Genomic DNA, 43,898 nt, shown 5'->3' on the forward strand with positions numbered 1-43,898 from the left:
AGAATATTTTGAGAAGAAACAGAATGTGTTTGTATGGGATGCACCATCACATGCATTATCCAGACCATTTACGAATCTTTACAGTCTGTCTGACATGGCAGAATGGCTTGATAAAATCTTGGCAAAAGAGGAAATTTGTAATCCCATCATTATCGGTCAGTCTATGGGTGGATATCTGGCTCAAATGTATATGGAATTATATCCGGATAAGATAAAAGGCTTTATCTCCATTGATTCTGCACCACTTCAAAAGTCTTATATGACAGCAATGGAAATATGGCTTCTTGAAAGAGCAGAGCCATTATATAAGATATATCCATGGAAAACACTTCTTAGGGCTGGTTCAAGAGGATGCGCAGAGACGGATTATGGTCAGAATCTTATGCAAAAGATGATGGTGTCCTATGATCCAGATCCTAAAGAATATGCAAGGCTCGCCGGTTTTGGGTACAGAATGCTTGCTGAGGCAATCAAAGCAGATCTGCCATATCGTATCAGTTGTCCGGCACTTCTTATCTGTGGAGAAAAGGATAGAGCAGGTTCAGCAAAAAGCTATAATAAGAAATGGCATCAGAGAGAAGGATTACCGCTTAAATGGATAAAAAATGCCGGTCATAATTCCAATACTGACCAGCCGGATGAAGTAAACAGACTGATAGAAAAATTTATCAGCGAGGTAGATGGGAAAGGAGTGTCTGGATGAAATTAAATATACAGCGAAAAAAGGATATTATTGTAAATCAAAAACTGTAAATAAGAAATGCAGGAGGAAAAACAGTTGAAACTTTATTTTGGAAACATGGTAATCATGGGAATGAAATATTTTGTGCTGAATGCGAATAGCCTGGAGTTTTAACTATTGAAAATATTTTAAGATGTTTACTATTATATAAGTATATAGAAAATCTTATCAATTTTAGATTATCCATTGATATCTGATGTTGGTAAGGTTTTTTGACGTCAATTTTTTTAAAGAAATAATCAACGATGAAAAATTCGCCTATGAGTTGAATCTGTTCTAATATGTTTACTACGACAAATACGAGAATTCTTAGTATAATATCAGTGTTAGGAGATTACGCAGATGAAAAAGGTAAATTTGAGAATTGCAGAATTAAGGCACAAGAAGAAAATTACACAGCAGGAACTGGCGGATATAGTTGGTGTTTCGTTTCAGACAATAAGTAAATGGGAAAATGGTGGGGCAATGCCGGATATTACATATTTACCGGTTCTTGCAGAGTATTTTGGGGTATCTATAGACCAGCTGATGGGGATTGTGCCATTAACCGAAGAATCATATATTGCAAGCAAGACAGGAACCAGAGAATTTTGGGAAGTAAAATTGGAATATCTTCTTCGAACGAGAAAAAGTATGTGGAATGATGATTATATGGAGTTCCTAATTAAAAAGGTTTGGAAGATAGACAGACCGGTAAAGGTATTGGATTGCGGATGCGGGTTTGGATTTCTTGGATTGTTGATTATGCCATATTTGCCCAAAGAAAGTACCTATACGGGAATTGATATGGCGGAAAATCTGATAGAAATGGGAAAAAAACTATTTGTGGAAAATAGACTGCAAGGAGAATTTATTCATTCTGACGTTTATGTTTATGATGCAGAGGATAGTTATGATGTTGTGATATGCCAGGCGGTCCTTCGACATTTGGATTCTGCGGAACGCTTTGTAAAAAGGATGATGGAATTTGCCAAACCAGGGGCATATATTATTTGCATTGATTCCAACAGAGAGTTTGAGTGTGACGGCCTTTATATAGACGGAATGGATTATTTCAGATTGTGCGAACACGCAGGCATGGAAAAGAATTGGAAAACAGAACTGGAGCAACAGGGAAGAGATTATGCGGCTGCGATTCGTAACGCACATATGATGAGAAGATTAGGACTTAAAGATGTTGATGTAAGAATGAACGATAGGGTGGATTTCATTACGCCTCAAAGAGAAGACTACGAGCAAAGAAAACATGATTTTATTGAATATAATGACTGGAGCAGGGGATTAACGGAGGAACAAAAAGAAAAATCCATTCAATACTTTTTGACGCATGGAATGACTAGAAAGGAAGCGGCAGATTTTTGCGAACGCAATATGGAAATAGCAAGATTTTTTCAGGAAAATCCTAATGCTGGGTACACTTTTGTGAAAGGAACAATGATATCTTATGGGAAAAAGTAAAATTTTACTGATTGATATGTATGGTGTGATAATAAAGGAAAGTAAAGGGTATTTTGTACCATATACTTTACAGAAATTTGAAACTTCGGAGCATGGGAAAATCAAAAGAATTATCAGGGATGAACAGTGTTTCACAAAGGCACAGAAGGGAGAATTAACCAGCAAAGAATTTTTATCGTATCTTGGCTATAATTTTCCGGAAAAAACAATGGAGGACTATTTAAAAAATTATCTCACCCTGGATGAAAATTTCAAAAACTTTGCGGAAAAATATAGTAGGATATACGATTTTTGCCTGTTGTCCAATGATGTTTTAGAGTGGAGTGAATTTCTGACAGATTATTATCAGATAAATCATTATTTTAAAGAAAAGATTGTCAGTGGAGAAGTGCATATGCGCAAGCCGGATAAGGAAATATTTGTATATACTCTTGAAAAGTTAGGGTGCAATGCAGCACAGTGTGTATTTGTAGACAATAGTGTAAATAATTTGCTAGTTGCGGAAAAACTGGGAATGAAAACAATACTCTTCAATCGAGATGGTGTAGAATATGTGGGGAATGTGGTGGATGATTTTGGCACATTAGGTGAGATGCTGGAAGGCATATGAGCGGGCAACTGAGAGTTGCATAAAAGAACCGCAAAGTTGGTGGTAAATATAATGTGGATTTCGTAAAATAAAACCATCAACTAAAGGAGGTATTTTATGGAACTATCTGAAAAAACAACGGAATTACGAAAAGCAAACGGCATAGCACAGGAAGAACTTGCGGAAAAATGCAATGTGAGCAGGCCATATCGAAATGGGAAGCGGATATTGCACTGCCGGAAACGGACAAGCTGCTGCTTTTGGGGGAGATATTCCATGTTTCCATGGAGGTGCTGCTGAAGGATGAACTGACATTGAGTGAAGTTAGGGAGGTGCATAGTTGTGGGGAGAATGTAGTGTGTGAAAAGAAAACGGAAATATACGAATACGTGCTGATTAAGGAGAGTGTGACGGACGATTCGATCATCGACCTGCTGAAAGTTCACAAGATCGAATTGTGGAATATCGCCGGAAACCCTAAGTATTGCACTGTATTATTTTTTACCAGTGACAAAAAAGATTTTCCGAAACAGATATCCAGAGTGATGCTGTTGGATTCGAACAGAGGTGTGAACTGGTTTGTGGATTTTAAAGCCGAGAATGAAAAATACATTGTGTTTAAAGATAAAGTGTTGAAATATCAGATTGGGAACCAGGCAGAAAAAGATAGGGTGAAGGAAGAGTGCCGGAAACTGGGAATCACTGAGAAAGAGATGAAATGGTCGGAATAGAGGAAAAATGAAATCACAAATTAGTGTAAACATTTGCATTATTGGGCTATAAAGTGTAATTTATTGGCGATATGCGAAATAGACGAATAGTACCATGCAAATTTGTATATCTTTTACATGGTACTAGGTGGGAGATTGTGGTATTGTATATCTAGAGGAGGTGCAAATTTTGGCCTATTCGGGATACAATGAAGCAAAAAAGAAATGTAATCAAAGATATATAGATAATAACAATCTGGTACAAATGAAAATAACGTTGAAAGCCGAGAAGAAAGCACAAATAGTAGAAGCAGCGAAAACTGCAGAATTAAGCATTACACAGTATATCATTGACGCAGTGACCGAAAAAATGGATAGAGAAGGAGTGGAGAAGTGATTGATATTCAAAAATTGCGTGAATACTACAAGCAACATAGAGTATTTATGAGTGAACACGCAGCAAATAGATGTATACAGAGAGATATCAAACAAAAAGATATTAAGAACTGTATTTTAACAGGAGAAATTATAGAACAGTATCCAGATGATTTTCCTTGGCCCAGTTGCCTGATTTACGGACATACAACGGACAATAGAGTTATTCATGTGGTTGCAAGTGATAATGGAGAATATACAAAAATTATAACTGCATATTTACCTGATATAAAAACATTTAATAGTGATTTGAAGACAAGGAGGAAAAAGTAGTTATGAAATGTTTATCTTGTAAAAGTGGAAATATGGAAGAATCGACGACAACTTATACGGCAGTCTTGAAAAATTGTATTTTGATAATTAAAAATGTACCATGCATGAAATGTGAGCAGTGTGGAGAGGTGCTATACAATACTGATATTTTGGAAAAAATAGATTATATTATTGCAATGGCTGAGAAGATGGCTAGTGAGGTTTCCATCATCGACTATTCAAAAGTTGCCTAAGACATAAATAACCGCCCAAAGTCTAAGAAGCTGAGAGCGGTTATTCTGTTTTATTAGAATTTAAGTTATATTAAATGTTATATTCTGCATTAAAAGTTACCGATTTTCTTCTAACGGATAATAAAGTAAAAGCGAAAAACGAAATAATAAAAGAATTGCTGAACTGAGAGTAAAGCTGTGATACTAAATGAGATACCTATATTCGTAGCTAAGTTATCTTGATTACTTTTTTGATTACCTTGTGATTATCTTACAAAAAAGAAAGTGCCAAAACCCAGTAAAACTAAGGCTTTGACACTAACCCCTAAATCGGAGTGGCGGGATTCGAACTCGCGACCTCCGCCTCCCTAAGACGGCGCTCTAACCAAGCTGAGCCACACCCCGGAACGAGAATTATCATAGCATAGAATTTTATAAAAAGCAAGCCATTTTTTAAATTTTTCAAATTTTTTCTACAATTTTCCAAAGCAATAAATAAACTACAAAAACAAAAGACGCCAAAACCTCATAAAAAAGATTTTGACGCCTATACATGAATCGGAGTGGCGGGATTCGAACTCGCGACCTCCGCCTCCCTAAGACGGCGCTCTAACCAAGCTGAGCCACACCCCGAAACGCAAGTAAGATAATACCATGGAATTTTACAAAAAGCAAGAGTTTTTTTATAAAAAGTTAATTTGCCCATTTTGAGTCTATTGTCGTACAATAGTGTCACACAAATAATACATAAAACAGTGGAGGATGGGCTATGGCCAATATAACAAAACTGGCACTGGAAGCAGCTTTGAAAAAAGAGCTTCTCACGAAGCCTCTGGATAAGATCACCATTAACGAACTGGCAGAGGACTGTGGAATCAGCCGGATGGCTTTTTATTATCATTTCAAAGATATTTACGATCTGGTAGAGTGGGTATGTGTGGAGGATGGCACGAGGGCACTGCAGGGGAAGAAGACCTATGAGAACTGGCAGGAAGGCTTCTGTCAGATCTTCGAGGCGGTGCAGGAGAACAAACCTTTCATTATGAATGTCTATCGCTGCGTGGATCGCCAGAAGATCGAAAGCTACTTAAACAAGCTGACCTACCAGCTCATTGCGGACGTGGTGGAAGAAAAATGCGCCGGTATGCAGGTGGCGGAGGAACACAAGGAATTCATTGCCGGATTTTACAAATACGGTTTTGTGGGAGTGATGTTAGACTGGATCGACCGGGGAATGAAGGATGATTATCATAAGATCGTTGAAGAACTGGCAATCACTCTTTATGGAAACATCAGCCGCTCCATCGAAAATTTTGAGCAGACGGAAAAGAAAGTCTGAAATAGTATAACTACTTTACAAAAAGGGCAGGATGATAAAAACTTTATCATTTGCCCTCTTTTGTAAATTGGTTTTCTTATAAAAAAGAAGTAGGATACTACTTGTAAACAGGAAAAACATTTGAGAGTCATCAAAGAAAGGTGGTAATCATTATGACAAAGAAGAATAACATCGGACTGGGACTGGCAGCGCTGGCAGTCGGTGCAGGCGCTGTGGCAGCAGTAACCAAAGGACATAAGGCAGAGGTGAAAAAGGAGGAGAGAAAGGCAGCCGTCAAGGCAGCCAAGAAAGATTACCGCAACACCGAGCTTGGAAGATACGACAAGAACAGCAAAGGCATCTATTATTCCAACGGTAACTACGAAGCCTTCGCAAGACCTAAGAAGCCCGCAGGAGTGGACGAGAAGAACGCTTACATCGTAGGCAGCGGTCTGGCATCTTTAGCAGCAGCGTGCTTCCTGGTACGTGACGGACAGATGCCCGGTTCCCATATTCACATCTTAGAGGCAATGGATATCGCAGGCGGTGCTTGTGACGGTATCTTCGATCCCAGCAGAGGCTATGTTATGCGTGGCGGACGTGAGATGGAGAACCATTTCGAATGTCTGTGGGATCTGTTCCGCAGTATTCCCTCTCTGGAAGTACCCGGAGCCAGCGTACTGGACGAGTATTACTGGTTGAACAAGGAAGATCCCAACTACTCTCTGTGCCGTGCGACAAAGGATTGCGGACAGGATGCCCATACCGATGGCAAGTTCAACTTAAGCCAGAAGGGCTGCATGGAGATCATGAAGCTGTTCATGACAAAGGACGAGGATCTGTATGACAAGACCATCGAAGATGTTTTCGATGATGAAGTATTTAATTCCACCTTCTGGTTATACTGGAGAACCATGTTCGCTTTCGAGAACTGGCACAGCGCACTGGAAATGAAGCTTTACTTCCAGAGATTCATCCATCATATTTCCGGACTGCCTGACTTCAGTGCCCTGAAATTCACCAAGTACAACCAGTACGAGTCTCTGATCCTTCCCATGAAGAAGTATCTGGAGGCAGCAGGTGTGGACTTCCAGTTCAACACCGAAGTGACAAATGTTATTTTTGATATCAATGACGGCAAAAAGGTGGCAAAGGCTATCGAGTGCAAGGTAAAAGGTGTAGAGAAGGGCATTGTCCTCACCGAGAACGACCTGGTATTCGTTACCAACGGAAGCTGTACCGAAGGCACCATCTATGGTGACCAGAATCATGCACCTAACGGGGATGCAGAGGTTCGTACCAGCGGCGTATGGAGCCTGTGGAAAAATATCGCAAAACAGGATCCTTCCTTCGGACATCCCGAGAAGTTCTGTTCCGATATCTCTAAGACAAACTGGGAATCCGCTACCGTGACCACACTGGATGACAAGATCATTCCTTATATCACTAATATCTGTAAGCGCGATCCCAGAAGCGGTAAGGTCGTAACCGGCGGTATCGTAAGCTGTCAGGATTCCAAGTGGCTCATGAGCTGGACTATCAACCGTCAGGGACAGTTTAAGGAACAGGACAAGAATCAGGTATGTGTATGGGTATACGGCCTGTTCACCGATGTACCCGGCGATTATATTAAGAAACCCATGAAGGATTGTACCGGTAAGGAGATCACCGAAGAGTGGCTGTATCACTTAGGTGTGCCAGTAGAAGATATTGAGGATCTGGCAGAGCACAGCGCAGTCTGCGTACCTACCATGATGCCTTATATCACTGCATTCTTCATGCCCAGAACCAAGGGTGACCGTCCCGATGTCATCCCCGATGGCTGCGTGAACTTCGCTTTCTTAGGACAGTTCGCAGAGACCCCGAGAGACACTGTATTCACCACAGAGTATTCCGTGAGAACTGCTATGGAGGCTGTCTATGGACTGTTAGGTGTGGATAGAGGTGTGCCTGAGGTATGGGGCAGCGTCTATGATATCAGAGAGCTTCTGGACAGTAGCGTGAAGCTGATGGATGGCATGTCTCCGCTGGAGATCGAACTGCCCGGACCTTTGAATGCCCTGAAGAAGCCGCTGCTTCGCGTAGTGAAGGGTACCGTAGTGGAAAAACTGCTGCGTGACCACAACGTGATCAAGGACGGTATGTTGGAATAAATTCATTTATAAAAATAATGAAATAACGAAAGGAGCAGATTCTATACAAAGGAGTCTGCTCTTTTTGTTTGTGAAAATTATTTTCTTAATAGATCCATATCTGATCCCCGGCAGTGTAAGAGGCGATGATGAAAACAAAATAAAGACTCAAAAATATGTTTTTACCTGCGTAAAAACCATGTAAAGAAAGTTGAACAAATGTAAGCGGTTACATAATACTAAAGTACTAGACAAAACAAACAAAAGTATAATACAAAAATTTAACATTATGCACGAAAATAAGTACTCTGTCAAAAAATTATCAATTTCGTCTTGATATTCCTTTGGCAGATTGTTACAATATCAAAGTACTAAAAACCGAAGCCGAAATGCTCCGGTAGTGGTTTGGGTTACAAAGTTTTGTCAAAAATATTATAAAAAGGGAGACAAAGAAATATGAAGAAATGGGTATATTTGTTTACCGAAGGTAATGCAAACATGCGCGAACTGCTTGGTGGTAAAGGTGCGAACCTGGCTGAGATGACCAACATTGGTCTGCCGGTTCCTCAGGGCTTCACCATTACAACAGAGGCATGTACACAGTATTATGAAGATGGACGCGAGATCAATGAAGAGATCCAGGGTCAGATCAACGAGTACATTACTAAGATGGAAGAGATCACCGGCAAAAAGTTCGGTGACCACGAGAATCCTCTGTTAGTATCCGTTCGTTCCGGCGCAAGAGCATCCATGCCCGGTATGATGGATACCATCCTGAACCTTGGTCTGAATGAGACCGTTGTTAACGTAATCGCTGAGAAGTCCGGCAACCCCCGTTGGGCTTGGGACTGCTATAGAAGATTTATCCAGATGTATTCCGACGTTGTTATGGAAGTAGGTAAGAAGTACTTCGAGCAGCTGATCGATGCAATGAAAGAGAAGAAGGGTGTTAAGCAGGACGTTGAGCTTACCGCTGACGATCTGAAGGAACTGGCTGGTCAGTTCAAGGCTGAGTACAAGGCTAAGATCGGTGTAGACTTCCCTGATGATCCTAAGGAACAGCTGATGGGCGCTATCAAGGCTGTATTCCGTTCCTGGGACAACCCTCGTGCAAACGTTTATCGTCGTGACAACGATATCCCTTATTCCTGGGGTACTGCTGTTAACGTTCAGTCTATGGCATTCGGTAACATGGGTGATGACTGTGGTACCGGTGTTGCATTTACCAGAGATCCGGCTACCGGCGCTAAGGGACTGTTCGGTGAGTTTCTGACCAATGCACAGGGCGAGGACGTAGTAGCAGGTGTTCGTACACCTATGAAGATCGCTGAGATGGCTGACAAATTCCCTGAGGCATTTGCTCAGTTCCAGGAAGTATGTAAGACTCTGGAAGATCACTACAGAGATATGCAGGATATGGAGTTCACCGTTGAGCATGGTAAGCTGTACATGTTACAGACCAGAAACGGTAAGAGAACCGCTCAGGCAGCTCTGAAGATCGCTTGTGATCTGGTAGATGAGGGCATGAGAACCGAGGAAGAGGCAGTTGCAATGATCGATCCTCGTAACCTGGATACTCTGTTACATCCTCAGTTCGATACCGCTGCTCTGAAAGCTGCAACTCCTATCGGCAAGGGTCTTGGTGCTTCTCCCGGAGCTGCATGTGGTAAGATCGTATTCACCGCAGAAGATGCAGAAGAATGGCATGCAAGAGGAGAGAGAGTTGTTCTGGTTCGTCTGGAGACCTCTCCCGAAGATATCACCGGTATGAAGGCTTCCCAGGGTATCCTGACCGTTCGTGGTGGTATGACCTCTCACGCAGCAGTAGTTGCTCGTGGTATGGGTACCTGCTGTGTATCCGGTTGTGGCGACATCGCTATGGATGAGGAGAACAAGCAGTTCACTCTGGCTGGCAAGACCTTCCATGAAGGTGACTGGCTGTCCATCGATGGTACTACCGGTAACATCTATGATGGCGAGATCAAGACTGTTGACGCTACCATCGCAGGTGAGTTCGGCCGTGTTATGGCTTGGGCTGACAAATATCGTAAGTTAAAAGTTCGTACCAATGCAGATACTCCCGCAGATGCTAAGAAGGCTCGCGAGCTGGGCGCTGAAGGAATCGGTCTGTGCCGTACTGAGCATATGTTCTTCGAAGAGGACAGAATCGCAGCATTCCGTGAAATGATCTGTTCCGATACAGTAGAGGAGAGAGAAGCAGCACTGGAGAAGATCCTGCCTTATCAGCAGAACGATTTCAAGCAGCTGTACGAGGCTCTGGAGGGCAACCCTGTTACCATCCGTTTCCTGGATCCGCCTCTGCATGAGTTCGTTCCTACCGAGGAAGCTGACATTGAGAAGCTGGCTAAGGCACAGGGCAAGAGCGTAGAGACCATCAAGACCATCATCGCTTCCCTGCATGAGTTCAACCCTATGATGGGTCACAGAGGATGCCGTCTGGCTGTTACTTATCCTGAAATTGCCAAGATGCAGACCAAGGCTGTTATCCGTGCGGCAATCGAGGCTAAGAAGGCACATCCCGACTGGAATGTAGAGCCCGAGATCATGATTCCTCTGGTATGTGAAGTGAAAGAGCTTAAGTTCGTTAAGAAGGTAGTTGTAGAGACTGCTGATGCTGAGATCGCAGCTGCCGGTGTAGATATGAAGTACGAAGTAGGTACCATGATCGAGATCCCCAGAGCAGCTCTGACTGCTGATGAGATCGCTAAGGAAGCTGATTTCTTCTGCTTCGGTACCAACGATCTGACCCAGATGACCTTCGGCTTCTCCCGTGATGATGCAGGTAAGTTCCTGAACGCTTACTATGACACCAAGATCTTCGAGAATGATCCGTTCGCTAAGCTGGATCAGACCGGTGTCGGCAAGCTGATGGAGATGGCTATCAAGCTTGGTAAGCCTGTAAATCCTAAGCTGCACGTTGGTATCTGTGGTGAGCACGGCGGAGATCCTTCTTCCGTAGAGTTCTGCCACAAGATCGGTCTGGATTATGTATCCTGCTCACCTTTCCGTGTACCTATCGCAAGACTGGCTGCTGCACAGGCTGCTATCGCTGATAAGTAAGGAAAGTCGGCAAGACGATCTGAGAGGGTATTGCGCAAGCAAAAAAATGGGGTATATGAGAATATGATGAGAACCTCGTTGCTGATAGAAATATCAGTAATGGGGTTCTTTTTTGGAAAAAAATTGTGTGGGTGTCATTCCGTAGTATTTTTTGAAAACCCGGTAAAAATAGGACACGCTCTGGAAACCGCAGGCCTTGCTGATGACAGAGAGGGAATTGCCGCCCTGTTCCATCTGGTGTATGGCATGACGGAGGCGAAGCTTATTAATATATTCTTTTACAGTGAGAGATTCCGTCTGCCGGACAGCCCGGTGGACATAGCTTTCAGAGACTCCACAGGATTCAGCGATATCTTGGACGGTCTGAATCGTCGTGTAGTTGGTGGTGATATAATTAGTGATCCGCTGAAAACCGGAGGCTTTATTCTCACTGACGGGAATCTCATTATCTAACGGATACTGATGACGAAAATCGTTGAGATCTGTAAGAATCTGTGCCAATAACAGGTAGGCAGTGGGAGATTTGCAGCAGGAAGCTGCGTTCCAGTCGAGGAGCTGTTGTCTGTAATCCTTGGGAATGAAAATGATCGGTGCCTTAAAACAGGTCAGATAGGAAGAAACTACGGCAGGCAAAAAATATTTTTCAAGATAGGCTTTTGAAAAATGGATGCATATCCCGGTATAATCCGTGTCACCGACACTTCGGTGAGAGATATTGCTCTCAAACAGGCTTGCCATGCCGGCTTCTACACGGTAGGTGATATCGCCGATGGTAACCAGACGCTCTCCGGAGAGTAGAATATAGATTTCATAGTTGGTGTGGTGATGCGAATAGGGCATGGACCACCCTTTTTTTGTATCTTCATAGGATATTTCAAAATCTTCATATAAAAAAGTTCTTCTATCTGTCATTTCTGATCCACTCCTTCACACATATTATATCAAAAAAGTTCAGGATAATGCAATGGATATAAAAAATAGTTCACGATAGTGAATTTAAAACACTAAAAGTAAGCTATATAATGATTCCGTAATGAAGAAGAAAAATATCAGAAAAATTACTGTGGATTTGCTATGGAATTTTTTCTGTACCGAAAAGTGCTTGTGGGATGGAGTCATATATGAAAATATTGTTGGATGGAAGCTGGCACGTGGAACTGGAGGACGGAACCACGGGACAGATGGATCTGCCGGGGACATTGGATGAGAATGGAATCGGATATAGAGATGTGGGAGCGAATCAGTGGCATCCGGATGCGGCGCTGGGGAATGCAGAGGAAGAGATAGATAAAGATGCACCGATCGCTACGCGATTTACCAGGCGGCATACCTATGAGGGCGAGGCCAGGATAAGTCGTAAGATAACTGTGCCGGATTACAGATCCGACAGGCTGTTCGTCCTGGCAGAGCGGGCGAGGGCACTCCGGCTGCTAGTGGATGGAGAAATGTGTAAGGTGTTCCGGCATGGAACATTAAGTACGCCCTATATCTTTGAACTGACCGGAGTGACACCGGGAGAACATGAATTTACGTTTCTTTCGGATAACAGTTATCGGGGAATGCCTAAGGCTGCCATCTGTTATTCTTCCGCGGCGACGGATGAGACACAGACGAACTGGAACGGGATACTTGGCGAATGCAGCATGTATACCAGACCGCAGAATTTTATAGACAGTCTCCGGGTATATCCGAGAGCGGTGAAAAAGGAGGAGAAAAATAAAGCAGGCGGATATGTGCTGGATGTATGTGTGGAACTGGCACCGGGTGCGAAGAAAATATATAAAGATGCGAAAATCGTATTGCAGTCAGAGGCTCTGGCGGCAGGAGAGTTAGAACACACACAGACATTGACGGAAATTATCAGTTGTTCCGGGGAGAGATTAGCGGAAGCCGGAACAGATAAACAGGAGACTCCGAAAACAGTGGAAATCTGGTTCCGCGATCTGCCATTGCGGAAGAACGTGAAACTTTGGGACGAAGATGAGGGCAATCTCTATGGGATGGTTGCAACCCTGGATTGCGGTATGCCGGCAGAGGACGGAGGGGACGGCACCGATGAATACCGGACCTGTTTCGGTATCCGCTCATTAAGTGATAACGGCAGCGGAAGACTGGCGCTGAACGGCCGGACAATTTTCCTGAGGGGTGAGGCAAACTGCGCGGAATACCCGGAGACCGGGCATCCGCCCATGATGATTTCAGAATGGAAAGAGATTCTGTTGAAATATCGCAGTTACGGCATTAACTGCGTCCGCTTCCATTCTCACTGTGAGCCGGAGGCGGCATTTGCGGCAGCGGATGAACTGGGAATGTTGTTGCAGCCGGAGCTGTCTCACTGGGATCCGAAGGATGCCTTTGGAACGGAGGAAAGTTACCGGTATTACCGGGCAGAACTTGCGGGCATATTGAAAACTTATGCCAATCATCCTTCTTTTGTAATGCTTACTCTGGGGAACGAATTGCAGGCACAGGGGAAAGGCAGAGAGCGGATGCGGGAACTGGTCAGAATGGCGAAAAATCTGGATCCTACCAGGCTGTATGCGAACGGATCCAATGCCTTTTATGGGGAAGAAGGATGTGACTCAGAGAGCGATTTCTATACATCGCAGAGTTGCAGGAATGTGGTCATCCGGGGAACTTTCTCCGGTATGCGGGGATACATTAACGAAAATTATCCATCGGCAGATCACGCTTATGATGCAGCGATGGTAGAGATCCGAAAGGAATATCCTAAGCCGGTATTCAGTTTTGAAGTGGGGCAGTTCGAAGTGCTGCCGGATTTTGAGGAGCTGAAAAGCTTTTATGGAATATCGGATCCGGTGAATCTGAAACTGATCAAAAAACGTGTAGAGGAACGGGGACTTTTGCCCTCATGGAAAAAATATGTGGAAGCCACCGGAGAACTGTCGAGGCTGGCATACCGGGAAGAGATTGAAGCAGCCATGCGGACGAGAGAGCTTTCCGGAATTTCACTCCTCGGACTGCAGGATTTTCCGGGGCAGGGGACGGCACTGGTAGGTATGATGAATTCCCATTTAGAACCGAAGCCCTATGATTTTGCCAGACCGGAACGATTTCAGGAATTTTTCCGAGAGTGCAGGATTCTGGTGAAACTCCCCCGTTATACCTATGAGGCAGGAGAACGGCTGATTACGGAAGTGGAAGTAGCAAACTTCGGGAAAAAGAGTATTGAAGGAGTATTGCACTGGACACTTACAGAAAGAAAATGTGCATCTGAGGGCGGAAACAGTAAACAGGAAGCAGCGGCAAAAAGCGAAAAGACGGTGGTGTCAGCCGGAACAGATACAGAGACAAAAAGCTGTCCGCCGGGAAACTATACTACGATAGGGATTCTGAATATTCCACTGGATGTGACGTCAGAGAATGTAGCACTCACTCTTACCGTGAGTATCGGTAACTGCACCAGTGCCTATCCGGTGTGGGTATATCAGAAGACAAATCCGATATGCCCGGAAAATATATATGAATCCAGAGTTTTTGACGAGCGGACAAAAGAGGTACTTCGAGACGGAGGAAGAGTCTATCTGTCTCCGGACGCGGACGAAGAGAGTTTGCCGCATTCTATTAAAACGCAGTTTACGACGGATTTCTGGTCGGTGGGAACTTTTGCGGATCAGGAAGGCAGTATGGGGCAGCTGATCGATACGGAGCATCCAATTTTTAAAGAATTTCCGACTGATTTTCACACGGACTGGCAATGGTGGATTATGGCAACGAAGCGGGCGGTGATTCTGCCGCATCCCATGAAGACGATCATTACGGAGATGGACAGCTATGCATTCTTACGCCCCATGGCACAGATGATAGAGTTTCGATGCCTGAAGGGAAAAGTATTGCTATCCACCATGGAATTGCATAAGAGTCAGCAGTATCCGGAGGCGAGGGCACTGCAGGCGTCAATTTATACGTATCTGTCGGGAGAGAGTTTTGAACCCGCGGAGGAAATAACGGAAGAAGAGTTAAGCACACTGGTGCGAGGTTAAAATTATATCGGGCGGCGCAGTGAAAGCTGTCCGGAGATAAAAGGAGGAAACCATGAATAAGGTTCAGGTCTGGGAAGAAAAAGTGATCATTCCCACATACGAAGCAGGAAAGCCGGATAAGAATCCGATGTTTTTGGAGAAACGTGTCTATCAGGGAAGCTCGGGAAGAATCTATCCCCACACGGTGATCGAGAAGATCAGCGATGAGAAAGTGGATAAGGAGTATACAGCGCTTTTTTTGGAGAACGATTATCTGAAAGTAATGATGCTGCCGGAGCTGGGAGGCAGGATCCAGAGAGCTTATGACAAGACAAACGGCTACGATTTTATCTATTACAATCATGTCATCAAACCGGCGTTAGTGGGGCTGGCGGGCCCTTGGATCTCTGGAGGTGTTGAATTCAACTGGCCGCAGCATCACAGACCCAGTACCTTTGATCCGGTGGAATATACCTATGCGGAAAACGAGGATGGAAGTGCCACGGTCTGGATGGGAGAGATCGAGAATATGTTCCGGACGGAAGGGGTGTTAGGCGTGACCCTTTATCCCGGCAAGGCATATATCGAGTTGTCGGCAAAGCTGTATAATCGCACGAAAATGCCGCAGACCTTCCTGTGGTGGGCGAATCCGGCGGTGGCGGTAAATGATGACACCATCTCCGTATTTCCGGAGGATGTGACGGCGGTATATGACCACGGCAAGCGGGATGTTATCAGCTTCCCCTATGCGGAGGGAACCTACTATAAGCACAAATACGATCATGTGAATATCGCACAGTATAAAAATATTCCGGTGCCCACCTCCTATATGGCATACCGTTCGGATTATAATTTTATCGGGGAATACGATTACGGAAAACAGGCAGGACTTCTACACGTGGCAGATCATCATATTGCTCCCGGGAAAAAGCAGTGGACCTGGGGATGCGGAGAATTCGGCAAAGCATGGGACCTTGCACTGACCGATGAGGACGGTCCGTATATCGAACTGATGACAGGCTGTTTTACGGATAATCAGCCGGATTTCACATGGATCCAGCCCCAGGAGACCAAGAATTTTAAACAGTATTTTATGCCCTATAAAAATATCGGCTATGTGAAAAATGCTACGATCGATGCGGCGGTGAATGCGGAATATGATGAGACTAAGGGGCAGCTTACGGTATCGGCCTATACCACGTCTGTGCAAAAAGGAGCACGGATACTGATTACATTGCCGGGAGAAAACGGCAGACAGGAAAAGGTACTGTATGAGGAAACCTCAGATCTGTCGCCGGAGAAAACTTATGAAGTGAAGATCGACCGTGAAAAATTGCAACAGATACCGGCATTTGCAGAGGGAGAGCAGAATGGCACAGAGGTACTCTGCGGTATGCAGGTGATTGTCCGTGCCGCAGACGGAAGAGAGCTGGTGTCCTACCGTTTTCCGGAAAAGATCGAAACGGAAGTGCCGGAACCGGCGAAGGCAGCACCGCTTCCCAAAGAGTGTGAAACCACGGAGGATCTGTTCCTCTACGGTCTGCATGTGGAACAATACCGGCATGCCACTTATCATCCCGAGGATTATTATCTGGAGGGGCTGCGCAGGGATCCTACCGATATCCGCCTGAACAATGCCTATGGAAGATGTCTGCTTAAAAAGTGTGATTTTGCCGGGGCGGAAAAGTATTTCCGGAAGGCAGTGGAGAAATCCATTCGTTCCAATCCGAACCCTTACGATTATGAACCGTATTATAATCTGGGACTTTCTCTGAAATATCAGGGGAAAGAAAAAGAGGCTTACGATGCTTTTTACAAAGCCATCTGGGGCGGCAGCTTCCAGGCCCCCGGATTCTATGAACTTGCCTGCCTGGATGCGAAAGCGGGGAGGTTTACAGAGGCTCTGGAGCATGTAAACGAATCTATTTTCAGACAGTACCAGTGCATGAAAGCCCGGGCATTGAAGGAAAATATTTTAAGAAAACTGGGAAGGGTGCAGGAAGCGGAAGAATTACATAAGGAGAGCCTTAAGATCGATCCGCTCTATGACAGACAGCCGGAGAAGATTAACCATAACACTCTGTTGGAGCTGATGATCGATCTCTATGAGGCAGGAGATTACGCACAGGGAATCACCCTTGCCGAAAAATGGGTGGAACAACAGAACGTATCACGGCAAGAGGATATTTATCCGCTGGTATATTATTATATTGCTTACGGATACCAGAACCTGCATAGGAAAGAAAATACAGAACAGACAAATCATTGCATGACAGTGTATGTGACACTGGGAGAAAATGCGGTAGCGGACGGCTGCTTTCCCCACAGAACGGAAGATTATATCGTATTAAAGAGTCTGGCAGAAGATTATTATCTGGACATGGTTTACTATTATCTGGGCTGCCTGCTCTATGACAGGAGAGCGTACGGCGAAGCCATAGCGGATTATGAAGAAGCTGCTCGCAGGTACCCGGATTTCCCGACGGTACACAGGAATCTGGCACTGGCATATTACAATGTGAAAAAACAACCACAGAGAGCGTATGAGGAAATGGAGAAAGCTTTTGCACTGGATGAGACGGATGCCAGAGTGTATCTGGAACTGGATCAGCTGAAAAAGCGCATGAATGTTCCCGTGAGCGAGAGACTTGCGGATATGGAGAAACATTTTACTCTGGTGGAAAGCAGGGATGATCTGTATCTGGAGTATGTGACACTTTTAAACACTCTGGGAGAACCTGCGAAGGCTCTCGGTCTGATCAAAGCAAGGAAGTTCCATCAGTGGGAAGGCGGCGAAGGCAAAGTGGCAGCCCAGTACCTGACTGCCCTATATCAACTGGCAAAAGCGGCTGTGGAAGAAGAAAAATATACAGAAGCCAAAACAATTCTCCTGCAGGCAGTGGATGAATATCCTCATAATCTGGGAGAAGGGAAATTGGAGTCTGCACAGGAGAATAATCTGTATTATCTGCTGGGACAGGTACAGGAAAAGCTGGGTGAGACAGAGGAAGCTTCAGCGAGTCTGACAAGAGCTTGTCACGGAGAGTCGGAACCGGTGGGAATGATGTATTACAATGACCAGCCGCCCGAGATGATCTATTATCAGGGACTGGCGTACAGAAAGCTTGGAAACGAAGAACAGGCGGTTCACAGATTTAGAAAGCTGGTGGAGTATGGCAGAGAGCATATAGAGGAGAATGTAAAAATAGATTATTTTGCGGTATCCCTGCCGGATCTGCTGATCTTTGAAGAAAATCTGAACGAGCGGAACCGAAAGCATTGTCTGTTCATGATGAGCCTGGGACTTAAAGGACTGGGACAGATAGACGAAGCGGAAAAGTGTGCGGAAGAACTACTTGCCAGGGACAATGCTCATCAGGGAATCCGGGTACATGATCTGTAAAAGAAAAGCTTGAAAAGAAAGACTTGAATAGGAAGGCTTTTGAGGAAAGGATTACAAAATGAAAAACATGGAAAAGGAAGTATATAGCTATAATAGCGAATACTTAACCTGCAACAACAGACCGATCCTGCCCATCATGGGAGAATTCCATTTCTCCCGCTATCCGGAAGGGGAATGGAAAACAGCACTTAAGAATATGCAACAGGGCGGTGTAGACATCGTTGCTACGTACGTGTTTTGGATTCACCATGAGGAAGTGGAAGGTGAGTGGGATTTCTCCGGCAGAAGAAATCTGAAGGCGTTTTTGAAGTGCTGTCAGGAAGCCGGAATGAAAGTATGGCTGCGTATCGGTCCGTGGGCACATGGAGAGTGCAGGAACGGCGGTTTCCCGGACTGGCTGGTGGAGAAAGAAAAGCGGGGCAAACTGTCTCTTAGAACGGATGATCCGCAGTATCTGAAGTATGTGGACATCTTTTTTACCAAGATTGCCGAGCAGGCGGATGGCTATATGCATAAGGAGGGCGGCCCCGTCATCGGCATTCAGATTGAGAATGAGTACGGGCATGCCGGTGGCCCTCCCGACAGGGAAGAGGGCATGGCGCATATGCGCACACTCAGAGCTATGGCGGAGAAAAAAGGATTGACTGCTCCCTATTTTTCAGCGACCGGCTGGGGAGGTGCCTATGTACCGGAAAGATTCCTGCCGGTGCTTGGCGGGTATGTGGATGCTCCGTGGGCGAATCATACCCACGAACTTGCGGCAAGTGAGAATTTTTTGTTTCAGCCTTTTCACGACGATGCCAATATCGCATCGGATTTCGCCGAAGGACAGAGCGGTTTTACCTTTGATACAGAGGAATTCCCTTACCTGACGGCGGAACTGGGTGGGGGACTGCAGGTGACGGCGCACAGACGCACCTACCCTTACCCGGACGATATCGAGGCACAGACGATCTGCATGTTGGGAGCAGGGGCAAATCTGATCGGGTATTATATGTACCACGGCGGCGTGAATCCTGACGGAAAATATACCACCCTGCAGGAGTCGAAGGCAACCGGCTATGCCAATGATCTTCCTGTGAAAAGCTATGATTTTCAGACGTGCCTGCGGGAAAACGGTCTGCCGTCAGAAAGTTATTATCGACTGCGCAAACACCATATTTTTATCAAAAATACAGAAGAACTGCTGGCACCGGCGAAAGTGTATCTGCCGGATAATATCCCCGAGCCCGTGGGTGCAGAAGATATGAAGACTCTGCGGGCAACCTTCCGTTATAATAAAACGGCGGATTGTGGGTTCTTATTTATCAATAATCACCAGAGAAAACGGAAAATGACGGAGAAACAGATCACACCGGAAAAGCCATTACAGTTTACGGTGACAGATGTTGAAGGAACACAGAGGCAGATTATTTTCGACCGGATCCATGTGCGGACGGATGCGATTCTGGTGCTGCCTTACAATCTGTCGGTGGTGATACGGGGAGAGCAGTTCAGGCTTCGGAAAACCAATGCCTCTTATCTGGGATGCTTTGGCGGAACTTATTATTTCTATACGGATGAGGAGCCGGAGGATATTTATTTCGAGTGGAGTGATGGCAAAGATCATGCGGAAGCGGTAAGGATCCTTACCATACACGATGCGGAGCATTTTTGTTATATGCAGGAAGGGGCAGATGAAAAGGGCAAGGTGAGTCTGCTGCCGGATCTGCACTTTGCGGAAGCCGGTAAGGTGCGGATCACGGATGCCGGACAGGCAGTGGAAAGCATCTGGAACGTATATGGTCAAACAGAACCAACCGTCTATGACTTAACCTTGGAATATGAGTATCATCCGGCGGATGCACTGTCAGGTGATGTCTGGCTGGAACTGGATTTTGGCGGGGACTGCGCACGCTTGTATCAGGACGGAAAACTGATTGACGACTGGTTCTCTAATGGTGAACTATGGCGTGTGGCTCTGAAACGCTACGGTTGCCCGACACAACTGACCCTGGAACTGGATCCGTTCAAAATGGATGTCTATTACGATCTACCGCCGAAGCGGGAGATGCGTCTGGCAGGGGCGAGACTGCTGCGGCTGAGTTGACCGGCCCCCGGTCTGGCGGAACTCATTTTGGAAACAGAAGGATAAAAAAGAGGATACGTAAATGAAAGATATGACACAGGGCAAACCATTAAAACTGATCATTGGTTTTGCCATACCGATGTTGATCGGCAACATATTCCAACAGGTATATAATGTGGCAGACACAGTGATCGTGGGAAGATTTTTGGGCGAGAGTGCTCTGGCGGGCGTGGGAAGCACAGGAACGCTGACCTATTTCCTGTTGGCGCTGGTCAGTGGCATGTGTAACGGTGCCGGACTGGTGGTGGCACAGTGTTTTGGCTGTGGTAATAAGGAACGGCTGGCGAAGACCGTGACGGCACTTGTCTGGGTGGCAGGGGTGTTGACCTGCATCATGTCACTTGTCGGAATCTTCGGCGCAGAATTTTTCCTGCGGCTCTTAAGCGTGCCGGAGAATGTCATTGGTTATTCTGCCGAGTATCTGCATATCATCTATACGTTTGTGTTCGGCAGCGTGATCTACAATGGCTGTGCGGCGATCTTAAACAGTGTGGGAGATTCCAAGACTCCGCTGCGGGCAGTGATCGCTTCCTCTGTGGTGAATATTGTCTTTGACTTATTTTTCATTATTGTGTGCAAGATGGGAGTGGCGGGAGCAGCTTATGCGACGATTCTGGCGCAGTGCACTTCAGCGGTGATCTGTTTTGTGAAAGTGTGGAAAGTGAGAGAAGAGATCGGATTATCTCTGATGAAGTGTAAGCCGGAAGCAGGTTATATCCATCTGGTGGTAAAGACCGGATTCCCGGCGGCGTTTCAGTCCTGCATGATCGCTTTAGGCGGCATGAGTGTACAGAGACTGGTGAATTCCTTCGGCTCGTCCACCATGGCGGCTTACGTGGCGGCAAATCGTGTGGACAGCGTGGCAATTCAGGTCATCGTCTCTATCGGAACGGCACTTTCGGTATTTACCGGGCAGAATATTGCGAAAAATCAATATGACAGGATCCGGGAAGCTCTCTATAAGACACTAACGGTCATGGTGGGAGCAAGTATTTTTATTGCTGCCGTGGTACTTATTTTCCGGGTGCAGTTAATGATGCTGTTTTTGGATGCAAACGAATCGGGAGAAGCCATCGGCATCGGCTGCACGTATCTGACGATCATCGGCGTAGCCTATGTGATCGCCGACGTAATGCAGAGCTATCAGAATGTGATCCGTGGCGCCGGAGATGTGAATACCTGCATGGTGGCAGGACTGACGGAGCTGTCCGGCAGAATCGTGTTCGCGTATCTGCTGTCCAAAATCTTAGGTGTGACGGGAATCTGGATCGCCACACCCCTGTCCTGGAGCTGCGGATGCATCATTCCCGTGATCCGGTATTACTCCGGCAAATGGAAACACAAACGGCTGGCTTGATGCCCGGAACTACCGGAATGCAGAGTGCGGTTATTCCGGTCGCATCCATCCGGCGAATTCCAGAATGGACTGATTTTCCGCTTTTTTCTCGCTCTGCTGCATCTGCTTGCGGTATTCTCTGGGAGACATCTGCATCAGCTTGATGAAGTAGCGGTTGAAGCTGGAAACGGAATGGAAGCCCACCATTTCGGAAATATCCAAAATGGAATGTTCTGTACTGCGCAGCAGGATACAGGATTTCAGGATCCGGGTATTGTTCACATAGTCCAACGGGGAGGTGCCCATGATATCGTGGAAGACCCGGCGGAAATGGGTAGGACTCCAATGACACAGCTCTGCCAGGTATTCGATGGTAAACTGCTGCATATAATTTTTTTCAATGTATTCCAGAGCGGGTGAGATCACCAGAGAGTTTTCGGCGATCTCGCCCTCTTTTTTGCGGTCCTTAAGGGCTAGGATATCGGGAGAGCCCGGTTTCGCAGTGTCTGGGTTGACACCGCCAAGGCTTTCAATCCGGTACAGCTCGATATAGAGGGAACACAACAGACTTCTGGAACTGATCTGGTAGCAGGGATTCTGCTCCTCCAGCTCATGAATGATATAGGACACCAGATAGTTGATGTGAGGGAAATCCTCTTTGCTGAAAATATAGCGAAATCCCGGGAAGCCGTCTGTGGACAGATCATAATTTTTCCAGGAAGCGGGGAGAAGATTGCGGAACAGCTCCCTCGGATCCAGAAACAGATAAGACCAGTGGCTCCTGGTACCGGGAGTGCTGTAAGTGGTGTGGGGAACGTTACGGGGCAGGACAGTGACATCACCGGCATGGAAGGACTGCTTCTCGCCATTGATCTCTAACGTGCCGCTGTCGGAATGACAGAGCCCGATCTCCAGACAATTATGGAAGTGAAGACTTCCGCTGGGGATATCCGAGATCTTCCAATAATCACCGGACAGAAGCAGTACGGGGAACTGCATGGGCAGATAGTAGCTTCTGTATTCTGTAACCACTCGCTTGGATTTCGCCATTTTCAACCTCCTGTGAATCTTGTATAAATCCATTGTGCATCCTGTATGACACTGTGAAAAAACGACTTACTGCCATGTAAATAATGTCTATACATTATATATAACAATTAAACTGGACAAAATCAACCATTATATTGTATAAATAATAAGTGCACTTTTGGAACCGTTCCCGAAAAGATGGCTAAAAATGGTTAAAAACATTGAAAAATATGGCTCTTTTTCAAAGAATATACGTCATAAAATGCAAAAATGAACGAAACAATAAAACTAACGAAAAACGAACATAATTTATAATGGTTGTTTTTGCACAGTTTTTTATAACGTTTGATTAGAAAAATGCGACAACGTGTATGATAATATGCTTACAAGGTTACAAAAAGTGTACAAAATGACGAGGAAATATAACTGACACTTGAGGAGGTTCGATATGGCAAAGAAGAATGCAGCCAACGTGGCGGGCGTAAAAACGAAAACCACTTGGAAACAAGCTTTTAAAAGAGACTGGCAGTTGTATCTGCTTCTATTGTTTCCACTGATCATGGTAATTGTATTCAGCTACGGTGCTTACCCGGGACTGCGGATGGCCTTCATGGATTACAAACCGGCGAAGGGATATGCAGGCAGTGAATGGGTGGGAATGAAGACATTCATTAAAATATTCAAGGATGCCGACTTCATGAGAGCGCTCCGCAATTCCGTAGTGTTCAATCTGGCAGACCTGTTAGTTGGCTTCCCGATGCCGATCATTCTGGCACTGATCCTGAATGAATTAAGATATCCCAGATTCAAAAAGGTATCCCAGACGATCCTGTATCTGCCGCACTTCCTCTCCTGGGCCATCATCGGAAGTGTAGCGATGACAATGTTCCGCCCCAACTCCGGTCTGGTGAATATCCTGTTAACCAATATGGGAATGATCTCTGAAGGAATCCCGTTCCTGAATGAGAAATGGCACTGGGCAGTGACTTATCTTCTGATCGGTGTATGGCAGACAATGGGATGGGGCACCATCCTCTACCTGGCAGCGATCACCGGTATCAACGGAGAACTGTACGAAGCAGCCATGATCGACGGTGCAAACCGTTGGAAGAGAATGTGGCATATCACACTTCCCGGTATCAAGAGCACAGTAGTAACACTGCTGATCCTAAACCTCGGACGTGTCATGGGAAGTAATTTAGAGCGACTGACGGCGTTAGAAAATTCGCAGGTCAAGGACTTCCAGTATCAGCTGGCTGTCTACATATATAATAAAGGTATCGGAGCCGGAAAGTTCAGTGCGGCGACTGCGGTTGGTCTGTTCCAGTCACTGATCGGACTGATCCTGGTTCTGCTATCTGATAAATTTGCCAAGAAGCTCGGCGAAGATGGATTATTGTAGGAGGTGAGAGTGATGAAGAAAAAAGAAGTGAATATCAACGAAGAATCTACCTCCGCAGGCGGAGCTCATGCGGTTAACAAATTCCGCATCAGCGATTTTGTCATGATGGCAGTGATCGTTATCCTCTGTGCCAGCTGCGTATTACCTTTCCTGCATGTGGCAGTGAAATCCATTTCCGGTAATACCGCAGTAATGTCCAAGAGCGTTTACTTTTGGCCCAAGGATATCACCTTCGATGCTTATAAGAAGGTGTTTGCAGACAACTCCATGACATACTCAATGATCTTCTCGGTGATCGTTACCGTGATCTTCACGGCTCTGGGAATGCTGGTATGTACCTGTGCCGCTTACCCTCTCTCCAAAAAGAGGCTGAAAGGTAAAAAGTTACTGACCTTCCTGCTGATGGTACCGATGTACTTCAGCGCCGGCATCATCCCAAGCTACCTGTTATATCAGAAGCTGCATGTGCTGGACACTATGTGGGTATTGATCTTACCTCTGATCTATTCCCCGTATAACATGCTGATCATGAAGAACTACTTCCAGAGTACGATTCCAGACAGCTTAGAGGAATCCGCTTTCCTGGATGGTGCAAGTAACTTCCAGATCTTGAGCAGGATCGTATTACCGCTGTCCAAACCGATCCTGGCAACATTGTCTCTGTTCTACGCAGTAGGTCGTTGGAACTCTTATGCAGACAACATGTACTACACCAAGAGCGCAAACCTGAAGCTGATCCAGTACAAGCTATATCAGCTGGTGGCATCCGCAGCAGAAGCGCAGACTTCCTCCCTGGCAGATAATGGTAGTGCGATTCAGTCCACTCCCGAAGTGTTACAGGCAGCCAGCATCATGTTCGTAACAATTCCTATCATTATCATCTACCCGTTCCTGCAGAAGTATTTCGTACAGGGTACCATGATCGGAGCAGTAAAGGGTTAAGAGAAACAAAAACAACCATGTTAGTTTTCCCCGAAGCCGGGGGTACACATAAAACTATGTATTTTATTTAAGGAGGATTGATTTATGAAGAAGAATACTCTTCACAAGGTAATGGCAACGGCACTGGTTGGTGCTATGGCAATGGGAACTCTGACCGGATGCGGCGGTAGCACTGACGCAGGTGCGGATGCTTCCACAAAGGATACCGCAGCGGTAAGCACAGCAGCAAGCACAGATGCAGGAACAGCAGCAGTAGCAGGTATTGATGGCTGGGAGCCTTTCGCAAGTAATGTTACTTTACAGATTCCCGTATACGATCGTGGTTCTTCTGGAAACGGATGCTCCGACGTAGAGAACAACTACTGGACCAAATGGGTACAGGAGAATTTCGGTGACAAGTACAACATCACAGTAGAATATGTAGGAATTACCCGTAGCGACGTTATGACCGATTACGCTATGCTGGCAGCAAGCCAGAGCCTTCCTACGATCTGTATGGAATATGACTATGATAAGCTGGCAAGCTGGCAGGCAGACGGCTATCTGCAGACCTACGATGTAGAAGAGTTCAAGCAGATCGCTCCTACCTACTGGGAGACCATGGTAGAGCATGGCAACGACGCTTACACCAAGCTGGCTGATGAAGATTATCTGGTACTTGGTTACAGACCTTACGGCAATACCACTTATACCTGGTGTACATTCTATCGTCAGGACTGGCTGGAGGAAGCAGGATTTTCTGAGTATCCCGTTGGCGATAACACCAAGCTGTTAGAGCTGTATGCAAAACTGGTAGAAAATGGTCACAAGTATCCCTTAAGCGGTAAGAAAGTAAGCGGCGCAGGTATCGACCAGAACTACGGTTACAGAGATTATCCTCAGGATGAAACTACATGGGCAACCACCGGCGACTATCAGATTCCCTCACTGTCCACGGAAGCTCAGAAGAGATTCTTAAAATGGGAGAACGAGCTGTACAACGATGGTTACTACAATCCTGAGTACTACTTAAGAGATGCTTCCGAGGCAGAGGCAGACTTCATCAACGGTGAAGCATTTACCTGGACCGGATATGTATCTTCTACCATGAACGTACTGAATTCCTTCTATGAGACCAACCCCGATGGCAAGCTGGCAGTAGCAGTTACTCCTTCTACCTGGACACAGGATGAGACCTGGGGATCTTCCGCTTCTTACAGACCCGGAACCAACTTTGGTATGATGATCGGCTTCGCTAACGATGCTACCGAGGATGAAGTAAAAGCAGCTATGATGTATCTTGAGTGGCTGAACCAGCCCGAGAACCTGTTCACCATGCAGTGGGGTATTGAAGGCGTGAACTTCAACTACGATGACAACGGTGATCCCGTAGCAGTAGCAGATCAGACCGGTCTGGATGAGCAGCAGGGTCACAACAACAACGTAGACTACTGGTGTGCAGTAACCGCAGTCAAGACTCTTGGTTCTATCGAGAAGGACATCAAGGCAATCACCCCTCAGGGTATTCCTCAGGACTTCTATGATCAGATTCTGGCTAACTACAACGGACAGGTTGCTATCTATGAAGCAGGCAAGGCTAACTCCGACTGTCTGTTCGCAACTTCTATCGATGCAGTAACCGAGTACAATCAGACTCTGTATGATCTGTACACTGAGTATCGTGATAAGCTGACCATGTGCTCTAAGGATCAGTTCGACGCTCTGTATGACGAACTGAGCCAGAAGTACCTGGAGGCAGGTTACCAGGAAGTTATCGATGAGAGACAGGCTGCACTGGATGCAGGTAATACCACCAGACTTCAGTAAGTAAAAAGATTTATTACAGTAAGTACATACAGCCCCCAGGCATGAATGGCTTGGGGGCTATATTAGAAATACAATTACTTTGAATCGTTGAAGATGTTTTATGTTTTTTTCTGACGACCTGTTTTACAATAAAAACAGATGTGGGAAAAGAATATAAACCGCCAAAAGGCAGAAACGGAGGAATTATGTTAAAGCTGGAATATGACAAAAAAGAGATAGAGGAAGTCATTGATAAAATTGTGAAAAAGACCATGAATATGGATCTCACCTGGGATTGGCCCTGTGGTGTGGCATATTACGGAATCAGTGATGCTTATGAGAAGACCGGGAAAAAGGAATATCTGGAGCTGTTAAAGGATCGCATCGACGAACTGATCGATCTGGGGCTGCCTAAGGTATGGACCGTAAATGCCTGTGCTATGGGACATTGTCTGATCACCTTATACCAGGCAACGGGAGAGCAGCAGTATCACGATATTCTCATGAGCAAGATCGCTTATCTGAGAAAAGATGCTCTTCGCTTTGGAGATCATGTATTACAGCATACGGTATCTGCCAACAATGATTTCCCGGAGCAGTGCTGGTGCGACACCTTGTTCATGGCGGCATTTCTGATGCTGCGTGTGGGAGTATTGGAACACGATGAAGAGTTAATTGATGATGCGCTGAACCAGTATTACTGGCATATCAAATATTTACAGAACCCCAGCAGTGGGCTCTGGTATCACGGCTATGACAATATTGCCAAAGACCATATGTCAGGTATTTATTGGGGAAGAGCGAATGCCTGGGCAGCATTTACCATGTCACAGGTAGGAGGTATCCTGCCCCAGTGCTATCTGTATCCCAGGTATATCGATGTGGCAGGTTCTCTGAATGAGCAGCTGGCTGCCCTGAAGGTATACCAGACAGAGAACGGACTGTGGAGAACTGTGGTGGATGATCCGGAATCTTATGAAGAGATCTCTGCATCTGCGGGAATTGCCGCAGCAATGCTGACCAGAGGCAATCCTTTACATAGCAAATACATCAATAAGGCGATCAAGGGGCTGCTTGCCAACGTAAGTGAGGACGGTAAGGTAATGAATGTCTCCGGCGGTACCGCTGTTATGAGAGACAAGGAAGGCTACCGGGGAATCCCCAAGGCGTATATCCAGGGCTGGGGACAGGGACTGGCATTATCATTTTTTGCAACTTTGTTAGTATCCGACGAGATTGAGAAGGATGGTGCGTTATAAATGTTTCGCAGAAATTTTCTGTTCGGGAAGGACGGAGGAACTGCCAATCTGATCGATGTGGGCAGTGACGACCTCTATCAGCCCGGAAAAGGCTATGGCTTTGTAACAGAGAAAAACAGAAGAGAACAGGAAGGACTGCAGATCCGGGAACTGAATTCGTCTTTTGAACCGATGTACTGGTATCAGAACGAGAATCTGACCTTCCTTAGAGAAGATGAGAATGGCTGCTATTTGGATTCCACAGAAGAAGTGGCAGCCCTGGAGGCACAGTCAGGAGAAAAAATGCCGGGTTCTCCCAGACGGATCCCGTTACTCTTCAAAGTGGATGTGCCCAGACAGGGCAATTATAAGGTCACGCTGACCATCCGCTCCGAGGAAGAGATGGGAGAGGTATTGATCTTTACCGGTAGAAGACGTCTTGCTTTTCGCGGCAGAGTACAAGCAGGAGAGTTCACTTATACCATGGCGGTGAATGTCTGCGATATTGTACCGGTGGGGTATTCGCATATTTTTGCGGATAAGACCGTGGACATTGCGGTGCTGGCAGACAGACCAAGAATCAGTGCTCTTACGGTGGAAGAGATGAATTGTCCCACCGTATATCTGGCAGGAGATTCCACGGTGACGGATCAGCCCGGAGATTATCCCTATTATCCCGGTACCTGTTACTGCGGCTGGGGACAGATGCTTCCGGCATATCTGGATACCAGACTTTCCGTGTCGAACCATTCTCATTCGGGACTGACCACAGATACGTTCCGCAAGGAGGGACATTATGCGGTGATCGAACAGTACAGCAGACCCGGCGATTATGTATTTTACCAGTTCGGTCACAATGATCAGAAGCTTCCAAAGCTGCAGGCAAAGGACGGCTATCAGGCGAATCTGCGCCGCTATATCAAAGAGAATCAGGCAAGGGGTGTCTATCCGGTACTGGTAACCCCCATTGCAAGAAATACCTGGAGACTGAGGGATCAGACCTATCTGGATCTGTTGGAGGAATTCGCAGATGTGTGTTTGGAGCTGGGAGCACAGTACAATATTCCCGTGCTGGATCTCCATGCCCATAGTAAGGAATACGTTCTGGAAAAGGGATTACAGGATGCAAAACCGATCTTTTTCCCGGGAGATTATACGCATACCAATGACTTCGGCGCTTACAAAATGGCCGGTTATGTGGCGGAGGAGATTTGTGAAAAATGCTCCGGATATTCTGAGAAAGCTTATGCTTATCTGGCAGGGTGCGTGACGAAAGGCTTCGGCGCATGGGAACCTGTGGGGCAGATAAAAGTGCCGAAGAAGCCGGAAATCTACAAAGACATTCCGGACCCGGCGGGAGATCAGGTATTGTTGTCTGAGGCAGAGCAGTTGGAGCGTGTCGTAAGACTGTGCCTGAAGGAAGAACTTCTGTAACGGGAACAAGTAAGAAAATAAGCAAGAATAACCAGAAAAAAGCAGGAATATGAGGAGGAACTCAGAATGGGAAAAGGTGGTTTTACCTTACCGGGAGAATCAGGATATGAAGAACTGACTCTGAAAATGGCGGAAAAATGGGGCGCAGATGTGATCCGTGACAGTGACGGCACCGTGCTTTCCGATGAGATCACCCATGCTGGCTACGGCATCTACTCCACCATCTGTATTATCAGAGATCATAATGCCTGGGCAAAGGAGAACCAGGACAAATTGCAGCAGACTTTTCTGTGTACGCCTCCTTGGGTGGCAGAGAATGATACTGTAACGATCGGATTGATGGACAGTTTTTTTGCGGAGCAGTTCCGGATCAACGACAGTGCAGAAAGCTTGGAATATTGGGAAGTCTATGACAGAACCGACAACGTTAAGATAAGCAATGCAGACTGGAGCTATGATAAAGAGAAGGGAAGCGTGACATTATTCGGAATCACCCCTTTCCATAAGTATACGGTGAGCTTCTTAGCCTATCGTATCTGGGAAGAAATCTCCATGTACAACCATACCACGAACCATTGGAACAAGGAGCATCTGATGCAGATCGATCCCAGATACCCTGAGAATCAGGAGTATCTGCTTGGCTGGATGAAGAACTGGTGTGAGACCCATCCGGATACCACCGTGGTACGTTTTACCTCTATGTTCTATAATTTTGTGTGGATCTGGGGCAGTAGCGAGAGAAATCGGAATCTGTTCTCTGACTGGGGGTCTTATGATTTCACCGTCAGTGTTCCGGCATTGCAGGAATTCGAGAAACAATACGGTTACCGTATGACAGCGGAAGATTTCATCAATAAAGGACAGCTTCATGTGACCCATATGCCGGGGAATGCGAAGAAGGCGGATTGGATGGCATTTATCAATGATTTCGTTATTTCTTTCGGCAGGAAGCTGATCGATATGGTTCATTCCTACGGTAAAAAGGCGTATGTCTTCTACGATGACAGCTGGGTAGGTGTGGAGCCTTACAACGGAAGATTTAAAGAGTTTGGCTTTGATGGACTGATCAAATGTGTCTTCTCCGGGTACGAAGCAAGACTGTGTGCGGGCGTGGATGTGCCTATACATGAACTGCGTCTGCATCCGTACCTGTTCCCTGTGGGACTGGGTGGTGCACCGACCTTCATGGAGGGCGGTAATCCGGCACTGGATGCGAAAAAATACTGGAACAGCGTAAGACGGGCCCTGCTGCGTGCGAAGATCGATCGGATAGGCCTCGGCGGATATCTCCATCTGGTGGAGGATTTTCCGGATTTCTGTGATTATATGGAAAAAGTGGCAGATGAGTTCCGGCTGATCCGCGGTTTCCATGATGCGGGAGAGCCTTACCGTATCAAGACGCGTGTGGCAGTGCTGCACTCCTGGGGTGCCCTTCGTTCCTGGACCTTATCCGGACATTTCCACGAGACCTATATGCATGACCTGATCCATATCAACGAGGCACTGTCCGGACTTCCCGTGGATGTGAAATTTATATCTTTCGAAGATGTAAAACATGGTATACTGAAGGATGTAGATGTAGTGATCAATGCGGGCAGAGCCGGAAGTGCCTGGAGCGGCGGAGATGCCTGGAAGGATGAGGAGCTTGTCACCGCACTTACGAAGTGGGTACATGAGGGCGGCTGCTTTATCGGTGTGAACGAGCCTTCCGCAGTGGAAGGATACGATACATATTTCCGTATGGCACATGTGCTGGGAGTCGACGAAGATACTGGCGCAAGAGTATGCCACGGTAAGTGGACTTTCGTGGCAGCGGATCCGGAGAGACTGATCCCGGAAGGCGCCGGTGTGGAAGCGAAGGAGAACCGCTATCTGACGGATGGTAAGGCACAGGTACTTTTAGCAGACGACGAGAAGCCACTGATCACATTGAATCCGTTTGGTAAGGGACTGGGGATCTATCTGTCTTCCTTCCAAGTGAATCTGTGGAATACCAGGATGTTGTACCAGCTGATCCGCTATGCGGGCGGAGAAGGCATTTCCGGCAACTATATGACCGACAACCTGTATACGGAGTGTGCTTATTACCCGGAGAGCAAAAAGCTGGTAGTCATCAATAACAGTGACACCGGGCAGACCACCACAATCCCTACGGAAGCTGGTGCATGTACGGTAACCATTGCACCATACGATACTACTTTCCTGGAAATCGGATAACCGGATAGTAACGATCAGAGACCAAAATCCGGCGTTCGGATTCTGAGGAACGGAACGCAAAGGAGCTGGAAATGGATAGCAAAAAAATAAGACATACAGAATATTTTCCCGACGGAACCCCGATGGATGACTGGTTCTATGAGACGAAGATCCCACAGCTGTCAGAACTTGGAAAACAATATGTTCTGACGAAATACGGAATCTGGGATGATGGGAGGATTTATACCAAAGAGATCCAGAAGGTCATTGATCTGGCGGCAGAGGAAGGCGGCGGTGTCCTGGTGGTACCGCCCGGAACCTATCTGACAGGATCGATTTATTTCAAACAGGGAGTGCATCTCTATGTTTCCGCCGGAGCCACATTAAAGGGCAGCAATGATATTTCGGATTATGATTTGTGTGAGACCCGGATCGAGGGAGAGACCTGCCTCTACTATGCGGCACTGATCAATGCAGACGGGGTGGATGGTTTTACCATGTGCGGACCGGGTACGATTGACGGTAACGGTCTTAAGGCATGGAGAGCCTGCTGGCTTCGCTGGAAATGGGGAGGTGGTGGTAACAAGGAGGAACAGCGCCCCCGCCTTGTGTATCTGTCGAATTGTAAAAATGTCCTGATCGCGGATCTGCGTTTACAGAATTCTCATTTCTGGACCACACATATTTATAAATGCGATCATGTGAAATACTTAAATTGTCAGATCTATTCCCCGGCAGGACCGGTTCCCGCACCCAGTACGGATGCCATCGACATAGATGTCTGTACGGATGTGCTGGTCAAGGGCTGCTATATGGAAGTTAATGACGATTCTGTGGTATTAAAAGGCGGTAAGGGACCTTGGGCGGATACCCAGCCGGAGAACGGCATCAATGAGCGGATTCTGGTGGAGGATTGCGTCTACGGTTTCTGTCATGGGTGTCTCACCTGCGGTTCGGAATCCGTACATAATCGGAACATTCTCGTGCGCAGAATCAAGATCAAGGGAGCAGCGAGACTGCTGTGGCTGAAAATGCGGCCGGACACCCCACAGCGCTATGAATACATTACCGTGGAACAGATCGAAGGCAGGGTAAAGGAATTCCTTAAGATCTATCCCTGGACACAGTTTTTTGATCTGAAGGACCGTAAGGACAGACCGCTGTCCTATGCCGATCATATCACCATGCGGGAATGTGATTGTGTCTGTGATACATTTTTTGATGTGATCGCGGATGAAGAGCAGTATCTTCTGACAGATTTTACACTGAAGGATCTGCGGATCCGGGCAAGAGTGGATAATTTTTCAGAAGACAAGTTAAGAAGTGTAGTATATGAAAATGTACAGGTAGAAGAAAGTACGGAGCCTGCGGAGAACTGGCATGAAGTGAAGGGCTTCCAATAATAAACGCTCTGCGGAAGGGAGATTAATATGGCAAAGGTGTATATTAACGAAAAAAACAAGAAGGGACATATCAACCCGGAACTCTACGGTAACTTTTCCGAGCATCTGGGCAGATGTATCTATGAAGGACTGTATGTGGGAGAGAATTCCGAGATCCCCAATACCAACGGCATGCGTAACGATGTAGTGGCAGCACTCAAGGAGATGAAACTTCCGGTGCTTCGCTGGCCCGGCGGTTGTTTCGCGGATGAATACCACTGGAAAGACGGTATCGGACCGAAGGAGAACCGCAAGAAAATGATCAACACTCATTGGGGTGGTGTGACCGAGGACAACAGCTTCGGTACCCATGAGTTCTTCGAACTGTGTGAACAGATCGGCTGTAAGACCTACATCAATGGCAATGTGGGAAGCGGTACTGTGCAGGAAATGTCCGAGTGGGTAGAGTACATGACTTTTGACGGGGTATCTCCCATGGCAGACCTGCGTAGGAAAAACGGTAGAGAGAAAGCCTGGAAGGTGGATTATTTCGGTGTCGGTAACGAAAACTGGGGATGCGGCGGCAATATGACTCCATCCTACTATGGCAATCTGTACCGCAGATACCAGACCTATGTGAGAAATTATGATCAGAAGCACCCCATTTTCAAGGTATGCTGCGGTCCCAATGCCGGAGACACCTATTGGACGGAAGAAGTGTTAAAGACTTGTTTTGAAAATGCACCGGAATGGATGCATGGCTTTATGGACGGACTTTCCCTGCATTACTATACACTGCCGGAGGATAACTGGTCCCATAAGGGCAGTGCACTGGATTTCGATGATGCGGCATGGTACAAGACTCTGGCAAAGGCTTTTAAGCTGGATGAACTGATTCATAAGCATTCTACGATCATGGACAAATACGATCCCGAGAAAAAGATCGGTCTGATCTGTGACGAGTGGGGGACCTGGTACGATGTGGAACCCGGCACCAATCCTGGATTTTTATACCAGCAGAGCACCATGCGTGATGCATTGGTAGCGGGACTTTCCTTAAATATTTTCAACAAGCATTGTGATCGTGTGAAGATGGCAAACATCGCACAGCTAGTAAACGTATTGCAGGCAGTGATCCTGACCGAGGGACCGAAGATGCTGCGGACACCGACTTATCATGTATTCCATATGTACAAATACCATCAGGATGCGGATCTGGTGGAAAGCTATATCGATGGTGTGGAACAGATCGGAGAAGACGAAAAGTTCAAGGTTCCCCATTTACAGGAATCCGCTTCCGTGGATAAGGACGGTGTCGTGACCATCACCCTGAACAACCTGTCCATCGATAAGGCAGAAGAGGTGGAGATTGCATTCACAGAGTGCGACCCGAAGCAGGTAAGCGCAGCGATTCTTACCAATGATATGCATGCTTACAATACTTTCGAGGATCCCGACAAGGTGCACGAGGAAGTGTTTACAGATTATAAGATCGAGAACGGAAAGATCACATTTACCATGCCGGCATGCAGCGTGGTGATGTTACGGATAAAATAAGCAATAAGAACAGTCATGGAAGAAAAGCAAACAATAGAAACGATAGAAGTTACAAGAAAATATCCCTGTCGGAAATGCCTGTTGCGGGAAATGGATCAGAATGCCTATATGGAAAGTCTGTATGCGTATATTGCCAGGCTGGAGCCCGGGATCAAGGCAGATGAGACAATTTATGAAAAGCGGCTTTCTGTATGTAAAAGCTGTAATTACCTGAATGAAGGACTGTGTGGAGCCTGTGGGTGCTTTGTGGAACTCAGGGCTGTGATCGCCCAAAATGTATGTCCCTACCAGAAGTGGTAGGGGCATATTTTTGTATGCTTCACTATTTTAACTGTTAATTCAACTGTTAATTTAGCGTAAATAAATGCAAAAACAATCAGAATATGTTATACTACATTTGCTGTACACTAAGCAATGAGAAAACAAATGATAGATACATAGGATATTGCAATGGAAAATTACCAGGAACAGTATAATCAGGAATTACATCAGCAGGAGATTAACTCGAATTTAAGTACATTGAAGGGATATTTCTGGATCGTTGTGACCATACTGGTACTTTGGCTGCTGACGCTTACGCGTATTTTTATTGTGGATGCCGGAATCTTTACCATGGCGGTGGGATTGTCCATGGTCATGGGAATTCCTGTTTTGTACATTTACAAAAAAGTAGATCTGTCGAAGCACTGGGTAAAATATGTGCTTTTGACACTGATCTGTGTGATCTCCGCGATCTTTGCCGCCTTTTTGTCTTTCCATGCGGTGCTTATTTATGTATTGCCTTTACTTCTGGCAGTGCAGTATCGGGAGAAACAGACGCTTTGGATCACTTATGCAGTGAACGATGTGACCATGACCATCAGTATGGTGGCAGGATTCTACCATGGAATCTGTGATCTGAACGTGCTTCTGGGAAGTAATCACACCAGAGACTGGTATCTGGAACAGTGGGCAGCAGGGACAATGCAGTTTGGCATTGAACCGGATCCGGTGTTCGTGATCCTGTTCTATGGCGCACTGCCCCGTGCGGTGATCCTTCTGATGTTCACTGCCATCCTGCGCTATATCAGTATCAGCAGCCATGAAGATGCGCAAAGAATCGCTGATCTGACTTATCGCAAAGAGACCGACCTGGGAACGCATGTGTACAATAAGAACAAATATGAGGAAATGATCGAGACTTATTATCCGGAAGTACGCAGACTGGCGGCTATTTTCTGGGATGTGAATAATTTAAAATATGTCAATGATAAATACGGTCACGCTGCCGGGGATGTTCTGATTCAGACATTATCCTCCGTACTGTATGAATTGTCTACGGACCGACGTAAGGTTTATCGTGTGGGCGGGGATGAGTTTGTTATGATTATCGAGAATCCGGTAGAAACCGAGATAGAGTCCATGATAGAGACTGTAAAAGCCGATCTCATGGAAAAAGATGGGCAGGGAGACATCCCAATCTCCAGTGCCGTAGGCTGGGCGGAAGGCTGCGGCGTGGATATCTGCAAGATCGTCCATGAAGCAGATACGAAGATGTATGAAAATAAAAAACGCGGAAAGGAAGGGAGAGAATAGATGGCAAACTGGGTGAGTGCCGGCTGCGGCGTTATAGCCAATGAACTGGCACAGGCTATGGAAAAAAGAGGGCAGAAGCTGTATGGTGTCGTGAACCGTACGCAGGAGAAAGCAGTGGCTTTTGCAGAAAAATACGGTGTGCAGAAGGTCTATACAAGCTTTGAGGAAGCCTGTGAGGATCCGGCAGTGGATATCATCTATATCTCTACGCCTCATAATACGCATATTCAATTTTTACGAAAAGCTCTGGCAGCAGGTAAGCATGTGTTGTGCGAGAAATCCATTACGTTAAACTCCGGAGAACTGGAAGAAGCCATGCAGCTGGCGAAGGAGCACGGCGTGGTTCTGGCGGAAGCTATGACAATCTACCATATGCCAATCTATAAGGAATTGTTAAAACGAGTGAATGCGGGTGACCTCGGAGAACTTCGCGTGATACAGATGAACTTCGGAAGTTATAAGGAATATGACATGAAGAACCGGTTCTTCAACCGGAATCTGGCGGGCGGTGCATTATTGGATATCGGAGTATATGCTCTTTCTTTTATAAGAATGTTCTTAAGCTCCTGTCCGGATCAGATCGCCTCCCAGGTGAAGCTTGCACCTACGGGAGTGGACGAGCAGGCGGGGATCCTTTTAATGAATCCGAAGCAGGAAATGGCGACAGTGACATTATCTCTGCATGCCAAGCAGCCCAAGCGGGGCATGCTATCTTTTGACAAGGCTTATGTGGAGATGTATGAATATCCCAGAGGACAGAAGGCAGTGATCACCTACACGGAGGACGGTCATACTGAGGAACTCCGGGCAGGAGCCACAGCGGATGCCCTGGCCTATGAGGTAGAGGATATGGAGCGGGCAATTGCCGGACAACCGGAGGTCATGAAGTTGAATTATACGCAAGATGTCATGCATATGATGACAGAGATCCGAAAACAGTGGGGACTGACCTATCCGGAGGAAGAGCAGACCATGGGAAAAATCTGATAACAGTTTTCCGGCGGTAAAAAGAGCCGAAGAAAATATGACCAACCGTCGGCATGCAGGGAGAATACTGATGATACGAAACAAGAGTCTGGGGAAGAGACTTCTGGCGGCGGGGATTATGCTGATATTTAGTATGAGCGGCTGCGGAACAGACAATGAGATAGAGTTAACAGGGAATGGAATAGGAAGTGATGGAATAGAAGCTGCGGCAACGGTGGATTCTGCTGAGGTGACCGCTGCCGGGGAAACGGCATCGGATGTCACGGGTGGAGATGCCACAGCCCAAAAAACTGCGGAGGAGACGAATAAAGTGACCCCTGAGCCTGCCCCGGTTCCCCGGGAGCTGACTACTGCGGATCGCATGGTGGACCGGACGAAAGTAAAAGGCATCTATGTCACCGGTCCTAAGGCCGGCAGCACCGGAATGGAGGAGCTGATCGGGCTGGTGGATGAGACGGAACTGAACGCTATGGTCATTGATGTGAAAAATGATGAAGGAAATGTGACGTTTAGGCTGACGAATGAGGAGATTACAGAGAACATTCCCGTATTGGATCAGATATCCGAAATGCAGGCAGGAGTGCGCTACATCCGGGATATTCAGGCTCTGATGCAGGAATTGAAGGATCATAATATTTATACCATTGCGAGGATCGTATGTTTCAAGGATCCCATTCTGGCGGCGGCGAGACCGGAACTGGCACTGACGAAACCGGACGGTAAGCCGGTGACGGATGCCAACGGCCTGGCATGGGTGAATCCATACAGACAGGAGGTCTGGGAATATCTGACAGGTCTTGCCGAGATGGCTGCAGACTTAGGATTCGATGAGATTCAGTACGATTATGTGCGTTTTCCTGTGGGATCAGATGCCAATGCAGCGGACTACGGTGTGGATATGGAAGCCTATCCGAAGAGGCAGGCAATACAGGATTTTCTTGCCTATGCAGGAGACAGACTGCATGAAAAGGGATGCGTGGTTACGGCGGATGTCTTCGGCACTATCATCGGAAGCGAGACCGACGTGCAGACGGTAGGGCAGGATTACATGGCGCTGGGACAGACTGTGGATGCCATCAGTCCCATGGTGTATCCCTCTCATTATGCGAACGGGGTATTCGGATTGAAAGTGCCGGATGCGAATCCTTATGAGACAGTATTGGCGGCAATGCAGGGGTCTGTCGAAGCACTGCAGGAGATTCCGGAAGCAGAGCGGGCAGTGGTGAGACCTTGGCTGCAGGCATTTACCGCTACCTGGGTTCCGGGGCATATTTCTTATAACGGAACACAGATCAGGGAACAGATTCAGGCAGTTTATGATGCCGGTTATGAAGAATGGATCCTGTGGAATGCAACGAACCGTTACTCCGCGGAAGGACTGCTTGGTGCAGATGAGGTAGAGGATAATGAAAATAATCAATAAGATCATGATAGGAATCGCAGTGCTCTGTTTGCTATTGTGTGGCGGAGTTCTGGCGTTTGCCCTAAATCCGGACATGACCGGTTCATTGGCACAGATGCTGTATGGAACCGAAAACAATGCAGAGGCTATAACAGAGGCAGCAGAGGAAATCGGAAATCCCGGCAATATAGGTACAGATGGAAGTGTTTCGGTAACGCTGCCGGATCAGCCTGAAAACAGTCTGAGCGATTACATCAATCCGAATCCCCAGAACCCCCTGCGATATCCCGGCGGTAATACCGGAAACTCCGACAGCGACACAACAGCCACACCGGCTTCCAGAAGTGACGCTGTGACGGATTTAAATTCTTATTATGCAAATTGTATTACACAGTTAAATATGCTTGGGAGCGGAGATCAGCATTTTGACAATGTGGTGCCAAAGAGTCTGTGGAGTACCATTGAGCAGGCGTATAATACCGGAGCCTACGAGCAGGGATATGTGTCGGAGGTGCTGAAAAAACTTGGCATGGAGAACTTTGCGATTTCGCTGCAGTTGGTAGATCTCGGGGATGGGTATTACAGAGTATATCACAACGTGGTGACCTACTAAGAGGAACGTACAATATTTATAAAAGTGAGAAACACCGATATCTTAGGCTATCGGTGTTATTTTTAAATATAAAATAAGAATCATTACTATTATTATTGACAGATAATTACAGTTACGCTATAATCAGGGTATGAAATACATAAGAGATACGAAAAGAGAAATACAAAGTAAATAAATTGTGTTATGTAAGAGATACTAAAAGAAAACAACTCACAGGAGAAAAGGAGAAGTTATATGAATCATAAGGCAATGTACAAGTTAAGCTACGGATTATACATTGTAACCACACGGGATGCAGAGAAGATAAACGGTTGTATCGTCAATACCGCGATCCAGGCAGCTTCCACTCCGAATCAGATCTGCATCTGCATTAACAAGGCAAACTATACCCACGATATGCTGTTAAACACCGGTGTATTTAATGTATCCGTACTCAGCAGAACGGCAGAGTTTCCGTTGTATGAGCGGTTTGGTTTTCAGTCAGGCAGAGAAGTGGATAAATTTGCGGATTATACAGCATATAAAAATGCAGAGAACGGCGTGCCCTATATCACAGAAGGCACTAACGCATACATTGCAGTGAAAGTTACTCAGACCGTGGATCTGGGATCTCATACTATGTTTATCGGAGAAGTGACGGAGATGGAAGTATTAAGTGAAGAGCCATCCGCAAACTATGAGTATTATCAGGAAAATGTAAAACCCAAGCCGGTAGATACAGGGAAGACTGTGGACGGTCAGACAGTATGGCGTTGCACCATCTGTGGCTATGAGTATGTGGGAGAGGAGCTGCCCGAGGATTTTATCTGTCCATTGTGTAAACATCCGGCATCTGATTTTGAAAAAGTGATAAAGTAAATGACAGGAGGCCAGAATTATGAGTATTGACAGTAGAAAGGTAGTTGTAGTGGGCTGCGGATTTGTGGGATCTTCTTCCGCGTTTGCCCTGATGCAGAGTAAGCTTTTTTCGGAAATGGTATTGATCGATGCCGATCATGATCGTGCGGAAGGAGAAGCTATGGATATCAGTCATGGCATGGCATTTGCCAGTCCCATGAAGATCTATGCGGGTTCGTATGATGATATTACGGATGCCGCAGTCATTGTGATCACTGCCGGTGCCAACCAGAAGCCCGACGAGACGAGACTGGATCTGATCCGGAAAAACAGTGCCATTATGAAGTCCATTATCGAGGAGATCAAAAAGAGACCCTTTGAAGGAATCCTGCTCATTGTCTCCAATCCGGTAGACATTCTGACTTATATAGCCCTAAAGGAATCCGGCTATCCGGCCAACCGGGTCATCGGCTCCGGAACGGTATTGGATACCGGCAGATTCCGGTATGAACTGGGAGAACATCTGGGAGTGGACAGCAGAAGTATTCATGCCTTTATTATCGGCGAACATGGAGACAGCGAACTGGCAGCCTGGAGCGAGGCGAGAGTTGGTGGCATGCCTATCAACGATTTCTGTGAACTGCGGGGACATTATGATCATGAGGCATCCATGGAGAAAATATTTAACAGTGTGAAAAACAGTGCCTATGAGATCATTGCGAGAAAGCACGCAACCTATTACGGAATCGCTATGGCTGTATGCAGGATCTGTGCAGCAATTGTCCGTAATGAGCAGTCCATTCTGCCGGTATCCAGTCTGATGACGGGAGAGTACGGACTGGAGAATGTGGTGTTAAGCATTCCGGCAGTGGTGGATGAAAACGGTATTGAGACGGTGGTTCCTATTGAGTTAAACGAGAAGGAACTGGCTGAATTACAAAAATCTTCAGAGGTACTGAAAAAAGTGATAGCGGAATTTTATCCGGATTAGTCTAAAGGTTTTAATAATGTGAAATGACTGCGCTGTGTCTGCAGGATTCCAAGCTTTGTAAGCTTGCCGAGTTCCGCGGACATGGCGCTTCTTTCAACTCCCAGATAATCCGCCAGTTCCTGACGGTTGAAGGGGATGGTGAAATCATTGGAACCTTTCAGTTTTGCCTGATCGGTCAGGTACGCCATTAGTTTTTCTCTGGTGGTCTTGCGGGAGGTATATTTGATTTTCTGGTTCAGATACATGTTGTTCTGTGCCACGATCCCCAAGAGATTGCGGATCAGGGTATGATGAAACTTACAGCCGTTGTCACAGGTATTCAACAGTTTTTTCCCTTTTAAAAACATAATAGTGCAATCCTCCGCAGCCACGATATCCACAGGAAGATGAGGAATCCCGGCACAGACAAAAGCCTCCCCGAACAGGGAGCCCTCGGAGATGGAGGCAGTAATATTACGGTTGCCGTAGTAATCGTCCTGTAATACATGGATCGAACCGGACTCGACAATACCGATGAAATCTGCCGGATCGCCGGCATGCCTGATATACTCCTCCTTTTGATAGGATTTTGTATAGGCGTGCAGGCGCTTCAGCATAACGGGGATATCTTCAGGTAAAATATTCTGAAAGAGAGGATTGTGCATAATAAATTCTCCTTTTGTTGGAAAACCAACATACTTGATGGGATGATTCTAGTATAATCCCCTCAGAAAGTCAAGGAGAGTTCAGGAAAGGAAGGATAACGATGTATAAAAATATTGAAAAACAGACGAAACTAAATCTGAAGGAGCTGGTGAAATACCAGGAGGGGCAGGTAGTCAGCAAGACTCTTGTACAGAACGACTATGTGAGTATGACGATTTTTTCCTTTGACAAGGGCGAGGAAATCTCCACCCATGCAGCAGGCGGTGATGCTATGGTAACCGTTTTGGAAGGCAAGGGAAGATTCACCGTAGGCGGCGAAGTATTCTACGTGGAAGAGGGCGAGACTCTGATCATGCCCAAGGATATCCCTCACGCAGTATACGGTGAGGAGAGATTCAAGATGCAGCTGACAGTATCTTTCTGAGTTGTAGAAAAAATGCGGTTCTCTTTTGAGGTTTGTGCAAAATACCGTTTGTTTGGATTTCTTTGTTGGAAAAACAACATAATGAAATTCTGGATTTTGCAATACTGATCTTGTGATGAAACATAGGACGAATAATTAAGGTCAGATGTTTAGAAAAGTAAATGATGATTTAGAGACAAGCTAAGAGCATAGAAAAACCGAGGAGGAAAATATGATCCGAAAAATCATTCATATTGATGAAGAAAAATGCAATGGCTGCGGTATTTGTGCGTCTGCATGTCATGAGGGTGCGATAGATATTATTGATGGCAAGGCAAAGCTGGTCAGAGAGCATTTCTGTGATGGGTTTGGCGACTGTCTGCCCGGGTGTCCGACGGGAGCCATTACTTTCGAAGAGCGGGAGGCACCTGCCTATGATGAGGCGGCGGTGAAACAGGCACAGCAGTTAAAACAACAGGGAAAAATGCAGCGGGAGGGTATGCAGACTCCACATGGAGGATGCCCGGGAAGCCGTATACGACAGATGAACCGAAAGGAAGATGCAGCGGCAGTGACAGAAAACAGTAACGTCAATGATGCGATCAAATCTCAGCTGCGCAACTGGCCGGTCCAGATCAAACTAGCACCGTTGCAGGCACCCTACTTTGACGGAGCAAAGCTGCTCATTGCGGCAGACTGTACCGCCTATGCTTACGCGAATTTCCACAAAGAATTCATTCGCGGTAAAGTGACACTGATCGGCTGCCCAAAGCTGGATGCGGTGAACTACAGTGAGAAACTGACGGAGATTCTGCGGAACAATGATATTCAGTCCGTGACCATTGTGCGCATGGAAGTACCCTGTTGCGGCGGTCTGGAAATGGCGGCAAAAAAGGCTATACAGGACAGCGGAAAGTTTCTGCCCTGGCAGGTAGTGACCATCTCCATTGATGGAGAGATTCTGGAATAAAATGTTTTTGCTGAAAGCAAGTGCCTGAAAAAGGAGATTGTATGAAAATACATGGAGACAGCATCATCAGTGCCCTGATCGGGTTGGTGGGAGCCGTATCAAATAACGGAAAAACAGAGCAGACCGACAGAGTGATCCGGGAAGCGTTTCTGTGTTTGAAGGACGCAGGCAGCGAGGAAGAAATGGTACAGAAGATACATGCGGAGAAATTCATCATTGCGCCGGACTGTGCCACCTGCCTCAATCCCTGCGGCAATACTTCGGATTATGATATGGCGCAATTTTATGCAGCAGATGCGAATGTCATTGCCGCAAAGCAGGATATGATCGAGACCATTTGTAAAAAAATAAGGTTGTCGGAAAATGTCCCGGAGGATGTCTATCAGGGGATTGCCTATCTTGGGTATGATCTGGAACCAGAGGCTTATGTGCAGATACAGCAGAAGATTATATGCTATGATTTGATTCAATAAATTGAGAGTTTACGCGAGCAATGAGCCGCGCATAGGCATAAGTAAGGACAGCGATGGGCGCTTGCGCACAAATCGCTGTCTTTACTTATGCCGTGATGCGGCGAACGCCGCGATATGAAATAAGATTGGCAGCGTTTTTTTGCTGGCAATCTTATGAATAGCGGGGCTCATTGCGGATGTGACGAATCCCCGTAGCCCGCATTGGGGCTACTGTTTTCCTCTAAAACAGCCTTAAAC

Annotated in this window: 35 protein-coding genes and 2 tRNA genes; 32 read left to right on the forward strand and 5 right to left on the reverse strand. The window is 46.4% G+C overall.

What is annotated here, in order from left to right; translation table 11 throughout:
- The 7 genes from ACTRDR_RS09915 to ACTRDR_RS09945 form a co-directional block, all read left to right on the forward strand.
- Positions 1-703, forward strand: a 703-nt coding sequence (locus tag ACTRDR_RS09915) for an alpha/beta fold hydrolase (RefSeq protein ID WP_440527269.1), incomplete at its 5' end; no start/stop codon positions are given.
- Positions 704-1,084: 381 nt separating this feature from the next.
- Positions 1,085-2,200, forward strand: a complete 1,116-nt coding sequence (locus ACTRDR_RS09920; protein ID WP_440527270.1) for a helix-turn-helix domain-containing protein — start codon at positions 1,085-1,087, stop codon at positions 2,198-2,200.
- Positions 2,187-2,810 (forward strand): HAD family hydrolase, encoded by a 624-nt coding sequence (locus tag ACTRDR_RS09925; protein ID WP_440286984.1) that lies wholly within the window; start codon positions 2,187-2,189, stop codon positions 2,808-2,810. Before ACTRDR_RS09920 ends, ACTRDR_RS09925 begins: the two co-directional genes overlap by 14 nt.
- Before the next feature lie 167 nt (positions 2,811-2,977).
- Entirely contained in the window at positions 2,978-3,520 is a 543-nt protein-coding gene (locus ACTRDR_RS09930) for a helix-turn-helix domain-containing protein (RefSeq protein WP_440286985.1), read from the forward strand.
- Between the two features lie 169 nt (positions 3,521-3,689).
- Entirely contained in the window at positions 3,690-3,896 is a 207-nt protein-coding gene (locus ACTRDR_RS09935) for a hypothetical protein (protein ID WP_440286986.1), read from the forward strand.
- Positions 3,893-4,207 (forward strand): DUF4258 domain-containing protein, encoded by a 315-nt coding sequence (locus ACTRDR_RS09940; RefSeq protein ID WP_440286987.1) that lies wholly within the window; start codon positions 3,893-3,895, stop codon positions 4,205-4,207. Before ACTRDR_RS09935 ends, ACTRDR_RS09940 begins: the two co-directional genes overlap by 4 nt.
- 2 nt (positions 4,208-4,209) lie before the next feature.
- Positions 4,210-4,440 (forward strand): type II toxin-antitoxin system MqsA family antitoxin, encoded by a 231-nt coding sequence (locus tag ACTRDR_RS09945; protein ID WP_440286988.1) that lies wholly within the window; start codon positions 4,210-4,212, stop codon positions 4,438-4,440.
- Between the two features lie 309 nt (positions 4,441-4,749).
- On the opposite strand, the gene ACTRDR_RS09950 is transcribed toward ACTRDR_RS09945, so the two are convergent.
- Positions 4,750-4,824 (reverse strand) — tRNA-Pro (locus ACTRDR_RS09950).
- 153 nt (positions 4,825-4,977) lie between these two features.
- Positions 4,978-5,052, reverse strand: a tRNA-Pro gene (locus ACTRDR_RS09955).
- Positions 5,053-5,188: 136 nt separating this feature from the next.
- Between ACTRDR_RS09955 and ACTRDR_RS09960 the strand changes: the two genes are divergently transcribed.
- The 3 genes from ACTRDR_RS09960 (at position 5,189) to ppdK (ending at position 10,950) form a co-directional block, all read left to right on the forward strand.
- Positions 5,189-5,758 carry a TetR/AcrR family transcriptional regulator gene (locus ACTRDR_RS09960; RefSeq protein ID WP_440286989.1) on the forward strand — a complete coding sequence of 190 codons (570 nt, stop codon included), beginning with the start codon at positions 5,189-5,191 and terminating at the stop codon, positions 5,756-5,758.
- Positions 5,759-5,910: 152 nt separating this feature from the next.
- Positions 5,911-7,890, forward strand: a complete 1,980-nt coding sequence (locus ACTRDR_RS09965) for an oleate hydratase (RefSeq protein WP_440527273.1) — start codon at positions 5,911-5,913, stop codon at positions 7,888-7,890.
- A 435-nt stretch (positions 7,891-8,325) separates the two neighbouring features.
- Positions 8,326-10,950 (forward strand): pyruvate, phosphate dikinase, encoded by a 2,625-nt coding sequence (ppdK, locus tag ACTRDR_RS09970; RefSeq protein WP_440527275.1) that lies wholly within the window; start codon positions 8,326-8,328, stop codon positions 10,948-10,950.
- Between the two features lie 93 nt (positions 10,951-11,043).
- On the opposite strand, the gene ACTRDR_RS09975 is transcribed toward ppdK, so the two are convergent.
- Positions 11,044-11,862 carry an AraC family transcriptional regulator gene (locus tag ACTRDR_RS09975; RefSeq protein ID WP_440527277.1) on the reverse strand — a complete coding sequence of 273 codons (819 nt, stop codon included), beginning with the start codon at positions 11,860-11,862 and terminating at the stop codon, positions 11,044-11,046.
- Between the two features lie 209 nt (positions 11,863-12,071).
- Between ACTRDR_RS09975 and ACTRDR_RS09980 the strand changes: the two genes are divergently transcribed.
- The 4 genes from ACTRDR_RS09980 (at position 12,072) to ACTRDR_RS09995 (ending at position 21,821) form a co-directional block, all read left to right on the forward strand.
- Positions 12,072-14,954, forward strand: coding sequence for a glycoside hydrolase family 2 TIM barrel-domain containing protein (locus tag ACTRDR_RS09980; RefSeq protein ID WP_440527278.1), 2,883 nt, complete (start codon positions 12,072-12,074; stop codon positions 14,952-14,954).
- Between the two features lie 52 nt (positions 14,955-15,006).
- Positions 15,007-18,336, forward strand: a complete 3,330-nt coding sequence (locus tag ACTRDR_RS09985; RefSeq protein ID WP_440527280.1) for a DUF5107 domain-containing protein — start codon at positions 15,007-15,009, stop codon at positions 18,334-18,336.
- Between the two features lie 58 nt (positions 18,337-18,394).
- A complete protein-coding gene (locus ACTRDR_RS09990) occupies positions 18,395-20,425 on the forward strand; it encodes a beta-galactosidase (protein WP_440527282.1) in 2,031 nt (676 codons plus the stop codon).
- 61 nt (positions 20,426-20,486) lie between these two features.
- Positions 20,487-21,821, forward strand: a complete 1,335-nt coding sequence (locus ACTRDR_RS09995; RefSeq protein WP_440527283.1) for an MATE family efflux transporter — start codon at positions 20,487-20,489, stop codon at positions 21,819-21,821.
- 30 nt (positions 21,822-21,851) lie between these two features.
- On the opposite strand, the gene ACTRDR_RS10000 is transcribed toward ACTRDR_RS09995, so the two are convergent.
- Complete coding sequence (locus ACTRDR_RS10000) at positions 21,852-22,850, reverse strand: AraC family transcriptional regulator (protein ID WP_440527284.1); 999 nt, start codon at positions 22,848-22,850, stop codon at positions 21,852-21,854.
- A gap of 427 nt (positions 22,851-23,277) precedes the next feature.
- On the opposite strand from ACTRDR_RS10000, the gene ACTRDR_RS10005 reads away from it, so the two are divergent.
- The 15 genes from ACTRDR_RS10005 to ACTRDR_RS10075 all read left to right on the forward strand — a co-directional run bounded on the left by ACTRDR_RS10005 (position 23,278) and on the right by ACTRDR_RS10075 (position 41,170).
- Positions 23,278-24,231: an ABC transporter permease gene (locus tag ACTRDR_RS10005; protein WP_118550863.1), complete on the forward strand. Its 954-nt coding sequence runs from the start codon at positions 23,278-23,280 to the stop codon at positions 24,229-24,231.
- A gap of 12 nt (positions 24,232-24,243) precedes the next feature.
- Positions 24,244-25,173 (forward strand): carbohydrate ABC transporter permease, encoded by a 930-nt coding sequence (locus tag ACTRDR_RS10010; protein ID WP_440527286.1) that lies wholly within the window; start codon positions 24,244-24,246, stop codon positions 25,171-25,173.
- Positions 25,174-25,257: 84 nt separating this feature from the next.
- Complete coding sequence (locus ACTRDR_RS10015) at positions 25,258-26,979, forward strand: hypothetical protein (RefSeq protein WP_440527287.1); 1,722 nt, start codon at positions 25,258-25,260, stop codon at positions 26,977-26,979.
- Positions 26,980-27,164: 185 nt separating this feature from the next.
- Positions 27,165-28,217: a glycoside hydrolase family 88 protein gene (locus ACTRDR_RS10020; protein WP_440527289.1), complete on the forward strand. Its 1,053-nt coding sequence runs from the start codon at positions 27,165-27,167 to the stop codon at positions 28,215-28,217.
- The gene (locus ACTRDR_RS10025; protein ID WP_440527291.1) at positions 28,218-29,630 is read left to right on the forward strand and encodes a rhamnogalacturonan acetylesterase; all 1,413 of its coding nucleotides are present in this window, start codon (positions 28,218-28,220) and stop codon (positions 29,628-29,630) included.
- Between the two features lie 66 nt (positions 29,631-29,696).
- Complete coding sequence (gene gnpA, locus ACTRDR_RS10030) at positions 29,697-31,847, forward strand: 1,3-beta-galactosyl-N-acetylhexosamine phosphorylase (RefSeq protein ID WP_440527293.1); 2,151 nt, start codon at positions 29,697-29,699, stop codon at positions 31,845-31,847.
- 71 nt (positions 31,848-31,918) lie between these two features.
- The gene (locus ACTRDR_RS10035) at positions 31,919-33,229 is read left to right on the forward strand and encodes a glycoside hydrolase family 28 protein (RefSeq protein ID WP_440527294.1); all 1,311 of its coding nucleotides are present in this window, start codon (positions 31,919-31,921) and stop codon (positions 33,227-33,229) included.
- Positions 33,230-33,256: 27 nt separating this feature from the next.
- Positions 33,257-34,765: an alpha-N-arabinofuranosidase gene (locus ACTRDR_RS10040; RefSeq protein WP_440527295.1), complete on the forward strand. Its 1,509-nt coding sequence runs from the start codon at positions 33,257-33,259 to the stop codon at positions 34,763-34,765.
- Positions 34,766-34,780: 15 nt separating this feature from the next.
- On the forward strand, positions 34,781-35,065 hold the full coding sequence (locus ACTRDR_RS10045; protein WP_176863707.1) for a DUF6171 family protein: 285 nt from the start codon (positions 34,781-34,783) through the stop codon (positions 35,063-35,065).
- Between the two features lie 150 nt (positions 35,066-35,215).
- Complete coding sequence (locus ACTRDR_RS10050; RefSeq protein ID WP_440527297.1) at positions 35,216-36,340, forward strand: GGDEF domain-containing protein; 1,125 nt, start codon at positions 35,216-35,218, stop codon at positions 36,338-36,340.
- Positions 36,341-37,327 (forward strand): Gfo/Idh/MocA family protein, encoded by a 987-nt coding sequence (locus ACTRDR_RS10055; RefSeq protein WP_440527299.1) that lies wholly within the window; start codon positions 36,341-36,343, stop codon positions 37,325-37,327. It begins immediately after the preceding gene.
- A 70-nt stretch (positions 37,328-37,397) separates the two neighbouring features.
- Positions 37,398-38,750, forward strand: coding sequence for a putative glycoside hydrolase (locus ACTRDR_RS10060; protein ID WP_440527300.1), 1,353 nt, complete (start codon positions 37,398-37,400; stop codon positions 38,748-38,750).
- A complete protein-coding gene (locus ACTRDR_RS10065) occupies positions 38,734-39,342 on the forward strand; it encodes a hypothetical protein (RefSeq protein WP_440527301.1) in 609 nt (202 codons plus the stop codon). The genes ACTRDR_RS10060 and ACTRDR_RS10065 overlap by 17 nt, the downstream gene beginning before the upstream one ends.
- A gap of 234 nt (positions 39,343-39,576) precedes the next feature.
- Positions 39,577-40,200 (forward strand): flavin reductase, encoded by a 624-nt coding sequence (locus ACTRDR_RS10070; RefSeq protein ID WP_118547071.1) that lies wholly within the window; start codon positions 39,577-39,579, stop codon positions 40,198-40,200.
- A 19-nt stretch (positions 40,201-40,219) separates the two neighbouring features.
- Positions 40,220-41,170 (forward strand): L-lactate dehydrogenase, encoded by a 951-nt coding sequence (locus tag ACTRDR_RS10075; protein WP_440527303.1) that lies wholly within the window; start codon positions 40,220-40,222, stop codon positions 41,168-41,170.
- Here the strand turns inward: ACTRDR_RS10075 and ACTRDR_RS10080 are convergent.
- Positions 41,167-41,814, reverse strand: coding sequence for a Crp/Fnr family transcriptional regulator (locus tag ACTRDR_RS10080; protein ID WP_440527305.1), 648 nt, complete (start codon positions 41,812-41,814; stop codon positions 41,167-41,169). The two genes, ACTRDR_RS10075 and ACTRDR_RS10080, sit on opposite strands and share 4 nt — an antisense overlap.
- A 101-nt stretch (positions 41,815-41,915) precedes the next feature.
- On the opposite strand from ACTRDR_RS10080, the gene ACTRDR_RS10085 reads away from it, so the two are divergent.
- The 3 genes from ACTRDR_RS10085 to ACTRDR_RS10095 all read left to right on the forward strand — a co-directional run bounded on the left by ACTRDR_RS10085 (position 41,916) and on the right by ACTRDR_RS10095 (position 43,661).
- Positions 41,916-42,239, forward strand: coding sequence for a cupin domain-containing protein (locus ACTRDR_RS10085; RefSeq protein WP_022154036.1), 324 nt, complete (start codon positions 41,916-41,918; stop codon positions 42,237-42,239).
- Positions 42,240-42,450: 211 nt separating this feature from the next.
- Positions 42,451-43,188 carry a 4Fe-4S binding protein gene (locus tag ACTRDR_RS10090; protein WP_440527307.1) on the forward strand — a complete coding sequence of 246 codons (738 nt, stop codon included), beginning with the start codon at positions 42,451-42,453 and terminating at the stop codon, positions 43,186-43,188.
- A gap of 41 nt (positions 43,189-43,229) precedes the next feature.
- Positions 43,230-43,661: a hypothetical protein gene (locus ACTRDR_RS10095; protein WP_440527309.1), complete on the forward strand. Its 432-nt coding sequence runs from the start codon at positions 43,230-43,232 to the stop codon at positions 43,659-43,661.
- Positions 43,662-43,898: the final 237 nt, after the last annotated feature.

It is taken from the genome of Simiaoa sp. (assembly GCF_051972595.1).
Lineage (GTDB): Bacteria > Bacillota > Clostridia > Lachnospirales > Lachnospiraceae > Acetatifactor > Acetatifactor hominis.

Excerpts from the sequence above, each read along its gene's own strand:
- ACTRDR_RS10045 (WP_176863707.1), top strand. The coding sequence starts at position 34,781 with ATGGAAGAAAAGCAAACAATAGAAACGATAGAAGTTACAAGAAAATAT.
- ACTRDR_RS09975 (WP_440527277.1), bottom strand. The coding sequence starts at position 11,862 with ATGACAGATAGAAGAACTTTTTTATATGAAGATTTTGAAATATCCTAT.
- ACTRDR_RS09920 (WP_440527270.1), top strand. The coding sequence starts at position 1,085 with ATGAAAAAGGTAAATTTGAGAATTGCAGAATTAAGGCACAAGAAGAAA.
- ACTRDR_RS10050 (WP_440527297.1), top strand. The coding sequence starts at position 35,216 with ATGGAAAATTACCAGGAACAGTATAATCAGGAATTACATCAGCAGGAG.
- ACTRDR_RS09945 (WP_440286988.1), top strand. The coding sequence starts at position 4,210 with ATGAAATGTTTATCTTGTAAAAGTGGAAATATGGAAGAATCGACGACA.
- ACTRDR_RS10020 (WP_440527289.1), top strand. The coding sequence starts at position 27,165 with ATGTTAAAGCTGGAATATGACAAAAAAGAGATAGAGGAAGTCATTGAT.
- ACTRDR_RS09985 (WP_440527280.1), top strand. The coding sequence starts at position 15,007 with ATGAATAAGGTTCAGGTCTGGGAAGAAAAAGTGATCATTCCCACATAC.
- ACTRDR_RS10060 (WP_440527300.1), top strand. The coding sequence starts at position 37,398 with ATGATACGAAACAAGAGTCTGGGGAAGAGACTTCTGGCGGCGGGGATT.
- ACTRDR_RS10080 (WP_440527305.1), bottom strand. The coding sequence starts at position 41,814 with ATGCACAATCCTCTCTTTCAGAATATTTTACCTGAAGATATCCCCGTT.
- ACTRDR_RS09980 (WP_440527278.1), top strand. The coding sequence starts at position 12,072 with ATGAAAATATTGTTGGATGGAAGCTGGCACGTGGAACTGGAGGACGGA.
- ACTRDR_RS09995 (WP_440527283.1), top strand. The coding sequence starts at position 20,487 with ATGAAAGATATGACACAGGGCAAACCATTAAAACTGATCATTGGTTTT.
- ACTRDR_RS10010 (WP_440527286.1), top strand. The coding sequence starts at position 24,244 with ATGAAGAAAAAAGAAGTGAATATCAACGAAGAATCTACCTCCGCAGGC.
- ACTRDR_RS10065 (WP_440527301.1), top strand. The coding sequence starts at position 38,734 with ATGAAAATAATCAATAAGATCATGATAGGAATCGCAGTGCTCTGTTTG.
- gnpA (WP_440527293.1), top strand. The coding sequence starts at position 29,697 with ATGGGAAAAGGTGGTTTTACCTTACCGGGAGAATCAGGATATGAAGAA.
- ACTRDR_RS09925 (WP_440286984.1), top strand. The coding sequence starts at position 2,187 with ATGGGAAAAAGTAAAATTTTACTGATTGATATGTATGGTGTGATAATA.
- ACTRDR_RS10070 (WP_118547071.1), top strand. The coding sequence starts at position 39,577 with ATGAATCATAAGGCAATGTACAAGTTAAGCTACGGATTATACATTGTA.
- ACTRDR_RS10040 (WP_440527295.1), top strand. The coding sequence starts at position 33,257 with ATGGCAAAGGTGTATATTAACGAAAAAAACAAGAAGGGACATATCAAC.
- ACTRDR_RS10015 (WP_440527287.1), top strand. The coding sequence starts at position 25,258 with ATGAAGAAGAATACTCTTCACAAGGTAATGGCAACGGCACTGGTTGGT.
- ACTRDR_RS09930 (WP_440286985.1), top strand. The coding sequence starts at position 2,978 with ATGCAATGTGAGCAGGCCATATCGAAATGGGAAGCGGATATTGCACTG.
- ACTRDR_RS10000 (WP_440527284.1), bottom strand. The coding sequence starts at position 22,850 with ATGGCGAAATCCAAGCGAGTGGTTACAGAATACAGAAGCTACTATCTG.
- ACTRDR_RS10085 (WP_022154036.1), top strand. The coding sequence starts at position 41,916 with ATGTATAAAAATATTGAAAAACAGACGAAACTAAATCTGAAGGAGCTG.
- ACTRDR_RS10075 (WP_440527303.1), top strand. The coding sequence starts at position 40,220 with ATGAGTATTGACAGTAGAAAGGTAGTTGTAGTGGGCTGCGGATTTGTG.
- ACTRDR_RS10035 (WP_440527294.1), top strand. The coding sequence starts at position 31,919 with ATGGATAGCAAAAAAATAAGACATACAGAATATTTTCCCGACGGAACC.
- ACTRDR_RS10095 (WP_440527309.1), top strand. The coding sequence starts at position 43,230 with ATGAAAATACATGGAGACAGCATCATCAGTGCCCTGATCGGGTTGGTG.
- ACTRDR_RS10090 (WP_440527307.1), top strand. The coding sequence starts at position 42,451 with ATGATCCGAAAAATCATTCATATTGATGAAGAAAAATGCAATGGCTGC.
- ACTRDR_RS10055 (WP_440527299.1), top strand. The coding sequence starts at position 36,341 with ATGGCAAACTGGGTGAGTGCCGGCTGCGGCGTTATAGCCAATGAACTG.
- ACTRDR_RS10005 (WP_118550863.1), top strand. The coding sequence starts at position 23,278 with ATGGCAAAGAAGAATGCAGCCAACGTGGCGGGCGTAAAAACGAAAACC.
- ACTRDR_RS09965 (WP_440527273.1), top strand. The coding sequence starts at position 5,911 with ATGACAAAGAAGAATAACATCGGACTGGGACTGGCAGCGCTGGCAGTC.
- ACTRDR_RS09990 (WP_440527282.1), top strand. The coding sequence starts at position 18,395 with ATGAAAAACATGGAAAAGGAAGTATATAGCTATAATAGCGAATACTTA.
- ACTRDR_RS09960 (WP_440286989.1), top strand. The coding sequence starts at position 5,189 with ATGGCCAATATAACAAAACTGGCACTGGAAGCAGCTTTGAAAAAAGAG.
- ppdK (WP_440527275.1), top strand. The coding sequence starts at position 8,326 with ATGAAGAAATGGGTATATTTGTTTACCGAAGGTAATGCAAACATGCGC.
- ACTRDR_RS10025 (WP_440527291.1), top strand. The coding sequence starts at position 28,218 with ATGTTTCGCAGAAATTTTCTGTTCGGGAAGGACGGAGGAACTGCCAAT.